The organism is Deltaproteobacteria bacterium, from assembly GCA_016218975.1.
Lineage (GTDB): Bacteria > Desulfobacterota > Deferrimicrobia > Deferrimicrobiales > Deferrimicrobiaceae > JAENIX01.
Window position 1 is genome coordinate 1 of sequence record JACRCO010000080.1, and the last position, 57,221, is coordinate 57,221.

Here is a 57,221-nt window from a genome sequence, read left to right on the forward strand (position 1 = left end):
CTTCGGGGGCTAAAACAATTTCATATCTCATTCTGGCCATAATATAGCCAGAATATGGCCAGATGTCAATTCCTTTTCAGCTTCGAGCGTGAACCTAACGAGGTTTAGACTGCCTATTTAAATCTATTGGAGACGGCGATGGGAGCCGGGATTGTTTGTTGAGTTGGGGTATTGATAAAGGGAATATTGTATTTTGGATCAATGAGATAGCGTGGGATGAGGGGAAGTGGAGTTGCGGTGAAAAGCGGCTTGGGAGCGTAGGAAAGGCGGAAGGGGAAAGGCGGCTTGAGATTATTCCATCCAGTCCGCCGGACTGCGGACGGCTTTTCCTCCCTTGTTCAGGACGTGGGTGTAGACCATCGTTGTGTTGACGTCCCGGTGACCGAGCAGTTCCTGGATTGTCCGGATATCGTACCCGTCCTCCAGGAGATGGGTAGCGAAAGAATGCCGGAAGGTATGACAAGAGACGTGCTTCTCTATCCCTGCCCGTTCGACCGCTTCCTTGACCGCGCGTTGAAGAACTGTTTCGTACAGATGGTGGCGGTATAGAAATCCCGTTTCGGGATCCTGGTATTGCCGCTGTGCGGGAAACACCCATTGCCACCCCCACTGACGGTTTGCGTCGGGATATTTCCTTGATAACGCTTCCGGCAGTTTAACGTAGCCTCCTCCACTTTTCAAATCTCGTTCATGCCTTAGTTTGACATCCTCAAGGTGGAGTTGCAGGCGCGTTTCCACGGCGGCAGGCAGAATCGTGACGCGATCACGGTTGCCCTTTCCCGCACGAATGGTGATCTGGCGGTAGCCGAAGTCGATGTCCTTCACGCGAAGTTGCAGGCATTCAAGGAGGCGAAGCCCCGCTCCATACATAAGCATTGCGGCTACCCACTTCGGCCCAACTAGGCGCGACAGGACCTTGCGGACTTCGTCGCGGCGCATGACCACCGGAAGGCGCTTCGGTTTTTTCGCGCGGGCCATCTCGTCGAGATATTCGAGCTTCTTTCCCAGGACGGGACCGTATAGAAAGAGAAGGGCGCTTAAAGCCTGATTCTGCGTTGCCGCCGCCACATCCTTACGCGTTGCCAGGTGCGACAGAAATTTTTCCACCTCTGATCCTCCCGCTTCCAGCGGGTCGACGAGGCAGTGATGTTTCATATATCGCGCGATCCAGCCGAGGTAGGCTTCCTCCGTCCTTCGGCTGTAATGGCGCCTCCGGATCTCGGCGCGAACCCGGTCGAGAAGCGGCGGGAGGCTGCTCGACAGATTATTCGCTGTCACGATTACGCGGGAATCGCCGTTCTTTTTGTCTGGCACGATTCGCATGCCCGGATTTTCCAGCAAATTCCGTTCCAAACCCAAGAAAAAAAACCGATAGACGAAATTAAATCGTTTGCCTCGGGAGGACGGACGGTCGCGAGCGGCTACGCGATCATTATCCCCCCAGGATCGACTCGTAACGTGCGCGGAGGATCTTTTTCGGCACGCCGCCTTCGACGATGTCCCAGGGGAAATACTCTATCGCACCTCTTTCACGATGGACGATATCATTCAGAGGAACGGCAAGGCGGTCAGGGGAAAGCTTGAGTCTTCCCTTTTTGGCGTGGCGAAGCGCCTGCTCCACCCGGCGGTCCGACAGCCCCAGGAAACCCTGGAGGATGGCCGACGATGGAGCCTCCGGCTCGATGCGCAGATTGGGAATCGACCGGATACCCGAAGCGATCTTCACCTTGCGTGATTTGAGTTCCCGCTCCGTTGTCATCGGCGCCCATTGAAGCGGCGTGAACGGCTTCGGCACAAAAGGAGAAAGCACCGCGCTGATGGTGCCCATTTTTCCCACTGCCTTGGATTCTTCAAGAGCCGCATTCCTGAATGCGCGAAGAAATTCGATGGTTCCGTATGTTTCTTCTTCCTCGCTTGCGCCGGGGACTCCAGACAGGAAATAGAGTTTGAAGGAGACGATCCCCGCCCGGATGAGAGTCCTTGCGGCGTCTATAAAAACGGCGTCCTTTACTCGCTTGCCGATCCGCGCGCGTAGCCGTTCGTCGCCGCACTCGGGAGCCAGCGCGACGGTGCGATGCCCGCTGGTTTTCAGGATCTCCGCGATTTCCTCGTCCACAAGGTCGGCGCGGATCGAAGCGGGAGACACCGCGCCGCCGCGGGCGAGTATATCATGTGAAAATTCCTTGAAGTGCCGCCAGTCGAGGACGGCCGCGCCTATCATCCCGATCCTGTTTCGATGGAGCCAAACCGCCTCAACGGCAGCCTGAATGAAGGGAAGGGGCATCTCGCGGAATTCGGGACAGGCGTGTGCAGCGGCGCAGAAGGAACACATCCTGGGGCAGCCGCGGGAGGTTTCCACAAGCGCCATTCTGCCCAGTTCTGCATCCTCGGAAAGAATAACGGGGACCGGCGGATACCCGGAGAGATCGATCTTCTCTCGGATGACCTTTTCGGGAAAACCGGGAATAGGTTTGAGGGAACGCAACCTGCCCGCAGCATACGCGTCTGCTTCTTTCCCGCCGAGCATCCGCAGCCTCGGATCCCCGGCGGAATCGTAGGACTTTTCGTATTCAGGAACATATCCTGCCGGGACAAATATTCCCGGAATTGCGGCAAGCTCTTTCAGATATGCCTTGTCGCCCGGGTGATGAGATCCTATGTCGAGGATAGCCTCCACCGCCCTTTCCCCGTCGCCGATCACAACGGCGTCGGCGAAGACTCCGGCGGGCTCCGGGTTGAGGGATGCGGCGAATCCACCGGCAAGTACAAGCGGTCGTGGATAGCCGCTGCCCTCGCGGTCTCTGCGGAAGGGGGCAATTCCTCCCGCGGCGAGGATTGCGGAAACGTTCGGCAGGTCGTTCTCGAAGGACAGGGAGAAGGCTACGATGTCGAACTCTTTCAGCGGTGCGCCGCTCTCCAGAGTGGAGAGGGGAAGCATACGCCGGGAGAGGATTTTCTCTTCAGCCGCGGAAGGCAGGAAGGCCCGCTCGCACAGGGCGTCGGGCCTTTCGTTGATGCGCGCGTGGATGGACAGGAAACCCAGGTTCGACATCCCCGCGGCGTACCGGTTCGGGAAGATAAGCGCGACGCTGAGCCGTCCGCCGTGCTCCTTCCGTTTCCCCCCCACCTCCCGGGAGAGGACGGCATCGTGGAGCTTGCGGATCTCCCAGGTCATGACATTCGTTGGGGGCGGCCCGGGCCGGTCCGCGGACAAACCGCCCGTCTGTCCTACTCTCCCCGGCGACGCAGGAACGTGGGAATCTCGAATTCGTCGAGGGCCTCCACCTCGCTCTCCTTGTCGATGACCGGAAGGTCCTCGAGCCGCTCCACCCGTTCCACCCTCTCCGGCGGCTTCTGCGGCGCGGCCCGCATGAAGGTCGGTTTTTCCAGGTCTTCCTTTCCCACGAGCTTGATCATCCGGCGCGGCCCCTTCCAGATGCTTTCCGCCACTCCCGGCTCGAACCCCGTGGCGATCACCGTCACCTTCAGTTCGTCCTCGATCGTCTCGTCGATGACGGTGCCGAAGATGATGTTCGCTTCCTCGTCGGCCTCCTGCTGGATGAGGCTTGCCGCCTCGTGAACCTCGCTCATCGAGAGGGACGGGCCCGCGGTGATGTTTATCAACACGCCCCGCGCCCCGCGGATGGAGACGTCTTCGAGAAGCGGGCTGGAGATCGCCTTCTCCGCCGCGGCGACCGCGCGGTTATGGCCGGACGCGCATCCCATGCCCATCAGCGCCACGCCCATCCCCGACATGATCGTCTTTACATCCGCGAAATCCAGGTTGATGTAGCCCGGCTTCGTCACCAGCTCGGAGATGCCGCGCACTGCGTGGAAGAGCACCTCGTCCACTCTGCGGAAGGCCTCCGTGAACCGCATGTCCTTACCTGCGATGAGGAGGAGCTTCTCGTTCGGAATGACGATGATCGTGTCGACGATCGACCGCAGGTCCTTTACGCCGATCTCCGCCTGGCGCCGCCGCGTGCTGCCCTCGAAGGCGAACGGACGCGTGACAACGCCGACAGTCAGCGCCCCGGCCTCCTTCGCAACCTCCGCCACGACGGGACCCGCGCCCGTGCCGGTGCCCCCGCCCAACCCCGCCGTGATGAACACCATATCGGCGCCGTTCAAGGATTCGCGCAGGAGGTCCCGGTCCTCGAGCGCCGCCTGCCGCCCGATCTCGGGATTGGCCCCCGCACCCCGTCCCTTGGTGAGCCGCGCTCCGAGCTGGATCTTCAGGGGGGCAAGGTTCCTCGAAAGGGCCTGGGCGTCCGTGTTGGCCGCGATGAACTCCACGCCGTTCAGGCCCTCTTCGATCATCGTGTTGATGGCGTTGCCGCCGCCGCCCCCCACGCCGAACACCTTTATTACGGCATGGACGCGGTTCTCCTCGATAAGCGTGAACATGAGCCCTTCCTCCTTATCGTTCGACTTAGATATGTTTCGTGAGGATGCGCTTCAGCCAATCCAGCCAGCCGCCGGCCCCCGGTTCCTCACCTTGAGCGGCGATCATGTCTGCCATATTCGCCCCGTAGAGCGCAAGCCCTACCGCCGTCGCGTATCCGGGGCTGCTGACGACTTCCACCAGCCCCCCGATTCCGATCGGCCCTCCCCGCCGCACCGGGAGCTGAAACACTCGCTCACCCAGCTCGACGAGCCCGTCCAGCAGGCAGCCTCCGCCCGTCAGCACGATGCCGGCCCCCAATGTCTCTTCGTATCCCGAGCGAAGTATTTCCTTCCTGAGGAGGGCGAATATCTCTTCCGCGCGCGGCTCGATGATCTCGCTTAAATACTGCCGGCGGATGGGCCGCGGTTGCCGCCCGCCAACACCGGGCAGTTCCACCAGTTCGTCCCGACGCACCTTCTGGATCATTGCGCTTCCGGATGCGATTTTTAAAGCCTCCGCGTCGGCCCACGGGATCTTTAGCCCGATCGCGACGTCCGAGGTAACGTTCGATCCCCCCAATGGAAGAACGAAGGTGTGGCGAAGCGCCTCCCCGTGGAAAATGGCCATCTCGACGGTTCCCGCACCGAAATCGAGGAGGACGACTCCGACTTCCCTCTCCTCGGGCGTCAGCACCGCGTTGGCTGAAACCAATGGCCCGAGCGCGATCTCGTCGACCGAAAGATCCGCTTTCTCCACACACTTGACCAGGTTTCGGGTGCTGGGAACGTCGTCGGTAACCACGTGAACGCGGGCGTCAAGGCGAATCCCTGCCACGCCTCGAGGGTCCTTTATCCCCCCGATGTCGTCCACGCTGAACTCCTGCGTCAGTACGTGCAGGATCTCCCGGTCGTTCGGAAGCTCCACCGCCTTGGCGAGTGCAAGAACCCGCGCCACGTCTTCCTCTGTCACCTCACGCTCGTTTCTCACGGAAATCGCGGCATGGCTGTTGAACGACTTGATCAGCGGACCGGAAACCCCCACAAAGGCGGATCCGATGGAAATGCCCGTCATCTTTTCCGCCTCGCCGACGCTATTACGGATCGAGCTGACCGTTGCGTCCACGTTGACCACCGCGCCCTTGCGCATCCCCTCCGTGGGGTTTTCGCCGGCGCCCAGGATCTCCAGGCCTTCCGGCCCCTTCTTCGCCACAACCGTGGCCACCTTGCTCGATCCGATGTCCAGTCCGACGATTACCGGTGTGGAGCCCGTATCCATTTATTCCCCCGGCCGCACGAAGATGCGGCCCGCTGTTTTCAGGTCGACGATACCGTTCGCCTGCCCGAGGTTGGCAAGTTTCGGCATCGCTTCCTCTATCCGCTGCATGGCCTCGCGGACTTCCATCGTTCCGATTTTCAGTTGCAGGCCGGAGTCCCTGGTCACGAGCGTGTATCCATCCTGGGCGTCGAAGTGGATCTCGGAGACATTCTGGCGAAGGGCGCCCGATTCGGTGGCGCGCAGCAACTCGAGCGTCCGCTTCAGGTTTCGTTGGGTGACCGCGTCGTTCGCCTTGAGATCGCCCTGCGAAAAACCGGTGAGGATGGGAAAGTTCTTCCGGTCGTAGGAGCTCAGCCGCTTGAAGATCTTCCCCTGCTCGTCGACGTAATAAAGCGCATCGAGGTTGATCATGGCGACGGGATGGCGCTCTTCGATTCGCACAACGAGCCGATCGGGAAAGGCCTTTCGCACCGCCACGCTTCGCACCCACGGATGTGTCTGCAGCCGCCGGCCAATGTCCTGTGAAGAGAGCGCCCAGATGTTCCCCTGAGGCACGCCCGAAAGCATCCCGGAGACCTCCTCACGCGTTACGTAGTCGCACCGGTTCAGGTCGATCTCTCGCACGGCGAACAGGCGGGAATGGCCCAGCCAGGAATAAACGGCCGCCCCTGCCGCGGTGACGAGGACCACGGCGAGGAGCGCCGCGGCGACGGGAAGCACCTGCCGGAATGTAAACCGGGTTTCCCGGGGATTCTTCTCCTTCCCCTTCTTTCTGGCGGCGTGTTTTTTTTTCCCACGCTTGCCGAGCGATTTCTTGTGATATGCCTTGTACTCGATCATCTACTTGGACAACCCCGCGTCGTCGAGGATTTCCAGCACGAGTTCGTCGAACGACAGCCCGTCGAACTTCGCAGCCTTCGGCAGCAGGCTCGTCTCCGTCATCCCCGGTATGGTGTTCGCCTCCAGGAAGAACAGGTTGTTCGCCGGGTCCACCCGGTAATCCAGGCGGGCCGCTCCCCGCAGCGTCAAGGCTGCCGCGGCTTTGCGGGTGTATTCCGCCGCCCGCGCGAGGATGTCGCGGTCCATGGGGACCGGGATCACGTAATCGGTTTGCCCAACGGTGTACTTCGACTTATAGTCGTAGAACCCTGATCCGGACTTCGGCACGATCTCTATCGCCGGGAGGACCTTCCCGTTCAGGATCCCCACCGTGATCTCCCTGCCGGGAATGTAGGCTTCGACCAGGATCCGGCTGTCGAATTTACGCGCATCGGCGATGGCCGGACCCCACTCCTCTTTCAGCCGGACAATGCTCACGCCGACCGTGGACCCCTCCCGATCGGGCTTGACGACAAAGGGGTATCCCATGCCCGGAGGCGGCGGCCCGTCCAGCATCTCCCCTTCGTAAACGACGTCTTGCGCGACGGGTACCCCTGCAGAGGCCGCCACGCGCTTGGCCAGGACCTTGCTCATCGAAAGTGCGGAGGCGAGCACTCCGGACCCCGTGTACGGAATCCCCGCAAGCTCGAACGCTCCCTGGATGCATCCGTCCTCGCCGAAGCGGCCGTGCAGGGCGATGAACGCCACATCCACGCCCGCGGTTCTGACCGCGGCGAGCCAATCTCCTCCGATGTCGATTTCCTTGACGGCGTACCCCTGCCTGCGGAGCGCCGAGGCCGCGGCCGCGCCCGTGCGGAGCGATACCTCCCGTTCGGAGGATTCCCCCCCAAGGAACACCCCTACCGTCCTTCCCTTGTACCGGCCTTTTTCAGGCATCGAAGACACCCCACAATTTGACTTCGAGCGCCAGCTCCACACCGGCCGTGGCCCGAACGGTCTGCCGGGCCCGATCGATGAGGCGCATGGCTTCCGCCGCGGAAGCCTGCCCCGCGTTGATCATGAAGTTGGCGTGTTTCTCCGAGAAGAGCGCGTCCCCTTCCCGCGCACCCTTCATGCCCGCCTGGTCCAGCAGCCGTGCGGCCTTCTCGCCTCCCCTTGGGTTGCGGAACGTGGAGCCGAAAGTCCGCGCCCCCCACGGCTGCGTGGCCCGGCGCTTTTCGTTGTAGATACGGATGCGATCGAACGACTCGTCCGAATTGCCGAAGGCCAGCCGGAAAGCTACACGGGATATGATTCCTCTCATGGGGAAATTCGCCTCGCGATAGCCGAAATGGATGTCGCGGGAGTCGAGCCGGACGAGCCTTCCATCCATGTCCACGATTTCCACCCATTCCGCCAGTTCGCCGATGGAGCGTCCGTACGCCCCCGCGTTCATCGATATTGCGCCGCCGACCGTTCCGGGTATCCCTGCCAGCTCCTCCGCTCCGGAGAGGCCCGAGAGCGCGCAGAGCACGGAGAAGCGAGGAAGCATCGTCCCGCCTTCTGCGACGACGGCCCCTCCGGGGGAGAAGATCATCTTCCCCATGTTTTTCTTCAGGCACATCACCGTCCCACGGATCCCACCGTCGTTTACCAGCAGGTTGCTCCCGGCGCCCAGGAATCGCACCTCACGTCCGTGCTGCCGCTCCGAGCGCAGGATTTCCTGGATCTCCTGGAGGGAGCGCGGGAAAACCATCCGCTCCGCGGCGCCGCCGATGCCCACAGTCGTGAAATCCCGAAGCTTCGCGCCGAAGACTTCCTCGATTCTTCCTCCCGCAGCCCGCATCCATCTCCCTTTCGCCCGGCCGTCAGCCGGAAAGGAGGCTCTCTCCCAGTTTCCAGACATCGCCCGCTCCCATTGTGAAAAAAATGTCCCCGGGGCAGAGCCTGGGGACTATCGTTCCCTGCGCCTCCACTGCCTTCCCTGCGTATACGGCCGCCTTGTGCCCGTGCTGCCCGATCGCCTCGCAGAGCCGCTCCCCCGTAGCGCCGGGGATCGGTTCCTCCCCCGCGGCATACACGTCGAAGACGAACAACAGGTCCGCGTTGTGGAACGCCGAGAGGAAATCGCGGAAAAGGCCGTGCGTCCGCGAAAAACGGTGTGGCTGGAACCCCACGACGATCCGGCGATCCGGCCACACTTCCCGCGCCGCGGCGAGCGTGGCGCGAATCTCCTCCGGGTGGTGGCCGTAGTCGTCGACGACCGTCACGCCGTTTTTCTCCCCCTTCACCTGGAACCGGCGCACGACGCCTCCGTATTCGGCAAGGCCGTCCCGGACCTTTTCGAAGGGGATCCCCAGCTCCATCGCGACCGCCAGTGCGGCCAGTGCGTTGCTCACGTTGTGCTTCCCGGGAGCCTTGAGCGCGACTTCTCCGAGCGGCTCCCCGCGGCGGAGAACCCTGAAACGGTTGTTCATCCCCTCGGGCACGACGCCGTCGGCCCGGTAATCCGCATGGGCGGAAAAGCCGTAAGTGACGGTAGTCTTTTCCACCGACGGGATCAGCTCCTGAACGTTCGGATGGTCTATGCACAACACCGCGAAGCCGTAAAAGGGGACCTTGTTGACGAAGTGGAGGAAGTTCTCCTTGATCTGCCCGATGCCCGTGTAAAAATCCAGGTGCTCGGGGTCGATGTTCGTCACCACGGCCACCGTAGGTGACAATTTGAGGAAGGAGCCGTCGCTTTCATCGGCCTCCGCGACGAGGAACTCGCCCTGCCCCAGCTTGGCGTTCGAGCCCAGGCTGTTCAGCTTGCCACCCACGACGGCGGTGGGATCCCATCCCGCGTGGGCAAGGACCGTCGCAACCATCGACGTGGTCGTCGTCTTGCCGTGCGTACCGGCGATCGCGATGCCGTACTTCATCCGCATCAGCTCGGAGAGCATCTCCGCGCGCGGAATGACGGGTATCTTCCTGCGATGCGCCTCCACGACCTCTGGGTTGTCCGGCTTGACGGCCGAGGAGTACACGACGACGTGCCCGTCCGACGGTACATTCCCGGCGGCGTGTCCGGTCCGTACCTCTGCGCCGAGCCTTTCCAGCCGCTCCGTAGTGTCGGAGCGACGAAGGTCCGAGCCGCTTACCCGGTAACCGAGATTCAGGAGGAGTTCCGCGATGCCGCTCATCCCGATGCCGCCGATACCGACGAAATGTATGTGCAGTCCCTTTCTATACACGGACGGCCTCTCCTTTTCCGATCCGCCGGAGCGCCGAGCGGACGATCCGCTCCGCCGCGTCGGGACGTGAAAACCCCGCGGCGGCGTCCCCCGCCGCGCCGCGGCTTTTGGGATCGAAGGCCCACGAAAGAAGGACGTCGAGGACCTTTTCCTCCGTGGCGTCGTCTTGCGCCATCCATACGCCGGCGCCGGTTGCGCAGAACTCCTCGGCATTCCGCTCCTGGTGCCGGTCGGCCGCGTGGGGGTACGGAATCAGGATGCAGGGCCGGCCGAAGAGGGCGGCCTCCGCGATGGAGAGAGCTCCCGCCCGCATTACGACCGCATGGCACAGGGCGAACACTTCCCCGATACGTTCGGTGAAGGAGAATGTCTCGACCTGAAGGCCCTCCTCGCGAACCGTCGCCGCCACCGCCTCGTGCTCCCCGGGGCCGGTCTGGAGCACGAATTTCACCGCGTGCCCTTCCCGCTTCACGCGACGGGCCATTTCCACCGCCAGCCTGCTGATCGCGCGGGCCCCTTGAGAGCCGCCCATGGCGAATACTATGAAAGCCTCCCCGGCGGCCGCCGGCGTCCCCGCCTGCCGCGCTGCGGCCACTTCCCGCCGTACTGGGTTCCCGGTGACCTCGGTCCTGCCTGCAGGAAAATATGGTGCTGCCCCTTCAAAACCGAGATACACGCGCCTCGCCATCTTTCCCAACATGCGGTTCGCCCTGCCCGGCACGGCGTTCTGCTCCTGGAGGAAAAGCGGGATGCGGGCAGCCGCCGCCGCGACGGCCACCGGCACGGAGGCGTAGCCGCCGACACCGAAGACCAGGTCCGGCCGCCGCCGCCCGAGGACTGAGAACGCAGCCGCGATCCCTTTCGCCATCCGCGCCATTCCAACCACCCCTCCCGCTCCCTTGCCCAACACCTGTCCCGCGGGGACGAAATCGATCTCGTAACCGCGTCCCGGAATGGCCCGCGCTTCGAGGCCGGACTCGGTCCCGACGAAGGAAACGGAACCGCCGGGGACCAGGTCGAGAAACGCTTCAGCCAGCGCTATCCCCGGAAAAACGTGTCCGCCGGTTCCCCCGCCCGCGATGGTCAGAGTCAGCGACAAACGTTTCCGCCCCTTTCATCGAGATGTTTATCAGCACGCCCACCGCCGCCATGTGGATTATGAGAGAGCTACCGCCGTAACTTATGAAAGGCAGCACCATCCCCTTGGGAGGCAGCATTTTCAACCCGACCATTATGTTCATCAGCGCCTGGATTCCGATAACCGACGCAATACCCATCGCAAGATACCTTCCGAACAGGTCACGCGCCCTTCGCGCTATCCGGAATCCGACGAACGCCATCGTCAGGAAACATGCCCCGACCGAGACGACCCCGGCAAAGCCCAGTTCCTCCCCGATGACGCAAAAGATGTAATCGGTGTGCAACTCCGGCAGGTAGTAAAGCTTCTGCCTGCCCGAGCCGAAACCCATGCCGAGAAAGCCGCCGTTGGAGAATGCGATCAGCGATTGAAGCACAGCGTATCCCGCCGTCTGCGCCTGGGAAACGGGATCGATGAAAGCCTTGAGCCTTGCCATGCGGTAAGGCTTCGCCGCGATCAGCAGGGCCGCGCCGGCCGCACACAGGCCCAAGGCCGCCGCCATGTACTTCCAGGGAAAACCCGCGACAAAAAGAAGCGCAAGGATCACAGTGCCGATGACCACCGCCATGCCGAAATCGGGCTGCTTCAGAATCACGGCAAGAAAGGCGAAAGTCACGGCCAGCGCCGGCATGGATACCTTCACCCAATCCTTGGGATTTTCCCCTTTACGGTCGACGCAGAATGCGGCAAATGCTATGAGGACGAACTTCGCAAGCTCCGAGGGCTGGAAAGTGAAGAAGCGTAGGTTGATCCAGCGGGCGGCCCCGTTCGCCTTGTGCCCGATCCCCGGGATGAAAACCATGATGAGAAGGAAAAATGCCGCCCCCAGGAAAATCCGGATGTGCCTGCGGTAATAGTCGTAGTCGATCCGGATCAGCAGGACCGCCAGCGACGCGCCCACTGCAAGGAAGAGGACCTGCCTCTTGAAAAAGTAGGCGGCGTCGTAGCCGAGCTTCGGGTTGGCGCCTGCGCTGACGGACGTGGCGCTGTAGACCATCACCATGCCCAGCAACGACAGGACCACGGTGCAGAAAAAGAGGACCAGGTTCTCGTGCCGCTTGCCGAAGTTCATGCCGGAAGCTCCCTGACCGCCTTTCGGAAAGCCTCGCCGCGCTCCTCGAAGTTCCTGAACTGGTCGAAACTCGAACATGCAGGTGAAAGGATCGCTACGTCCCCCGGCCGCGCCAGCGTATCAGCCAGACGGACCGCCTCGTCCAGTGATTCCACGCATGAAAGGGGCGCCGCGCCCCCGAGTTCCTTCGACATTCTTCCTCGCGCCTGCCCGAAAAGGACCGCCGCCCGCGCCTTCCGCCGCAGCGGCTCGCGCAGCGGGAGGAAATCGATCCCCTTGTCCTTTCCGCCCGCGATCAGCACCACGGGTTCCGAAAACCCCTCGAGGCATTTGAGCACGGCTCCGACGTTCGTCCCCTTGGAATCGTTGAACCAGGAGACGCCGCGCACCTGCCGGACGAACTCCACGCGGTGCGGCAGGCCCGGAAAAGACGCAAGGACTTCCCTGACGGCGTTCGGCGAAACACCCATGCGGCGCGCCGCCGCGATCGCCGCCATGGCGTTCTCCACGTTCTGCGCTCCGCGGATCTTGAGAAGCGCGCGGGGGTACCTTTCCTCCTTCCCGCCGCCGCGGTACACCATCTCGTCGCCTTCGAGGCACACGCCTTCGGACAGGCGCTTCGTCAGGGAGAAGGGAACCTTTTCCGCACGTATATTTGCAACACGCCGGGAAACTTCAGGATCGTCGGCGTTGAAGACAGCCGCATCCGAGGGGCCCTGGTTCCGGAAGACGGCCATCTTCACGTCCGCGTAGGCGTCGAAGTCCCGGTACCGGTCGCTGTGATCCTCGGTGAGGTTCAGCAGGACCGCGACCTTCGGCCGGAATGTGTCTATCGTCTCGAGCTGGAAGCTCGACGCCTCCACCACACCCCAGTCGTACGGCGCACCGGCCGCGGCGGAAAACGGCGTCCCCAGGTTCCCGCCGACGAACACGCCGGGAAACCCGCGCGACGCCATCTCCCCCACCAGCGTCGTCACGGTGGACTTTCCGTTTGTCCCGGTGACGGCCGTCACGCTCCCGCGGAAATACCTGTAAGCCAGCTCCAGCTCACCCCATACCGGCGCGTTTTTCCGGCGCAGCGATTCCCCGGGGAGCTTCTCCCGGGGAACGCCCGGAGAGAGCACCACGAGATCCGCCCGGGCCGCTTCCCCTTCGCCCATCCGCCCGCGATCGAAGGCGATGCTCGCGGGTATTACCGTTCCAAGCGACCTCTCCACGTCCGGCTTCGGACGTTCGTCCAGAAGCGTCACGACAGCTCCTTCCCGCAGCAGTAGAAAGGCGGCGGCCATCCCGGACGAACCGGCCCCGACAACGAAGACGTTCTTGCCCGCGAGAGTTTCCATCTCATCGGATCTTCAGCGTGCTGATAGCCAGCAGCGCAAGGATGATCGAAATTATCCAGAACCGCACGATGATCTTCGGCTCCGCCCAACCTTTCAGCTCGAAGTGATGATGGACGGGGGCCATTCGGAAGATCCGCTTCCGCGTGGTCTTGAAGAAGTACACCTGCAGGATCACCGATACGGCCTCCATGACGAAAACCCCGCCGACCAGCGCCAGCACGATCTCCTGTTTCACCATGACGGCCACCGCGCCCAGCGCAGCTCCCAGCGACAGGGAACCGGTGTCCCCCATGAACACCTGCGCCGGGTAAGTGTTGTACCAGAGGAATCCGATGCCGGCACCCGCCATCGCGCCGCAGAAGATCGTCAGTTCTCCCGCGCCCGGCACGTACTGTATCTGGAGGTAGTTGGCGATCTTTATGTGGCCCGCAAGATACGCGAAGAGCATGTAGGTCCCCGCGGAGATGATCGACGGCCCGATGGCGAGCCCGTCGAGGCCGTCCGTCAGGTTCACCGCGTTGGAAGCCCCCACGATCACGAAGATGACGAACGGAATGTATAAGTACCCGAGGCTCGGATTGAGCTTCTTGAAAAAAGGTATGCTCACCTTGTCCTGGAATCCGATGTCCAGGTAGATGAGCGATGCCGCGATCGCCGCAAGAAGAATCTGGCACAGGAACTTCGCACGGGGGGAAAGCCCCTTCGAATCCTTCTTGACGACTTTCCGGTAGTCGTCCACGAAACCGATCGTCCCGAATCCCACGGTCACGAATACGGCGATCCAGATGTAGGGGTTCCCGAGGTTCGCCCATAAAAGCGTCGGGATGACGGTGGCCAGCACGATGAGCAGACCGCCCATCGTAGGCGTCCCTTCCTTGGCGAGATGGCTCTCCGGACCGTCCCGCCGGATCGTCTGGCCGATCTGGTGGGACCCCAGTTCCCGTATCAGCCAGGGCCCGATCACGAAGCAGAGAAGAAGCGCCGTGATCGCCGCGTAGATCGTGCGGAAAGTGATGTAGCGGAAGACGTTGAAAAACGAATAATCCGCGTGAAGCGGAAAAAGCAGGTGGTACAGCATCGTTGTTTATGTCCATTCCCTTTCGATCTCGTTGGCGATCGTCTCTAGCCGCATCCCGCGCGACCCCTTGACCAGGACGACGTCCCCTTCCCGGATAGCTCCGAGGACCATGTCTTTCAATCGATCCCGGTCGCCGGTATGCGACACCTTCCCGGGATCCATCCCTCCCTCGACCGCCCCCCGCGCGATATGCGCCGCCGCTTCCCCGAACGTGAAAAGAAGGTCTACGGAAGAGGCCGAGGCGAGGTGTCCTATCCGGAAGTGGGATGCGGGCGAAGCCTCACCCAGCTCCAGCATATCTCCCAATACGGCCACGCAGCGGCGGTTTCCGTGAAGCAATCGCAGGCTCCGCAACGCCGCCTCCGTCGATGCAGGGTTGGCGTTGTACGTGTCGTCCAGCAGAAGGCCGCCGCCCCGCAGAGCGACCGAATGGAACCGTCCCCGCACGGGGGAGAAGGCGGAGAATCCGCCTGATAGTTCCTCGGGGCGCGCTCCGAGGACGTAGGCCGCCGCCGTTGCCGCAAGCGCGTTCATAAGGTGATGCTCCCCGGTCACCGGAAGCGCGGAGGTGAATTCCCCCGACGGGGTCCGAACGGCGATCCGCATTCCGCGGTCGTCCATGGAAATGATGCGGCCCGAGAACTCGTTGAGCGCCACGCCGAAATAGATCTTCCGGGCCTTGCAGCGGCCCGCTTCCCTGACGACCCGCAGATCGGTCGCGTTCACAACCGCGGTGCCGGTTTCGGCAAGGGCGCGGTAAAGGTCCCCCTTCTCGCGCGCAACGCCTTCGAGGGTCCCAAGCCCCTGCAGGTGCGCCGGGGCGATGTTCGTTATGACGCCTATGTCGGGTGCTGCGATCGCAGCGAGACGTGTGATCTCTCCGGGCTGGTTCGTTCCCATTTCCATCACGGCCGCGTCGTGCTTCTCGGACAGCTCGAGCAGCGCAAGCGGCATGCCGATCAGGTTGTTCCGATTCCCCGGGTTCCGCAGCACGTTTCTGCCCGGCGCGAGGAGTCCCGAGAGCATCTCTTTTGTCGAAGTCTTCCCCGAACTCCCGGTAATTCCCACGATGGGGATCCTGCGCAGCCGCCGGCGGTGCGCGTGGGCCAGGTCGCCCAGCGCTTCTACGGCGTTGCGGACGACGAAAACCGGTTTACCTGCGAGGATCTCCGCCGGAACCTTCGCGGCCCCTTCCTCCGACACTATGGCCGCCAGCGCTCCTTTTCCGAAGACCTCCCCGACGAAGGTCGCGCCGTCCACCCGTTCCCCATGCAGGGCGACGAAGAGGCCTCCCGGCGTGATCTCCCGGCTGTCGGCCGAAACCGCCCCTATAGGCGTGCGCGCAGGGAATGAACCGCCCGCCCGGAGAGGATGTACCGCCCCTACAACTTCTTCGAGCGTCATCCTACACGTCGGCGGAAAGCACTCCCCGGACGATTTCCCGGTCGTCGAACGGCAGGCTCCGGTCCCCGATGATCTGAACATTCTCATGTCCTTTCCCCGCGATCGCCACCGTGTCGCCCGGACGGGCAAGGGACAGCGCCCGCGCAATCGCCGCTTTTCTGTCTGAGATAACCATGAAATAGCCGTCTTTCCACGGCACATCACCCTCGGCTTCGAGGAACCCTTCCGACCGCAGCCCCGGCAGGATATCGAAGATAATGGAGGCCGGGTCCTCGTTGCGGGGATTGTCGGAAGTCACCACGACCACGTGCGAGCGGAGCGCCGTAATCCTCCCCATCTCCGGCCGTTTCCCCCGGTCCCGGTTCCCTCCGCAACCGAAGACAGTAATCAGCCTTCCTTCGCCGAGGCCCTCCAGCGTGGAGAGGACGCGGTCCAGCCCTTCCGGCGTGTGGGCATAGTCGACGAAAACATGCAGCCCACGCCGATTCGGGATCTCTTCCATTCTACCCGGAATGGATGAAAGGCCTTCCACCCCGGCACGAATCGCGTCATCGGGAATCCCCAGGATGCCGGCTGCGCAGACCGCCGCCATGACGTTGGACGCGTTGTATGCCCCCACCAGGCGGGTGCGGAGGTCCAGCGCCCCCCACGGCGTTAGAAGCGACATGCTCGTCCCCGTCCAATCGGTTTCCACTCGCGACGGCGACACCCGGCAATCCCGCCGGAAGCCGTAGGTGACGGCTTCGGGAAATTCCCGCGCGAGCCGTATCCCGTACGGATCGTCCATGTTGATGGCGATCCCGGGATGCTTTCCTCCTGCGGGGAGATACATACGGAAGAATTTCGCCTTGGCGTCGAAATAGTTCTCCATTGTGCCGTGATAGTCCAGGTGGTCGCGGGACAGGTTGGTGAAGACCCCCGTATCGAAACGCACGCCCGCGATCCTCCCCTGCGCGGCGCTGTGCGAAGACACTTCCATGACGGCGTGGGTGGCGCCGCGGGAGAGCGCTTCCGACATCACCTCCTGCAGTTCGTGGGGAAAGGGCGTCGTGAGCCCCGTCCGCAACGTCTCTCCCCCCACCCGGTAATTTATGGTGCCGATCACCGCCGGCGTGATTCCCGCCGCCGCGAAGATCGACTCGAGCAGGTAGGTGACCGTTGTCTTTCCGTTCGTCCCCGTCACGCCGATCACCTTCAGCTTCGCCGTCGGATCGCCATGGAAGCGCGCGGCGACCGCCGGAAGCGCCTCGGCGGTGGAGGGAACCCGGACGGCGGGGAGCGGGAGGGAGGGTATCTCCCGCTCCACCAGCGCCGCCGCCGCTCCCGCGCGCGCTGCCTGCGGCAGGAACTCGTGGCCGTCCGTCCGTTCTCCGGAAAGGGCGACGAACAGGTCGCCCTTCCGCACCTTCCGGGAATCGACGGCGATGCCGCCGATTTCGATGGAACCGTGCGGCGTCTCCATCGGCGCCGCGTTTGTGAGGATTTCCGACAGTTTCATCACTTTTTCTACTTCCCGCCGAACGCCACGTTGACTTCCGTCCCCGGTGCGAGAGTTTCCCCCGGCGCGGGGGTCTGCGCCCGCGCCACTCCTGTTCCAGACAGGTTCAGTTTGACGGAGTACCGTCCCATCACATCGACGACCCTGCCCATGCTCAAACCCCTCAGGTCCGGCATCACCATGGCGCTCCGGGCGGGCGCCGTGGATACCTTGACGATCGGGACCTTCCGGGCGGCCCTGTTTTCTCCGGCGGGAGCCGCATGCGCGATGGGCTCCGTCGGGGAAATTCCGAGGTAATAAGCGGTCTTCACCGCAATCTGGTTGAAGGCGGGCGCGGCCACCACTCCGCCGTATACCTGCCCTTTCGGTTCGTCGACCATGACGAGTATCATCAGCTCGGGATCCTGGAGCGGAAGGAAGCCGATGAACGAAGAGACCCTCTTGTTCGGGGAATATTTCCCCGTCCCCACCTCGACCTTCTGGGCGGTGCCCGTCTTGCCGCCTACGAGGAATCCCTTGATGCGGGCCTGCGTCCCTGTGCCGTCCTCCTGGACCACAAGCCCCATCATCTCGCGCATCGTCTGCGATGTGGCCGGGGAAAGGACTCGCCGGAGCTCCTTCGGCTCCCCGCGGTATACGATCTTGCCCTCGGGATCCCTGATCTCCCTCACGATATACGGCTTCATCACCTTCCCGCCGTTGACCACTGCGGAGAGCGCCGTGGCCATCTGGATCGGCGTGACGGAGATCCCCTGCCCGAAGGAAACAGTTGCACGCCGGATCCCCGTGAAGCTGTTCCGAGGTCCCATGATCCCGCTGATCTCTCCTATAAGCTCGATCCCGGTCTTCGTCCCGAACCCGAAGGAGCGGATCATGTCGTAGAAACGCTCCGAATCCATCCTTTCGGCGATCTTCGAGGCGCCTATGTTGCTCGAATACTTGAGCACGTCGGGGACGGTGAGCCATCCGTGCGGGTGCGCGTCGTGCAGGACGCGGCCTGCGTACCGGTATGAGCCGTTCTCGCAGAAGATCTTCTCCGAAGTCTTCACGGCCCCCAGTTCCAGTGCGGAGGCCATCGTGAACACCTTGAAGGTGGAGCCGGGCTCGTAGGCGTCGGTGAGTGCGTGATTCTTCCGCGCCTCCGGAATCGCCGTCGTCGGCGCGTTCGGGTTGTACGTGGGAAGGGTGGCCATCGCCAGGATCTCCCCCGTCTTCGGCCGCATCACCAGCGCGACGCCGCCCTTCGCGCTGTATTTCGCCACCGCCTCCTTCAACTCGCTTTCGGCGACGTGCTGCACGTTACGGTCGACGGTGAGCAACACCGAGCTTCCCTTCGAATTCACCTCGATCGGCGTCGACGACGAAACGAAAACCCGGCCGCGCGCGTCCCGCTCGCACAGGATATATCCGGGCTGCCCGCGCAGATCGTTGTCCAGGGAACGCTCGACCCCTTCGATCCCCACGCTGTCCAGGTTGGTGAATCCCAGCAGCGACGATGCAAGCTCACGGTTGGGGTAGAAGCGCTTCGGCTCCTCGACCAGCCCTATCCCGCCATCCGCCCACCCGTGCCCCTTCCCCTCCCCGAGCGCCACCCGGACTTCCCGCACGGCCTCCTCCGCCGCAGAGGAGGGCATCTGGCGCTTCATCCACAGGAAGCCTTTCTCTTTGGCGAACTGCTTGCGCAGCTCCGACGCAGGGCGGGAGAGGCGGCGGGCCAGAATCTCGGCCGCTGCGTCCGGGGATTTCAGCTTGGCCGGCTGGACGAAGATCGACTTCGTGGAGATGCTGACCGCCAGCTCGTTGCCGGTTCTGTCGAGGATCGCGCCGCGCTGCGGCATGAGGGTGATGGTGGCGGTTACCTGCCTGGCCGCCCTTTCCCGTATCTCGCGTATTCCAAGGACCTGGATGTGGAAAGCCCGGAGGACGACGAGCGCGAAGATTGCCGCCAGCCCGCCGATGATGATCCGGGCACGGGGGTTCATTTCACGCGGAGTATCCTCTCCGTCTTCGGAGCGACCATGCCAAGCTGGTTCTTCGCGATGGCCTCGATCCGCGCGGGGCTGCGGAGCATAAGTATCTCGGTCCTGAGAAGATCCCTTTCTTTCCTCAGGTTCCGCTGCTCTTCCAGTGAGGTGGAAACCGCGTAGCCCATCCGGTAGTACTTGCCGGAGATCCAGACATTGAAAAGCGCGACCGCGAGGAGTATGGCGAACAACGCCGCCAGCCGCCTGCGCCTCGGCATCGTCGGGAAGACGGGCGCCTCCTTGCGGATCTCGGTTATCATGCAAACGCCGTTTCCGACCATGATCCTCTGCATCGCTTCTCCTCCTGCTACCTGCGGCGGGCGGCGCGAAGCTTCGCGCTCCTGGCCCGAGGGTTAATCGCAATCTCCTCCGCACCCGGGACGACCGGTTTGCGGGTCAACACGGCAAGCACCGCTTCCTCCCCCGCCGACATCTCCCGGAAGGCCGTCTTCACCAGGCGGTCCTCCAGGGAGTGGAAACTGATCACCGCCGCCCTTCCGCCTTTCGCAAGCCGCCCGGCGAACCCGCCGAGGAAGGCCGAAAGGGACTCCAGCTCCCGGTTCACCGCGATCCGCAGCGCCTGAAAAGTGCGGGTGGCGGGGTGGATCTCCCTGGGCCACGCCTTCCGCGGGATCGCGCGCTTCACGAGCTCGGCCAGTTCCATGGTCCTCTCCAATGGGTCCCGCTCCCTGCGCTCGACGATCGCCCGGGCGATCCTCCTGGAAAACCTCTCCTCCCCGAACCGGTATATGATGTCAGCCAGCTCCTTTTCGTGGGTCCGCCTAAGGATCTCCCGCGCGTCGGGGCCGCCGGATTCCGGGTCCTTCCGCATGTCCAGCGGACCGTCATCCCGGAAGGAGAATCCGCGGGAAGGATCGTCGAGCTGGAGGGAGGAGATCCCGAGGTCCAGGAGCATCCCGTCGAATGGCCTCCCTTCCGCCGCCTCAGCGAGCCGGTCAAGATCTGAAAAATCCGATCTTATGAACCGCGCCTGCGGATATGCCCGGAGGCGCTCGGCGGCGACATCCAGCATCGCGGGGTCCATGTCGGCGCAGACGAGGATGCCGTCCGGTCCGATCCTGCGGGAGATCTCTTCCGCGTGTCCTCCCGCGCCCGTCGTCCCGTCCAGGAAAACCTCACCCGGTGCGGGTGAAAGCAGTCTCAACGTCTCTTGTAAAAGAACAGGGGTGTGTCCCGCGGGCAACTATCAGATCCTGAGCGTCTTGAGCTCCTGCTCGAGCTCGGGATCGTCCATGCCCTCCTTCTCGAACCGGCTGATCGTTTCCGTCCACCGCTCGCGCGACCAGATCTCGAACCGGTTGGGCATCCCGGTGATGACGATTTCCTTTTCGAGCCCTGCGTATGCGCGCAGCGACGGCGGGATAAGGATCCGCCCCTGCTTGTCGGGTACGACCTCGACGGCGCCGCCGATGAAAAAACGCAGGAATGTGTTCCGTTTCCGGTCGAGGCTGGACACGGTTGACAGAACCTCCTCGATCCGTGCCCAGTCGTCGACGGGGTAAACGTAGATGCATTTATCGTTATTTGTAATGACGAACGATTCCTGGCCGGAATTCTGGAGCTGTTCGCGGAAGGGGGCCGGTATGTTAACCCTGCCTTTCGGATCGATGGTATATTCAAACCTTCCGCGGAAGATCATATAGGGCTATCGACCCACCTTTCCCCACAATTACCCACTGGAGAACATTTTAATTCGTGGAGAAAATGTGTCAAGCAATTAATTGAAAAACGGCGGGAAAAGCGGGACTAAAAACCCGTTTTGCAGCTCAGGAAGGGCCGGAGAGCACCCATAGCCACAGAACTTGGCATCCTAACCACTAAACGTCCGCGAGAGGAGAAGGCGCCTTCGGGGGACATTCCTTGAGGTTGTCTTCCCTCGTTTCAGGAGTGTCCCCCGCGTGGCCCGTCCGTCTTCACCCGAGCTGCTTGAAGAAATCGTTACCCTTGTCGTCCACCAGGATGAAGGCGGGGAAGTCGACGACCTCTATCTTCCAGACGGCTTCCATGCCGAGCTCGGGGTATTCCAGGACCTCGACCTTTTTGATGTTCTCCTGCGCCAGCAGCGCTGCGGGGCCGCCGATGGAGCCCAGGTAGAAGCCTCCGTGCTTCTTGCAGGCGTCGGTGACCTGCTGGTTGCGGTTTCCCTTGGCGATCATGATGAGGGAGCCGCCGTGCGACTGGAACAGGTCCACATATGAATCCATGCGGCCCGCGGTGGTCGGCCCGAAGGAGCCGGACGGCAAGCCCTTGGGGGTTTTTGCGGGGCCTGCGTAGTAGATCGGGTGGTCCTTCAGGTACTGCGGCATCCCCTTCCCGCTGTCGAGCCGCTCCTTGATCTTCGCATGCGCGATGTCCCGTCCGACGACGATCGTGCCGCTGAGCGATAGCTGCGTGGTGACCGGGTATTTCGTAAGGTCGGCGAGGATCTCCTTCATCGGCCTGTTGAGGTCGATCTTCACCACGCCGTGCTCGTGCTTTCCGCGGTACTTGTCGGGGATGAACCGCCCGGGATTCTTCTCCATCTCCTCGAGCCAGATCCCGTCATTGTTGATCTTCGCCTTGATGTTCCTGTCGGCGGAGCAGGAGACGCCCATCGCGACCGGGCAGGAGGCGCCGTGGCGCGGCAGCCGGACCACGCGGACGTCGAGCGCGAAGTGCTTGCCGCCGAACTGCGCGCCGAGACCGCACTTGTACGCGGCTTCAAGAATCTTATTTTCCATTTCGATGTCGCGGAACGCCTGTCCGCCCTTGTTCCCGCTCGTGGGAAGGGCGTCAAGGTAACCGGTGGAGGCCAGCTTGACCGTTTTCAGGCACGCCTCCGCGGACGTTCCACCGACCACGAACGCAAGGTGGTACGGCGGGCAGGCGGCTGTGCCCAGGGACTTCATCTTCTCCACGAGGAACTTCTCGAGGCTTGCGGGATTGAGGAGTGCCTTGGTCTCCTGGTACAGATAATTCTTGTTTGCGGAGCCGCCGCCTTTGGCGACGAAGAGGAATTTGTACTCCACCCCGTCGGTCGCGTAGAGGTCGATCTGTGCGGGCAGGTTGCAGCCGGAATTCACTTCCTCGTACATCGTCAGGGGGACCGTCTGCGAGTAACGCAGGCTCTCCTCCGTGTAGGTCTTGAACACGCCCTTCGAAAGGAACTCCTCGTCCTTCACGCCGGTCCACACCCGCTGCCCCTTTTTGCCTACGATCGTGGCGGTGCCGGTGTCCTGGCAGAACGGGAGCACGAACTTTGCGGCAACCTCGGCGTTCCGCAGCAGCGCCACAGCTACGCCGCGGTCGTTGGGAGAGCTCTGCGGATCCGAGAGGATCGCCGCGACCTTCTCGAGATGCGCCGGGCGCAGGAGGAAGGAGACTTCCCGCATCGCCTGGTGGGCCACGAAGGCGAGCGCTTCCGGATCGACTTTCAGCACTTCGGCCCCGTCGAACTTCGATGTAGAGACGTAGTCCTTCGTCAGCAGCCGGTACTTCGTCTCATCCTTCCCGAGGGGAAAGGGGTCCTGGTACTGGAATTCTGCCATCGGTTTCGCTCCTTAAGTGTGTATTGGGAGACATGAACCGGGGATCTGTCCCCCGCCGGGATGCACTGCGGATCAGAAAAAAACTTCGAGGAGGCCGTAAGCCGGGTTCTGTGCCCCGCCCGGTTGCCCGGTCGGAGTGACGGCCATTTCTCTACGGCGCGCGTTGCCGCTTCGCCTTTAGCGACCTTGACCCGAGGGCCCCGGGCGGGCCGCCCTTCCCCCGCTTGACGAGCCGCGGAGTCGCCCTCCTATTCGGTCTTGCTCCGGGTGTGGTTTGCCGTGCCGCGACGGTTGCCCGGCGCGCGGTGAGCTCTTACCTCGCCGTTTCACCCTTACCCTCCGTAGCTTCGAGCGCATCCCGGATGGGATGCGAGAAGCGAAGGTGGGCGGTATGTTTTCTGTGGCACTGTCCTCGGGGTCGCCCCCACCGGGAATTACCCGGCACCCTGCCCTGCGGAGCCCGGACTTTCCTCCCGCCCTCCGAAGCGGCGGCGCAAGCCGCTGCGAAGGAGGGCCGGCGGCCGCCTGGCCTCCTCAAACGTGTTTGAAATGTTCGTCTATCGCCCGATTGGCGAGAAGATCCGCCTGCGCGTTCTCCTCGCGAACCACATGCAGTATACGCGCCTCCGGGAAGCGCCGCAACCGCCGGACCGCCTCCAGGAACAGGGGCTTCAGGTGCGGCGATTTGACCTTGTACTGCCCGTTCAGCTGCCTGACGAGAAGCTCCGAGTCCGACCGGACTGTGATGGACCGGGGAGAGAGCTTCTCCGCTTCCTCGAGGGCCAGCAATAGCGCCCGGTACTCGGCCACGTTGTTCGTCGTTTCCCCGATGTAGGCGAGAAACTCCGCGACCTTTCCCGTCCCGTCGGCCTCGATAACCGCCCCGATACCCGCGGGACCGGGGTTCCCGCGGCTGGCGCCGTCGGTCCGCAGCGTTAGCGCATGGCCTTTCACTGCGCGGAGGCCTCCTCGGCCGGCGGGGGCTCGTAGTAGAGGATCCGTTTGCAGTTCGGGCAGGCGTAGATCCGGTCGTCACGCTGAAGCAGGTTATAAAGCTGGGGGGAAATGTTCATGTGGCAGCCGGTGCACGACTGGTTCCTCGCCGCGACGATCGCGACGCCGTCGCGCCGGTCGAAGATCATCTCGAACCGACGCGCAAGCCCCGGCTCGAGACGTTTGGCCACCTCCGCCTTCTTTCCGTCCAGCGCGGCGATGTCCTTGTCGAAGCTCCCCATCCGCGCCTCGATGTCCACCATCCTCTCGCGGTACTTCCCCTCGACCTCGTCGACCTCCGCGTGGAACTCGGAGAGCCGCTTCTCCGTCTCCTCGTAGCGGGCAAGGATCTCCAGCAGCTCGTCCTCGCGCTGCGTGTTGGCGCGCTTGGTCTGCTCTATCTCCTTGAGCATCGCGTAATATTCCTTGTTCGTCTTGATCGACATCAGCTTCGCCTTCGCCCGCTCGACCTTGTCGCGCTCCTCCTCGATCTCCCGCTCCTTATCCCTCCGGTCCTTCTTCAGCTGTTCGAATTCCTGCTGGGCGGCCAGGAACTTCGCCTCCCTTTCCTCGAAAAGCGCCTTCAGGTCCGCCACCTCGAGCGGCACCTTGTGCTTGTCCGCCTGGAGCGCCCGCATCCGCCCCATGATTTCCTGCATGTCGATCAGGATCTTCACCTGTTCCATCAACGCAGCGTCCCTCCTTTGGCAGGCCCCGGACGGAACGTCCTTTGGGGCTCCTTTTCCATGAACACACGGACCTTCATCGCCTTGCCGAACCGTTCCGAGAGCACCCGGCGGAACTCCGGGAGTATCCACCGCTCCGCCGATCCGTGCCCGACGTCGGCGACGGCCATCGTCCCCGCGGCCGCCTCGAGCGCCTGGTGATATTTCACGTCTCCCGTCACGTAGAGGTCCGCGCCCGCATCCCGCGCGGCCTTCGCGAACTCCGCCCCGCTCCCCGCGACCACCGCGATCCGGCGCACCGTCTTCCTTCGCGGTCCGGACACCTTGATCCAGGAGGGCCGGATCCTGCGGAAGACCTCCGCCAGCACGGCTTCGAGAGGCGCGGAACCCCGCAGCTCCCCAACCGCGCCGATTCCTCCCCCGAGCGAACCTCCCGTAAGGGGATAAACGTCGATCGCCGGTTCCTCGTAGGGGTGCGCGCGCCTGACCGCTGCCAACGCCTGCGGCAGTTGGCTTCGCGCGACTACCGTTTCAAGGCGGATCTCCTCCGCCCTCTCCTCCTTGCCGGATTCACCGATAAAAGGGCTCGCAGCATTCGATGGGAGAAACGTCCCGACGCCGGAAACGCGGAAGGAGCAGCGTGAATATTCGCCGATCCTTCCCGCACCCGCTTCGGAGAAGGCCGTCATCACGGCGTCCGCGCGGTCGGGCGGCACGAAGACCGCCACCTTGCAGGCGTCCGACGGCTCGCCCGGTATAAGCGGCCGGATGCCGGCAAGTCCCAGCCTGCGGGCGACCGCCCAGGACACTCCGCGAGGCGCGACGTCGGCATTCGTATGCGCGGAGATCACGGCCGTTCCCATCCGCAGCAGGGAGTAGGCGGCGGAGGAATCCGCCTGGTCGGCGCGTACGGCTTTCAGGGGGGTGAAGACGACGGGATGGTGGGTCAGCAGAAGGTCCGGGCGCATCCTGCCGCACAGGGAAATCGCCGCCGGAGTGGCGTCGAGCGCCGCAAGGACGGTGCGGACGGGCGCTTGCGGGTCCCCGGCGAGAATCCCCACGTTGTCCCAGTCGGCGCGGTGGGCGAATGGATAATGGTCGTCGAGCGCGCTATAGACGTCCCTGACGGTAACGGCGCGGGGGCTCACCTGCCCCGCTCTCCCGCCGAAACGAAAAATGCACCGGGGCTCGGTGCATTTCGCGGAATCGTGCGTATAGATCCGATCACTTCCATCGGCATATCATGTTCTTGGTTGGTGGGCCCACCTGGCCTCGAACCAGGGACCGACCGGTTATGAGCCGGTGGCTCTGACCAACTGAGCTATGGGCCCCCGAAAATCCGCTTCCCAACCTCTCCTTTCCCTATCATTTACGCCCGAAAGCGCCGTTGTCAACCTACTCGAGGAACGTCCGCAGCCGCTTGCTGCGGCTGGGATGGCGAAGTTTCCGCAGCGCCTTCGCCTCGATCTGCCTGATCCGCTCCCGCGTCACCTCGAAGTCCTGCCCTACCTCCTCGAGCGTGTGGTCCGATTTTTCTCCGATGCCGAACCTCATCCGCAGGACCCGCTCCTCCCTCGGGGTGAGCGATCCCAGCACCTTGTTCACCTGCTCGGCCAGGTCGATGTTTATGACCGACTCCACCGGGGACGCCGTGTTCTTGTCCTCGATGAAATCTCCCAGGTGGCTGTCTTCCTCCTCGCCGATGGGCGTCTCGAGGGAGATCGGCTCCTTGGCGATCTTCAGTACCTTGCGCACCTTCTCAAGCGGTATGTCCATCCGCTCGGCGATCTCTTCCGGGGTCGGCTCGCGCCCCAGTTCCTGGACAAGATAGCGGGAGGTGCGGATCAGCTTGTTTATCGTCTCGATCATGTGCACCGGGATGCGGATCGTGCGGGCCTGGTCGGCGATAGCGCGAGTGATCGCCTGCCGTATCCACCACGTGGCATAAGTGGAGAACTTGTACCCCCGGCGGTACTCGAACTTGTCCACCGCCTTCATCAGGCCGATGTTCCCCTCCTGGATAAGGTCGAGGAACTGGAGTCCGCGGTTCGTATACTTCTTCGCGATGGAGACGACGAGCCTTAAATTCGCCTCTACGAGTTCCCGCTTCGCCTCGCGGACCTTCTGTTCCCCTTCCTCGATCGCCCGGAGGGTGTTTTTCAGTTCAGTGGCGCCAAGGCCCGCTTCGCGCTCCACCTTCCTGATCTGCGATCTCGCCTCGCGGATGACCCTGTCCATGTCGAGGAGCTTCTCCTTGCCGACGTGGAGCTTCATCGCGGCCTGCGCGATCTTCGCCTTCTTCCCGCGGATCTTCGATAGGTACTGGAGCAGCTCCCTCTCGCCCATGCGGGTCTTAGCGCAGCACGCCTTTATCCTGCCTTCCGCATCCTCGATGGCGTCAGCGAAGCCCCGGATCTTGCCGCTGATCGTCTCGATCTGGCGCTCCTTGAGATGGATCTCCTGGATGAGGTCCGCCACGCGGACGCCCAGCTCGGATTCCCGCTTTTTAAGGGCCTTCCGCTCCTTCTCGGGGATCTTCTTTTTCTTCAGGCGCTCGCCGCATTCCCGCACCGCCTGCCGGGTCTTTCGGATCCGCGTGATGATGTTCAGGACCTTTTCCCGGGCCGCCTGCTCTTCCTCCTCGGTGGAGTCCTCGTCAAGGTCCTTGATCACGTCCTGGATCTGGAGCTCGCCGGTCTTCAGCTTGGCCCCGATGTCGGACAGCTCGTCGAGCGCTATGCGGCAGTTCTTGACGGCGGTGACGATGTCCCGCTCCCCGTCCTCTATCCGCTTCGCCAGGCTGACCTCTCCCTCCCGGTTCAACAGCGGGATCGAGCCCATCTCCTTGAGGTAGAGGCGCACGGGGTCGTTCCCCTTGATCCCGCCTGCGTAGTCGATTTCTTCCTCTTCCTCGACCGCTGCTTCCCCCTCCACCGCCGTTTCTTCCTCCTCTGCGGCTTCTTCCTCGCCGATCAGGAGTTCCCTGCCGGCGACCGGGACCTTCTGGAAGGCGTCGACTACCTCGATCGCGTTCTCCCCGAAGATCTCCATCACGTCGTCGATCTGGTCCCCCGTCAGGATGTCCGGGGGAAGGACGCTGTTCAGCTCGTCGTAGGTGACGAACCCCTGGGCGCGCCCCTTCTCGACCAGACCGTCGATGCCGTCCAGATGTTTCCTCCTGGCCATTCCGCTTCTCCTCACGCTCGCGTTCTTCGTTCCCGCTCCAGCCGTTCCTTCTCGAGCTTGGCGGCCTTCTGCGCCGTGAACATTTCCTGGGCCAGCGACCGGTCGCCTGCGCCGGCCGCCTTCTTGCTGGCCTCTCCGAGACGGGCGATCTCCCGCTCCAGCCGCCGGATTTTCATGCCCAGCACCAGGTCCGGATAAATCCGCCCCGGGTCGCCCGCCGCCGTTTCCGCCCTCAGGATTTCCTCGGAAAGCGTTTTCCGGGCCTCCTCGGAGATTTCGTCGTCGAGCACGTCTTCAAGGACCGCCCCCGCTCCCTCTCCGGCGCGCCGGGCGAAGCGCTCTATCACCTCCCGGACCTCGCCGCTTTCGACGAACTCCGTCACTCCGTCCCGGGCCATAACGCCGAGGAGCGACGGGGCCTTCGAAAGCAGGCACAGCAGCATCCGTTCCTCGGGCCTGCTTCCGGTCGACCTGCCGGGGATGCCGGGGGATGCGGCGGCGTCCGGAGCCCCCTTCCTCCGGAACTGCTCCAGCACGGTCTCCTCGGGGAGGCCGGCCGACTTCGCCACCCGCTGTACATATAGCCGCTGCTCGGCGGGCTCGGTGACCCAGGGGAGGTACTTCCCCATGAGGCGCAGATACGAAAGCTTCCCGGCGATCTGGGAAAGATCGAATTTCCGGGCAGCCGCCCGCTCGATGTATTCCATAAGGGGCATCGCACGGGCTATACGGTCCGAAAGTTCCCCCGAACCCGATTCCTTCGCCCAGTCGTCCGGATCCATACCCTTCGGCGGGAACAGGACCATCGGGCTCGCACCGGCCGCGTACAATGGTCCTCCCGCCCTCACTGCGGAGCGTTTTCCGGCCACGTCCCCGTCATAAAATAGGATGACGGTATCCGATAGCCGCTTCAGCGTCCGTGCATGGGACTCGGTGAGCGACGTCCCGCATGTAGCCACTACGTTCCTTATTCCCTTCTGCCAGAGGCCGATCAGGTCCATGTAACCCTCGACCACCAGCACCTTCTTTTCGTTCCTTATGGCGGGCAGCGCCTGGAAGAGACCGTAAAGAAGCGAACTCTTCCGATAAAGATCCGAATCCGGCGAATTCAGGTATTTCGGCTGCGCGTCGTCGAGCGCCCTGGCCCCGAACCCGCATACGCGCCCCCGCGCATCCGAGACGGGGAATATCAGGCGTCCCCGGAACCGTTCCCTGTACCCTCCGCCCTCCTGCGGGAAGAGCAGCCCGGCCTGCGCTGCCTTGGCGGGATCGATCCCTTCCCGCGCCAGGACGGCAAGAATCTCCTTACCCTGGCCCCCGTACCCCAGGAAAAATTCCTGCGCCGCTTCCGGCGCGACCCCCCGGCGAACGAGAAACTCTCTCGCGGCCTTCCCCGAAGGGGAAGTACGGAGGAGTTCGCGATAAGTATCGGACGCCAGGCGGAGTATCCCGTAGAGATCCTCTCCCGGCTTGCGGGGAACGGCCCCCTTCTCGTATTGGATGGGGACACCGTACCTCTCGCCAAGGTCTTCGACTGCCTCCCCGAAGGAAAGGTTGCGCACTTTCATCAGGAAGTGGAAGACCGACCCTCCTTCCCCGCAACCGAAGCACTTGAACGCCTGCCGCGACGGGTTGACGAAGAACGAAGGCGTCTTCTCTCTATGGAACGGGCACAGCCCCCTGTAGCTTGCTCCCGAGCGCGAAAGGGGAACGGTTTCGGACACCACCGCCACGATGTCCGCTTTTTCCCTTATTTCGCGGATTGTGCTTTCGGAGATGCGGCCTCCCACGTTACCGCGGCCCCAAACGAAAAATGCCCCGGGCGGTATTGCCGCCAGGGACAGCCTCCCTTATTTGCAACCGGCTCAGCCTGCCAGCAGGCGGCGGACGATTTCGTTTACCGCCTTGCCGTCGGCGCGGCCCGCCACTTTCGGCATCAGCTCTTTCATGACGCGGCCCATGTCAGACGGGGCCTTGGCGCCTGCGGCCGCGATCGCCTCGCGCACCAAGGCTTCGATCTCCGCTTCGGAAAGCCCCTTCGGGAGATACGCCTCGAGCACGGCGATCTCGCCCTGCTCCTTCTCCGCGAGATCGGACCGGTTCCCTTTCATGAACAGTTCGATCGATTCCCTGCGCCGCTTGACCATCGACGCCAGGGCCTTAAGTATCGTGTCGTCGGGAAGTTCCCCGCGCGCCTCGATCTCCTTGTTCTTGATCTCGGCCAGCGCCATACGCAAAGTAGAAAGGGCCAAGGAATTCCTCTCCTTGGCCGCTTTCTGCATGTCTTTATGCAACGTATCTTTCAGTCCCATCCGTCACCGGCTCATCTTCTTCATTTTCTTCAGCGCGCGCTTCCTTGCCGCCAATGCCTTCTTCTTCCGCTTGACGCTGGGTTTTTCGTAATGCTCCCGCTTGCGGATCTCCGACAGGATCCCGGCTTTCTCGCATTGTTTCTTGAACCGTTTCAGTACGCTTTCGAAGGGCTCCTCTTCCTTTACGCGGACGCCCGGCATAGAGTGATCACCCCTTCCCTTGCCAGCGAAATGCCGAAAATTTCAATATTATAAACCCATTTTCCCTGAAGTCAAGGAATGGATTCACCTGATTTTTCGAAGCCATGCGGGTTAAAGGTAACGGCAGAGATAGCTTACGTAGCCTTCCGCCTTGACCTCGAAGGTCACCCCGGCAGGCACATCGAACGCTTCACCGGCGCCCGCCGAAAGCCATGATTTCCCCGGGACCAGGTACCAGAGCACGCCCGAGACCACCTTCATCCGTTCCTGCCTGGAGGTGCCGAACGCGTATTCCCCGGGCTCTATCACGCCGACGGTCGCGTCGCCCTCCGCGTCCGCGAATCCAAGGCTTTGTACCTTGTCCTCGAAATACCGGTTATGTTTCATCCGTTCGGCTTGCCTCCGTTTCCCGGCGGGATCAACCCATCTTGTGGTTCAACGGCTTGCCTCCGAGCAGGTGGAGGTGCAGGTGGGGAACCACCTGTCCGCCGTCCTCCCCGTTGTTTATGACGACCCTGTATCCCGACTCCGCGATTCCCTTCTCGTTGGCGATCTTCGCCGAAAGCCGGAGCATTTTACCGAGAACCCCCACGTCGTTCTTCCCCACGTCGTTCAGGTTGACCATGTGCTCCTTGGGAATGATCAGCACGTGAACCGGCGCGGCAGGCTGGATGTCCGGGACGGCGATCAGATCGTGGTCCTCGAATATCGGCTGGGAAGGAACCTCCTTCCGCACGATCCTGCAAAAGATGCAATCGTCGGCCATCGTCATCCCCCTTGGCGCCGCCAGGCGCTTCGATAAAAACATGTGCGCTCTCCCGTATGGCATGCGGGCCCCTCCTGCCGCACGCGGTATAGGAGCGTATCCACATCGCAATCGTACCGCACTTCCTCCACGTTCTGGAAGTGTCCGGATGTCTCTCCCTTGATCCAGAGGGAGCTGCGCGACCGGCTCCAATATGTGGCGTGCCCCGTCGCAAATGTGTTCCTGATGGCGTCGTCGTTCGCCCAGGCGACCATTAGAACCACGCCGTCGGAAACCTCCTGCGTCACCACGGGCACAAGCCCCCGCCCGTCGAACTTGATCATGGCGATCAATTCGTCCGCCGTCATTTCCCTCCTCCCGCCGCCGGCCGCGGCGCCGAGCCACCTGCATCATGCGCCGGCGAGAAGATCGTCCCCCGGGCGCTTGCCCGCACAGGCACCCCGCGTTGCCTCAGGTATTCCTTCGCCTCGCCCACCGTGAATTCCGCGTAATGGAAGATGGACGCCGCCAGCACGGCATCCGCGCACCCCGCCGTCAACCCTTCCGCCAGGTGTTCCAGGTTTCCGACTCCCCCGGAGGCGATCACGGGAATCCCGACGCGGTCCGAGACGGCACGCGTAAGCGGAATGTCGTAGCCGTCCCGTGTTCCGTCCCGGTCCATGCTGGTCAGCAGGATTTCCCCCGATCCCAGCTCTTCCATGCGGGCCGCCCAATCGATCGCGTCGATCCCCGTTGGACGTCGCCCCCCGTGCGTGTAAACCTCCCATGCGCCGGGCCGTCCCGGGATCGCCCGCGCGTCGATCGCGACCACGGTGCACTGGCTGCCGAACCTCTCGGCCGCGCGCCTCACGAAGTCGGGATCCGCGACCGCCGCGGTATTGATCGATACCTTGTCGGCGCCCGCGGACAGAAGGTTCCGTATGTCTTCGATCGTGCGCACCCCGCCGCCTACCGTCAGCGGCATGAATACCTGCTCCGCAGTCCGGCGCACGACGTCGATGATGATGTCCCGGCGCTCGTGGGAAGCGGTTATGTCCAGGAAAACGAGCTCGTCGGCCTCTTCCTCGTCGTACCTGCGGGCGACTTCCACGGGGTCGCCCGCGTCGCGCAGGTTCACGAAATTCACCCCCTTGACGACACGGCCGTCCTTGACGTCGAGGCAGGGTATGATCCGCTTGGCGAGCATCTCCGCTATCCTTTACCTGCGTTCGAGCCGCAGCGCGTCCTTCAGCAAGATCGACCCGTCATATAGCGCCCTCCCGATAATCGCGCCGCAGACCCCTTCGCCCTCCATCGCCGCAAGCGCCTCCACGTCCGCCAGCGTGGTGACGCCGCCGGAGGCGATCACCGGGGTGGCGATCCCTTTCGCGAAGGCGCCGATGCTCGGGAAATTGGGGCCGGACATCATGCCGTCGCGTGAGATGTCGGTGTAGATGAAGCAGGATACCCCGCCTCCCTCCAACTGCCGGGCTAGGTCCGCCGCGTCCACTCCCGTCACCTCGACCCATCCCCGTATCGCCGCTTTCCCGTCCCGTGCGTCGATCGACGCCGCCGTCTTCCCCGGATATGCCTTTGTGATTCGCAGGACCTCTTCGGGGTTGCGGACTGCCGAGGTTCCAAGGATGATTCGCGCCACTCCGGCGGCGAAGTACCGGGAGGCGATGTGGAAATTCCTCACCCCCCCGCCCACCTGCACCGGGACCTCCACGGCGGCGCAGATTCGCCGGATGATGTCGAAGTTGACCGGCTTCCCCGTGAACGCCCCGTCGAGGTCCACGACGTGGAGACGGGGCGCGCCGGCCGCGGCAAACCGTTTCGCCACATCCAGCGGAGAGTCCGCGAATACCGTGGATTCCTCCGCGCGCCCCTGGCGCAGCCGGACCGCCTTGCCTCCCTGGATATCGATGGCCGGAATCACTTCGAAGGGCATGGGTCCTCCTTACGCGGCTTCACGGCAAAGCCGGCCGAAGTTGGAGAGGAGAGCGAGCCCGGCCACCTGGCTTTTCTCCGGATGGAACTGGACCGCGAGCAGGTTCCCCTTCCCCACGCCGGATGCGAACTCGACTCCGTAGGATGTCCTGCATGCGACGATGGCGGCATCGTCCGGCATAACGTAGTAGGAGTGTACGAAGTAGAAGTACGACCCCGAAGGGATGCCGCGGAGCATCGGGTGATCCCCCGAAAACTCCACGCGGTTCCATCCCATGTGCGGAACCTTCAAGGCCGCCCCTCCGGCGCCCGCAGGCCTTGCGGGAAATCGAACCACTTGACCGGGGAAGAAACCGATCCCTTCGTGCCTCCCGAACTCCTCGCTTTCGGAAAAGAGGAGTTGCTGCCCCAGGCAGATCCCGAGGAAGGGCCTGCCGTCCGCGAGCGCGTCGGAAAGGAAGGGAAGCAGCCCCTGCCTCGACAAGTTATCCATGCAGTCGCGGAAGGCGCCCACTCCGGGCAGGACGACGCCACGGCAACGGGAAAGTTCCCTTGCATCGCCGCTTACGAGCGTAGGGAACCCGAGCGACTCCAGCGCCTTGCTGACGCTGCGAAGGTTTCCCATCCCGTAATCGACGACGCCGATGGACCCCGTCCCGCTCATCCGAGAACGCCCTTGGTGGAAGGGACCCCCTTAACCCGCGGATCGATACGCACGGCGTCCGCCATCGCGCGCGCCAGCGCCTTGAAAACGGCCTCGATCGTGTGGTGGGCGTTGCTCCCGTAGGGGACGTTCACGTGTATGCAGGTTCCCGAGGACTGGGAAAAGGCGCGCAGGAACTCTTCCACCAGCTCCACGTCGAAAGATCCGACCTTGTCGCTCTTCAACGGGCAGTGGAACACCAGGTGCGGGCGCGCGGAGACGTCGACGCTTACATCGGCAAGCGACTCGATCATGGGGACGCTCGCGAATGCGTAACGTGCGATGCCCGTCATGTTCCCCAGGCTTTTTCGGAATGCCTCCCCGAGGCAGATGCCGACATCCTCCACCAGGTGGTGGAAATCGACCTCGGTGTCCCCCTTGGCGCTCACATCGAGATCGAAGAAGCCGTGGCGGGAAAAGAGAGCAAGCATGTGGTCCAGGAAGGCCACGGTCGTGGATATCTTCGATGCGCCCTCCCCTTCGAGCCTGAGGGACAGGGCGATGTCGGTTTCCTTCGTCCGGCGGGAAATCGTCGCTTCCCTGGGCATCCGCGTCACGCCTCCTTGTCGATCCGTTCCCGGACGGCCTGCGCGTGGGCAGCGAGGCCCTCCTTCCCGGCGAGTCGCGCGACATGCGGCGCATCGGCCGTAAGGGCGCGAATTTGATATGATACCACATTCATCCGCTTGAGGAAGTTACCCACTCCGAGGGGGGAGGAAAAGGCCGCCGCCCCGCCGGTCGGAAGCGTGTGGTTGATTCCTGCCACGTAATCACCCACCGCAACGGGGGAATAGGGACCGAGGAACGCGGTGCCCGCGTTTCGCACACCTTCGAGCGCGCTCCACGGGTTTTCCACCATAATGCTCAAATGTTCGGGCGCGATGGCGTTGATCGTCTCGATCCCTTCCTTCAATCCGCGGACGAGAAAGCCCCTGGCGCGCGAAAGGGAAGCATCGAGGATTTTCCTCCGCGGAAGCCGCCCGGCCTGCCGGAGGATTTCCGCCTCCACCTTCCGCGAAAGGGCGGCGGAATCGGTCACCAGCGCGACGAAGGCGTCCTCGTCGTGCTCCGCCTGCGAAAGGAGGTCCGCGGCGACGTACGACGGTTTGGCTGAGCCGTCCGCCAGCACGGCAAGCTCGCTCGGCCCCGCCAGCATGTCGATGCCGACGATGCCGTACACCTGGCGCTTCGCTTCGGTCACGTAGGCGTTTCCCGGACCCGCGACGACATCCACTTTCGGAACCGATTCCGTGCCGTATGCAAGCGCCGCGATCGCCTGTGCGCCGCCGAGGCGGTAGACGGCAGATACTCCCGCTATGCGCGCGGCGGCGAGGACGACGTCGGGGATTTTTCCGCCCGGCGCGGGGCATGCGACGATCACCTGGCGTACTCCCGCGACGCGCGCAGGGATGGAATTCATAAGAAGCGTCGACGGGTAGGCCGCCTTGCCGCCGGGGACATATACACCTGCGCGGGAGACCGGGATCACCCGCTGTCCCAGGATCGCCCCGGGGATCTCGGCCGTGTAGCCCGACTGCGCCTGGTGGGCATGGAACGCCTCGATGCGCCCTGCCGCGAAGGAAAGGGATTCCTTGAGGGCCTTCGGCGTCCGCCTCCATGCGGCATCGATCTCTTTGGCGGACACGGCGAACCCTTTTTTGCGCGGGTCGAACCCGTCGAATCGAAGGGTGTACTCCGCGAGCGCCGCGTCGCCCTCCTTATGTACCCGCGAGATCATCTCCGCCACCGCCGCGGACACCTTGGCCGAATCCACGGCGCCCCGGTTGCGGGTGTCCTCAAGGCTTTTGCGGAATGCGGCCGTTCCGGATTTCACCCAGTGCACGTGTTTCCTCCCAGCCCACTTTTTTCACCAGGGTTCGTCGCGAGGCGGTGGAGACGGGTAAGGCTACAAGGCGTCGCGACCGAGGGCCCCGCAGACGTAGTTTACACTACGTCGAGGAGCCCGACCGAGCGCAACGCAGTAGACATGGCCGCTCCCGCCATCCATGGCTCCCGCGGCACTTGTCCATCCATGGACGTCGCCTGTATCCGCCGCAGCAGCAGAAGCCTGGTGAAAAATGTGGGCTACTCCTTCACCCGGGCGATCCGGGCGCCGAGTGAGGAAAGCTTGTCCTCAAGCGCTTCGTACCCTCGGTCGAGGTGGTAAATGCGCAGCACTTCCGTCGTCCCCTTCGCCGCCAGCCCCGCCAGCACAAGCGAGGCGGAGGCGCGCAGGTCGGTCGCCATCAGCGGTGCGCCGGAAAGCTCGGGCACTCCCTTGACGGCCGCGGTGTTGCCGGAAACGTCGATCTTCGCTCCCATCCGGCGCAATTCGGCCACGTGCATGAACCGGTTCTCGAAGATCGTTTCGCGCACTATGCTGAACCCGTCGCCGAGGCACAGGTACGCCATGAACTGCGCCTGCACGTCGGTGGGGAACCCGGGATAGGGGGAGGTCTCTATGTTGATAGACCGGATCGGCCTTTCCCTGCGGACCCGGACGGATCCGGGGGAAACGGAGATCTCCGCTCCGCTCTCCTGCAGCTTCGTGAGGACAGCGTCCAGGAGGGAAGCGTCTGCTCCTGCGACCGTAACGTCCCCTCCGGTGATCGCGCCTGCCAGCAGCAGCGTCGAGGCCTCGATCCGGTCGGCGACAACCTCGTGCCGGATGCCTCGCAGCGACGCCACCCCCCGCACCGCGATCTCGTCCGTCCCCTCTCCTTCGATGTCCGCGCCCATCGCCCGCAAGGCCTTCGCAAGGTCGCAGACTTCCGGCTCCCGGGCGGCGTTTTTCAGCAGGGTCGTCCCCTTCGCCAGCGTGGCCGCCATCATGAGGTTCTCGGTGCCGGTGACGGTCTTCATGTCGAAATAAACGGTCGCGCCTTTCAGCTTCGCCGCGTCCACCTCGACGTAGCCTTCCGCGAGCGTCGTACGGGCGCCGAGCAGCTCCAGCCCTTTCAGGTGCTGGTCGATGGGACGCGCGCCGATCGCGCAGCCGCCGGGAAGGGAAATCCGGGCCATGCCGTGACGCGCCGCCAGAGGGCCGAGGACGAGCACCGAGGCGCGCATGGTCTTGACGAGATCGTAAGGGGCCTCGGCCTTCTCGACATTTCGCGGGTCGATCCGCACCGTCTCACGGCCGTCCGCTCCCGCGTCGATCCTCTCCACCGCGGCTCCCATGTGGCCGAGGACCTTGCCGAGGGTCGCGATGTCCCGCAGGCGCGGCGCGCCGACGATCTCCATGGGGCCGTCCGCGAGCAGCGAAGCTGCCATGAGGGGGAGGACCGCGTTCTTCGAGCCGGAGACGTTTACCGTCCCCGACAGCCTGTTTCCTCCCTGGATTACGAAGATGTCCATTTCGCGTATGCCTTTCAGCCCGCTTTTTCCCAGCGTGCGATACGCTCCCGGCCCGCGAGGTCCCGGTACACGTCCACGAATCGCATGCCGCGGGAAGGAAGCCGCCGGACGGCTTCCCCCTGCGACTCGCCGATCTCGCACCAGAGCTCGCCGCCGGGGGCGAGCATTTCACTTGCGCCGGCCGCGAGACGACGCAGCATGTCCAGCCCGTCGGCCCCCGCCAGGAGCGCCGCGGGAGGCTCGAAGCCCCGCACTTCCGCGGGCAGGGAATCCCACTCTCCTTCGGGAATGTACGGCGGGTTGGAGACCACTACATCAAATCGGTTTCCACATTTCAAGGCGGAATATGCGTCCGCGCGCAGTATACGGACGCGGCGCGAGACCCCGTGCCGCACGGCGTTATCCCGCGCCGCGCGAAGCGCTCCCGCGGATATGTCCACCGCCACCACCCTTGCCGCGGGAAGCTCCGCGGCGAGCGTGACCGCGATCGCTCCGCTGCCGGTCCCGACGTCGAGGCAAAGCGCGCCGTCGCGTCCCCTCCCCCGAAGGGAATCGACGACACGCTCGACCAAGCCTTCCGTCTCGGGTCTCGGGATCAGCGTGTCGCGGGTCAGGCGGAATTCCCTGCCATAAAACTCCCACGCTCCCAGGATGTACTGGATCGGCTCCCCCGCGGCGCGGCGAGCGATCCACGCCCGCAGCGCGCCCGCAAGGTCTCCCGCTTCCCGGCCCCCTTCCGCGAAAAGCCGCGACCGCGGCACGCCGGCCATCGCCGAAACGAGGATCTCCGCCTCCGCGCGGCGGTCGATCCCCGCCGCCGCAAGTTCCCTCCGGCACAGGTCGAGCAATGCGGACAGTTTCACGTTTCAACCGCAATCCGCGCCGGGGAAAGAACAGGTGGACCTGCGCCGGGTCGAATCAACTGCCCGACAGGCCGACGAAACCGACCTTGTTCCGTCCCGCCGCCTTGGAATTGTACAGCGCCTTGTCGGCGGCATCGATGATAATCGCCGTGTCATTGATCCCGGATTCAGGGGTGCAGGTCGTCACACCCAGGCTGACGGTTGCCCTGAGGGCCGATCCATCCCACGGCACCTCCAGTTTCTCGATGGCGATTCTCAGCCTCTCGGCAAGAACCAGGGCGCCCCTCATGTCGGTCTCGGGCAGGATGACCGCGAACTCTTCGCCGCCGTAACGGGCCACCATGTCGGTATCCCTCGTCATCCGGTTGGCCAACGACGCAATCTCCCTGATGACCGCATCCCCCGCGGAATGGCCGAACGTGTCGTTGACCTTCTTGAAATGGTCTATGTCGAACATGATGAACGAGAACTGGCGTTTGTACCGGTTGGACCGATCGAGCTCCAGCTCCATCAATTCCTGGAAATACCTCCGGTTGTAAAGGTTCGTAAGGCCGTCCCGGAACGCCATCTCCCTCAGCTTGTCGTTTGCGTCCTTCAGCTCGTTCGCCAGCTTCTCGGCCGTTTCCTTCGCCTGCTTCAATTCCACGACAAGCTGTTCGTAGGAAAGGTTCATCCTGCTGAGCTCTTCGTTCGCCTCCTGCATGATCTGCGAAAAAGGCTTCATCTCTCCGGGGTCGATTTCGAAGGACGACAGGATCTCTATGGTCCCTTCGGCGGCCGAGTCCACGAGCGCATCGACCTCGTCGCTGGACTTCCCGTACTTCCTGCCGAGGATTTCCCTTATGGACCGGAGCTTTTCTGTGCTTTTCGAGCCGTGGTAGACCGACGACACCCAGTCGGAAAGAAGAAGTATGTCCGCCTGTACGCTGAAATCTTCGGGGGCCGCTCCGTCGAAATGGTGATACCGGATCGGCATGTAGATGTTTTCGGAAAGACCCCACTCCTTCAACGCTTCCGAGCCGAGTTCCTGGTGGTCGAAACCGAAGATCTCCTTCTCGACGATCTCGATGGGCCTTCCGCTCGATTTCTTTTCGTCGAGGACCCTCAGGTACTCGTTGCTCCTGCCGAAATACATTATGACGATGCCGATGTCCTGGAGGAGGGCGGTGACGAACGTTTCGTCCGTTTTCCGGTTGATAAGGGACGCGATGAGGTCGGCGCCCACCGCCGCCGTTATCGACCTCTTCCAGAAGAAATCGAAATCGAAGCTTCCCTCTTCGTGGCCCTTCATCTTTCCCGTGATGACGAAGGAAAGGGCGGTGTTTTTCAGGGTCTCTATGCCTACGATCTGGAGCGCCTTGTCGATGCTGTCGACCTTGTACGGCAGGGCATAGAACGACGAGTTGGCGATTTTCAGGACGCGGGCGGACAGCGCCGGGTCGGCCTCGATGATGCCGGATAGCTCGCGGAACGAGCCCTCTTCCTTCTTGACGGCATCCAGTATCCTTACGGCGATCGCCGGAGGAGAAAAGAGCTTTACGTTTTCCTTGATGAGGTTTTCGATGGAAACCATGGCACCCGACGACGGTTCGGTCGTCCCCCCGGGAATCGTTTCAGGCCGTGTTATGAATCTCCGTTATCGCATCCCCTTCATCGGATATACGTTTCACCGGTCATCCCGCGCTCTTGAGGGCTTCGACCTGGGCGTTGCCGACCAGCGCGTCGATGAACGGGTCGAATCCCCCGTCCAGCACCTGCGCGAGCTGGTGGACCGTCAGGCCGATGCGGTGGTCGGTCACGCGGTTCTGCGGGAAGTTGTAGGTGCGGATCCGCTCGCTGCGGTCCCCCGTCCCCACCTGGGAGCGGCGCAGGTCGGCGCGCCCGGCGCGCTGCTTCTCCATTTCGAGATCGTAGAGCCGCGACCGGAGGATCTTGAGCGCTTTCGATTTGTTCTTGAGCTGCGATTTCTCGTCCTGGCACTGGACCACCAGCCCCGTCGGGACGTGTGTGATGCGCACCGCCGAATCGGTCGTGTTTACGCTCTGCCCGCCCGGGCCCGAGGAGCGGAACACGTCGATCCGCAAGTCTTCCTGGTTGACCTGCACATCCACCTCTTCGGCCTCCGGCATCACGGCGACGGTGACCGTGGAGGTGTGGATCCGCCCGCCCGACTCGGTGGCCGGAACCCGCTGCACGCGGTGTACGCCGCTCTCGAATTTGAGGCGGCTGTAGGCTCCCTTCCCCTCGATCATGGCGATCACTTCCTTCGTGCCGCCGAGCCCCGTCTCGCTGTGCGACATGGGCTCGACCTTCCACCCTTTCAGCGCGGCGTACATCGAGTAGGCGCGGAACAGCTCCGTGGCGAAGAGCGCCGCTTCTTCTCCTCCCGCGCCGGCCCGGATCTCTATCAGGATGTTCTTTTCGTCGTTGGGGTCCTTGGGGAGGAGCAGGATGCGGATTTCGGCCGCCAGCGTTTCCTGCTCCTGCATGAGCTTGGCGACCTCGTCGCGGGCCATCGCCCGCATATCCGGGTCGTTCTCCGTCTCCATGAGCTGCCGGTTCTCTTCCAGCTCCTGCCCGATCTTCCGATACCGCGCGTATGCCTCTGCGAGCGGCCGCAGCTCCGCGAGTTCCCGTCCTATCTTCTGCCTCTCCCGCTGATTTCCCACGACAGCCGGGTCCGTCAGGAGCCGTTCCAGCTCGGGGACCCGTCCGCAGACGGTTTCCAGCTTATTCCACAAGGCCCGCCTCCCTTCCCCCGCCGGGAACGACGCGCCGGAAGGAAGCGATCGCCACCTCGATCTGGGAGAGGTCCGGCTCGCGGGTGGTCAGCCGCTGAAGGAGAAGGCCGGGGGCGATGATCGCGCGGAAAAACGGGGACTCGGCCTTTCGGGCGGTGAGCCGGAGCGCTTCGTAGGAAATCCCGGCTATCGCGGGCAGCAGGACAAGGCGCATTCCCGCCTTGACCGCCAGGGAGCTTTCATGAGGGATCATGGAGAAGACCACGATGCTGACCGCCATCACGAAGAGAAGGAAGCTCGTTCCGCAGCGCGGGTGCAGGTTGCAATACGGCGCGACCGCCTCCGGGGACAGGACTGCCTTTCCCTCATAGGCGTTGACCACCTTGTGCTCCGCGCCATGATACTGGAATATGCGCCGTATGTCCTTCATCGTCGATATCGCCAGGATGTAGCCGACGAACGCCAGCAGGCGCAGGACCCCGTCGACCAGGTTGAACGCCACGCGCCCGGAGAGAGCGGGCACAAGCGCCGCGAGCCCACGGGTCGCCAGCAGCGGAAGCCAGAAAAAGAGGGTGATCCCCAAAAGCAGCGCCAATGCGAGCGCGCCGGCCATGGCGAGCGTGTTACCGTCTTTCTTCCCGGCTGCTTCGGTTACCGCTTCCGATTTCATTATCGCATCCGCTTCCGGTTTCTCCTCCGCGGGCGGAAGACCTTTTCCCTTCCGATCGGCCTCTTCCGCGTCCTCGATCGCCTCGTCCGCCGAGTATTGCAGGGCCCGGTAGCCGATGACGAGCATCGCAGCCATCGTCACGATGCCGCGCAGAAGCGGCATCTTCGACATGGCTAACCGCGCGGGACTGACGGTGATCGGGAAATCCTTCACGCGGATCTCCCCGCTGGCCTTCCGCACCGCGACGGAGAACCGCTCCGGCCCTTTCATCATCACGCCCTCGATGACCGCCTGGCCTCCCAACACCAATTCTCCGGGTTCCATATGGATCATCGGGATGCAGCCTTCAAAGCCGCGATCTCGCCACGGACACCCGACGGATCGCCGCACGTCATCTTCCCCTCCGGGCAGCGCCCTCGCACGCACCCCGGCCCCGACGATTCGAAGAGCAGAGGCGCCCTTTCGCACGCGATCGCAAGCATCCGCCTTGCCATCTCCCGGATCTCCCACTGCGCGCGCCGGCAGAGGCGCAGCGCGAAGAAATGGTGCAGCTCCCTGGCGTTCATCGTGATCAGGATCTTCGTCTCCGTGGCGTTGGGAAGCACGAACCGCGCGTCCTCGGCGGGCACGCCGGCCTTGACCAGCTCCTCGTAAAGCGCCGCACTCCCTTTCATGTGCTTCTCGAATTTCCCATGCAACGGCGCCGATGCGACGGTCTCCGGCGTCACGTAGCCGAAGCGCGCCGAGACGTACCGCTGGCTCTGCTGGGAATAGGAGGCTATACGGTGGCGCACCAGTTGATGGGAGGTCGCGCGGGAAATCCCCTCTACTCCGTAGGTGAACACCACGTGCTCAAGGACGGAGGCGTGCCCCATGGAAAGCACGCGGCGGACGAGCTTTCGAACGTCCTTCCGGGAGACGTCTTCCTGGAGATCCGCAAGCGTCGCCGGGGAATAGCACAGCCGCGCCGCGAGAGCCACCAGCCGTTCGGGCTCGGGAGTGCACTGCAGCAGGATGACGTTCACGTGTGGGAGACCGCGGGCCCCTTGAACGGTCCTACTTCTTCTTGTCGTACTTCTTGTGGAACTTCTCGATGCGTCCGGCGGTATCGATGAGCTTCTGCTTTCCCGTAAAGAACGGGTGGCAGTTGGAGCAGATGGCCACCTTGATTTCCTCCATGTTCGACATCGTTTCGAAGGCGTTCCCGCAGGCGCACTTGACCGTAGACGTCACGTATTTCGGATGGATTTTCTCCTTCATCCCGTTCTTTCTCCTCTCACCGGATCATGAATTCATCGAATCGAAGAATTCCTTGTTCGTCTTCGTCTTGGAAATCTTGTCCAGCAGGAACTCCATGCTCTCCGCCGGCGACAGCGGTGAGAGGAACTTCCGCAGGATCCACACCCGCTGGAGGATCGCCTTCTCGAGCAGCAGTTCCTCCTTCCGGGTGCCGGACTTGTTGATGTCTATCGCCGGGAAGATCCGCTTCTCGGAGATCTTCCGGTCGAGGACGAGCTCCATGTTGCCGGTTCCCTTGAACTCCTCGAAGATCACCTCGTCCATCCGGCTGCCGGTCTCGATGAGCGCCGTCGCGATGATGGTGAGAGATCCGCCTTCCTCGATGTTCCGCGCGGCCCCGAAGAACCGCTTCGGCTTCTGCAGGGCGTTCGCGTCGACGCCGCCGGATAGCACCTTGCCGGACGGCGGGACGACGGCGTTGTAGGCGCGCGCCAGCCGGGTGATGCTGTCGAGCAGGATCACTACGTCCTTCTTGTGCTCGACCAGGCGCTTGGCCTTCTCCAGCACCATCTCCGCCACCTGCACGTGCCGCTGCGCGGGCTCGTCGAAGGTGGAGGAGATGACCTCCCCCTTCACGCTGCGCTGCATGTCGGTGACCTCCTCGGGCCGCTCGTCGATGAGGAGGACGATGAGCACGACCTCGGGGTGGTTCTTCGCAAGCGCGTTGGCGATGTTCTGAAGGATGATAGTTTTTCCCGCCCGGGGGGGCGACGTGATGAGTGCCCGCTGCCCCTTGCCGATCGGATCGATCAGGTCGATGATCCGGGTGGCGTAGTTGTCGTGGGCATACTCCATCGTGAATTTTTCCTGCGGGTAGAGAGGGGTCAGGTTGTCGAAGAGGATCTTGTCCTTGCTGGTTTCGGGGTCCTCGGTGTTTATCTTCTCCACCTTGAGGAGAGCGAAGTACCGCTCCTCTCCCTTGGGTGCCCGGATCTGCCCGCTGATGGTGTCCCCGGTGCGAAGCCCGAACCGGCGGATCTGCGAGGGAGAGACGTAGATGTCGTCGGGACCGGGAAGGTAGTTCGAATCGGGGGACCTTAAGAAACCGTAGCCGTCGGGGAGCACTTCCAGCGTGCCCTCGCCTGAGACGATGACCTCCTGGTCGGTCTGCGCCTGGAGTATGGCGAAGATCAGCTCCTGTTTCTTGAGCCCCGCCGCTCCGTCGACGTTGAGGTTCTTCGCGATCTCGGTCAATTCGCCGATCCGCATTCCTTTCAATTCTTTCAGGTTCATGCACGTTCTCCCGGATAATTGGGTGTTCATCGAAGATATGCCCTACCACAGACGATTATCGGTTTGAAAAGCTCCGGCAGGTACTCTCGCTGCAGGTACGATTCATTTTCCGCCCGCGGGTTTCACCGTGTCAAGGGAAATAAGGAGGGCGAATGCGCTATTCCTTGTATACGGACACGGCGTTCCCGCCCTTTCGCATCGATTCGTGGACCATCGATTCCACGTGTGGAATCAGCACGCGCTCCGTGTCGCCGTCCTTGGGGTACGCCGCGATCCCGATCGCAAGCTTAAGGAAGATGTCGCCTTTCCCCACGGGGGAGGAGTTCATCCCCTCGACGATCTTAGCGGCCGTCTTCTGCGCGTCGGCCTTGGTCATCCCCGGCATCACGACGTAGATGTTCCCTCCCGAACGGGAAACGTAGTCCACGTCGCGCAGGGAGGCCCGGATCCTCGCCGCCGCTTCGGCCAGCGCATTGTCTGCGGTAACGTGGCCGTAAACCTCGTTCATCTCCCTCAAATTGCGGACCTTGAGGAACATCAGGCCCGTCGAATGGCCGAACTTTTTCCCACGGGTCATTTCCCGGTGGAGCACCTCGTGGAAATACTTGAAGGTGAACAGGCCGGTCACCATGTCCACGTCGGGAACCCGGGAGACCTTGCCCCGCAGGTTCCGCAGGGCAAGAAACAGGGTTGACAGCCGCGCGTAGGCAAGGAAGTCATGCCTGATGTCCTGCGTCAGCAGGTCGGGGTGCATGGAATCGGCGATGAAAACTCCCAGCGTTTCCCCCTGGAGGCGGCACGGCACGGCGTACAGCACCTTGTATTCGTGCTCGAGGCGGAAGCCGGGGTCCTTCACCCGCCCGTCGCTCCCGGATACCTCCACTTCCCCTTTGAGCGCCGCTGCGATGAGCGGATGGTCCTTCCGCGCGTACATCTCCTTGATGAAATGCCCCGAGAGGCCACGCTGGCCGAAGACCGATATCCCTTTGCCCTCCGGCTCCAGCGCGATGATCGTGGCGGAGAGAAGAGGATAGCTCTCCATGAGGAGGTTCATCAGGTGGTTGGCCTGCTCCTCCTCCGAATATTTCTTTTCCTGGCGCGCGAGTATCTCGTTCTCGATACGCAGGCGGGTCTCGGAAGCGCTCATATGATGTCCTGTCCCGGTATGGATTGGATGCGTTCGGCGAAATCCCATTTATAGATAAAACTAAGCTGCCTGCCGGTCAAGGACTTTTCTCTCCGGAAGGAATGGAAGCGGGGGGAGCAGATCGTGCAGGGACCGGCCGTTTCGACGTTTTCAGGCGGAATGCCGGCCGCAAGGAGCGCATCCGCCGCAAGGAGTTGAAGGTCCGCGCGCCACTTCCCAGGAGTCCTTCCCTTATTGAGGCGCAACCCGCCGCCGGGGCATTCCCGCAACGGACCCGCCGCATCCTCCCCGACCTCGTAGCAGCACGATTTGGCCGACGGCCCCGCCGCAGCCACGAGCCCCGCGACCGCGCCCGGCCCGAACCCGGCGGCGATGCGTCGCACCGTTTCCCCGATCACGCCGGCCGCCATGCCCCGCCATCCCGCATGGATCGCAGCGCAGACCGGCAGGGTCCGGTGAGCGAGGAGGACCGGAACGCAGTCGGCTGTCCGCACGCCGACGCCGGTCCCCTGTGCCGCCGTCCAGAGGGCGTCGCCTTCGCGCCAGCGGCGCCCGGGAACGTCCGCGTCCGTCTCCGCCATCTCCAACACGGTCGCGGAATGCACCTGCCTCAGCGTCCCCACGCGGGAGGGGGGCACGGAGAACGCCTGCCGCAACTGGTCGTGCAACTTCCTCCCGTGCACCGGATCGATCCCCGGAAACGCGTGATAAACGCCCCGGACCGTCCTCAGCAGCGGCGACTGAACGAAGAAAGGAATCATCGGCGCCTCCCCCCGCTCACGATGGCAGGACGGAAGGCGCGTAAGCCGAAGGGGTCCCCCTCGCGGGAGCCGCAGGCGACACCGTCTGTAGTGGAACCCACCCAACAAGGGATGCGAAGCTTGGCATACATAGCAGCATGGCCGACCACTGGGAGATACCCGATGGGCACGTAAAACGAATGGGCAGGGGAAGCCAAGGCGACGCGCGACGGGGGAGCCCCGGAGGCGCAGCGCCTTCCGTCCGGTCTAAACGCAATAGGGGGGATCATTCGTTCGCCTCGAGGACGGCGGCGCGGAACGCGGCGAACTCCGGCGGATCCGGGACGGTGAACTCCATCCGTTCCCCGGTGACGGGATGTACGAATCCCAGGTGGAACGCGTGGAGGAAGAACCGGTCGAGCGTCACGGTCGGCGCGGACCGCCCTTTCGAGAGAGCGACCTTCCGGCCGCCCCCGTAGACTTCGTCGCCCACGATCGGGCACGAGAGGTGGGCGCAGTGGACGCGCACCTGGTGGGTGCGGCCCGTCGCAAGCCGGAACTCCACGAGGGAGAAGGACCCGAACGACTCGACGACGCGGTAACGGGTTACCGCCTGCCTGCCTCCTTCGGGGAGGACCGCCATCTTCTTTCTGTGCGCCGGATGGCGTCCGATCCGGGTCTCCACCTTCCCCTCCGGCCGCTTCGGCCTGCCGCGGACGATTCCGTGGTACCTCCGGTCCACCTCCCTGTGAGTTGAAAATTGCGCCGAGAGCCTGGCGTGGGCTTCGTCGGTCTTGGCAGCTACGAGAATCCCGGAGGTGTCCCGGTCGAGTCGATGGACGATACCCGGACGCGCGACCCCGCCGATCCCCGAAAGGCGCCCGGTACAGGCCAGAAGCGCGTTCACCAGCGTCCCGCCTGCATGTCCCGGCGCCGGATGCACCACCATTCCCGAGGGTTTTTCCACGACGATCAGGTGGTCGTCCTGGAAAAGGATCCGCAAGGGGAGATCTTCCGGGGCGAGATCGGCGGGGCGCGGAGGCGGCACGTCCACGGTCACTTCTTCGTTCCCTTTGAGTCTGAACGATGCGCGCGCGGGGGCGCTTCCGACAAGGACGTGCCCTTCCACGATCAACTGCTGTATGCGGGAGCGGGAAAGGTCCGGCAGGGCCTCCGCGAGGAAACGGTCCAGCCGCTCCCCCGCCTTGTCGGGCGGGACGGCGATGCGACGGCCTGCCGTCAATGCGCAGTCGCCGCCGGAAGCAGGATCCGCACGCCTACCAGGCCCTGGAGGGAAAGCGGCCCATGGGCTTGACGAGGACATCGATCAGCGCCTCGTTGAAATAGTTGGCGCTGCGCGCGATCTCCGGATCGATCCGGTTGTTGTAATAGGTCCTTCCTTCTTCGATCTCGTCCCGCAACAGGTCGAACAGGGTGTCCTTCGCGATCCCCTCTTCCACCTTCTTAGCGTTGTAGAGCGCGATGTCGGAGACCACCGCCCGCGCGATGCGCCGGGCCACTTCAGGATCCCTGACGACTCCCATCGGCTACCTCCCCGGGACCGTACGGCCCCGTCCGATCCTGCATTGCTCAACGCACCCGGAACGCGACGTACATCCGGGATCCTTCCCGCAAAAGCAGGACGGACGCCATGTTTCCCCGCGGAACGCCCGCCAGCGCCTTCCTGTAGGCGTCCGGGGTCAACAGGGGGTCACGGTTGATCCGCATGAGGATGTCGCCCTCGCGGATTCCTCCCTGCCACGCCGCCCCCGACGGATCCACGAAGTCGACCTCCACCCCTCCCTCGATACCGAGCTCCCGTAGCGCCCTGGAGGGAACTTTCTCCACGGCGAGTCCCCACGCGTCCACCGGCGCTTTCCGGGGACCGCGCCTGGCCTCCATCCCATCCATCTCGACCACGCCAAGCTCGACGCGGGCGCGCTTTCCTCCCCTCAGGATTTCCATCGCGACGGAGCTTCCCGGAACGGCGGAGGCGACCTGTTTCTGGAACTCCTTCACGCCGGCGACGGGCTTCCCTCCAAAGGAGGTGATTATGTCGCCTCCCCTAAGCCCTCCCTTTTCGGCGGGACTCCGGGGGACGACCCGGTTGACGAGAATCCCCTTTTCCCCCTTGGCCCCGAACGACTCGGCCAGTTCCGGGGTCAGCGCCTGGATACCGATACCCAGCCACCCGCGGCGCACGGCTCCGTTCCGCGCCAGTTCCTGCTCCACCGCCATGACGGTATGGATGGGGATGGCGAATCCGATCCCCTGCCCGGCGCTCACCATGGCGGTGTTGATCCCGACCACCTCCCCGCGAGTGTTGAGAAGGGGTCCTCCGGAGTTGCCGGGGTTGATCGATGCATCCGTCTGGATGAAATCGTCGGTCGGCTCCACTCCGAGATCGGTTCTCCCCGTGGCGCTGATCACACCCACGGTGACGGTGCTCTCCAGGCCGAAGGGGTTGCCCACGGCAATGGCCCATTCTCCCACTTTCAGCCTTGTGGAATCGCCCAGCGCCGCGACGGGAAGCTTGCCCGACGGCTGGATCCGCAGGAGCGCGACATCCGTGCGGACGTCGGCGCCCACGACCTTGGCGGGGTATTCGGTCCTGTTCCACAACCGGACGATGATCTCGTCGGCATCGCGGATGACGTGTTCGTTGGTCACGATCAAACCGTCCTCCGCGACGATCACTCCCGAGCCGAGGGAATTTTCAGCACCTCCCCCGTTTTCCTCCATCCCGCCGGTGAGCGGATCCTGCATCCTCTGGCGGTCCGCCCGGGGGCCGATCATCTTCGCGCGCGGAAATGCCATTACCGTACGAATGTTTACGACGGACGGAACCGCCCGCTCGACAGCCTTTACGAACTCCTGCTGCGATGCGGGGCCTCCCGTTGCACCGGGGGAGGTACCGCCTCCACGCGAGCACCCGCCGATGAAAAAGGCCACGCATAACAGTATGAGGAGACAAGATCGTTTCTTCGTCATGCCGTCCCGCCCGCAGCCTTGGGATTCTGCTCTCTCTTGCCGAATCCCCTCTTCGCCGGAATTTTCGCCCCCCGCGCGTACTCGACATCCCTTTTGATCTGCCTGACCAGCTCTTCCACGCTCTTGAATTTCTTTTCGTCCCGTATCCGGTCCCGGAAATGGATGGCGATTTCCTCTCCGTAAAGGTCTTCGTCGAAATCGAACAGGTGGACCTCCACGCCCAGCGAATTCTCCCCGAAAGTCGGGTTGAACCCCACGTTCGCGACCGCCCGGCGGCGGACACCGCGGACTTCCGCGTCCACGACGTACACGCCGGGAAGCGGGATCAGGTCCTGGCGGAACTGGATGTTGGCGGTCGGGAATCCCAGTTTCCTGCCGCGTCCCGCTCCCGCGATCACGGGTCCGGAAATCCTGTAGGGGCGGCGCAGCAACTCTTCAGCTTCCCTCACCCTCCCGGCGAGCAGGAGATCCCGTATCCGCGTGGAGCTGACGATCAGTCCTCCCCTGACCAGCGGAGACACTACTTCGACGTCGAAGCCCAGTTCCCGCCCGATCAGGCCGAGCGATACCGGCGTTCCCGTTCGGTTTCTCCCGAAGGTGAAATCGTAGCCGACGGTCACATGGCGCGCACAAAGCCGGCGCGCAAGGATCTCGCGGGCGAATTCCTCCGGCCACATGCGTCCCACTTCCCCCGTGAAAGTTTCCACGACGAGCGCGTCCATGCCGAACGAGGCGATCAGCCCGGACTTTTCCTCAAGGGAGGTGATCTCGTAGAAGCGGGCATTCGGCGCGAAGAACCGCACGGGGTGGGGCGAAAACGTCACCGCCACGGATTGCAATTCCAGCGCTGCGGCCCGCGCGACAGTCCGCCGGAGCAGTTCCTGGTGCCCAAGGTGGACGCCGTCGAAATTTCCTATGGTCACGGCGGTCCCCCCGGCGGGCGAAAAAGCGGAGGAGCCGTTCACAACGATCATCCTGATGTCTCCTTTACCGGTGACACAGCACGCTCCCTTCCTTCGGTAAAAGTTATGATACTATAACCGGATTCCGGCGTTTGCGGAACGCTGCGCAAAATGAAAATCGTGCATAAATATATCCTGGCCGAGTCCCTCGGCCCGTTCCTTATCGGCCTGTTCACGTTCTCCCTCATCCTCCTTTTGCATCGGTTTTCGCGGCTCGCCGACCTGGTGATCGCCAAGAGCGTCCCCTTTCCCCTCGTCGGAAGGCTGCTCCTCTCCCTGTTTCCCATGTTCCTCGAAATCGTGCTCCCTGCCGCCCTGCTCCTCGCCATCCTGCTTGCCCTGGGAAGGCTCGGGGCCGATTCCGAAACGACCGCGTTCGGGACCGCCGGCATCGGGATCCGCGGGATGCTGCTTCCGGTGCTGTTCCTCAGCGTCGCAACGTTCGCGGCCTCCCTTTTCATCGGCTGGAACGGCATCGCCTGGGGAACGCGGCAAATGCAGGAAATCCTGGTGAGGATCGTTTCCACGAAAGCCGGGGCGGGTGCGGTGGAGCACATTTTCCAGGAGGTCGCGCCCGACGTCCTCCTTTTCCCGGACCGGGTTTCCGCGGACGGGACGAAGATGAACGGCGTCCTGCTTTCCCAGCGGATAGCGGGGAAGGATCCCCTTCTGGTCTTCGCGAAGGAAGGGGAATTCCTTCCGGAAAACGGGACAAGCCCGCCGGGTCTATTCCTTTCGGAAGGCACGATACACCACGAGGACGCTTCATCCGGCGCGTACCGGATAGCCGCATTCAGGCGGATGGACTTCCGCCTCCCCGGCGGGGTGGCCGGCGCCGCGGACACCGGGGATCCGAGGAGGATGACCCTGCCCGAGCTCTCAAGGGCAAGCGCGGCGCTCGGGAACACGGGTAGAGGCCCATCCTACCGGTACCATTTTCACCGGCGTCTTGCGCTGGCCGCTTCCTGCCTCGCTTTCGGACTTTTCGCACTGCCGCTCGGGCTTTCCCAGCGGGCGCGGGGGAAATCCCCCGCTTTCGCGGTCACGATCGCATTGATCCTTTTCTTCTATTTCTTCCTGGCGATCGGCGGTGCGCTGGAATCCAGGGCACCGGCCGCGATGATCCTGCTCCTGTGGACGCCGAATGCGCTGGTCCTGGGAGCCGCCTTCTGGATCTTCCGGCGGTCGGACCGGCGCGTCGTCTCGCTCCCCTCGATCTTCCGGGCGGGACGGGGATGACATGACCATCATCTCGCGATATATCTTCCGGGAATTCATGAGGATGACGGCGGTCTGCATTATCGGGTTCCTGGCGCTGTTCATCGCGATCGACTTCGTCGAGGCCGCCAACGAGCTTCTCAAGCACCAGGCCACGACTGCGGAGATCTTCCGCTATTACCTCTACCGCATTCCGCAAACCTTCTTCATGATCTCCCCGGTCGCCGTTCTCGTGGGCGTCCTTATCACCGTATCCTTGAGGGCGCGGGCCAACGAGTTCACCGCCATGTTCTCCGTAGGGGTCAGCCCGCTGCGCGCTTTCGCCCCCCTTGCGATAGGGTGCGCACTCGTTTCGGCGCTTTCTCTTGGGACATCGGAAATCCTGATGCCGCATGCCAACCGGAAGGCACGGGAGATCGCACGGCTGCGGATCCGCCCCGGCAAGGTGGCCGCGCAGTTTTCGATGAACCGCTACTGGATCCGCGGAGAGAATGCATTCCTTTCGGCGCAGGTGATCGACTCGGCTAACCGCGCTCTTAACGGGTTCCAGTACATCGAGATCGACCGGGACTTCCGCCCGGTCCGGCGGATCGACGCGGAGGAGGCGGTCATCCTCCCCGGCGGAGCGTGGAGACTCCGGGAAGGCAGGGAGCGCGGTTTCGATGCGGACCTGAAACCCGTGCCGTTCCGCGAAAAGGAATTCGCGTTTCCGGAGACGATCCAGGGATTCCTGGACGGGGAGACCGCACCCGGCGAGATGACTTACAAGCAACTGTCGGGTTATGTCCGGGAATCGAAGGCCAGGGGATACGAGATAAAGCGCTACGAGGTCGACCTGCATGCGAAGCTTGCGTACCCGCTGCTGAACGTCATCGTCGGTCTCCTCGCGATTCCCGTCGCCCTGCGAGCGCCGCGGGCCGGAGGGGCGTGGAGGAGCATCGGGGCGGGTCTGCTTATCGGATTTTTCTGCTGGATGGCGCTTTCGGCTTCGCTGTCCCTGGGGCGGAAAGGGCTCATGCCCCCTATGGCCGCGGCCTGGCTACCGGACCTGCTCTTCGCATCGGCCGGACTGCTTCTCTTCCGGCGCAAACCTTCCTGAACACGACAATCCTGTCGCGGACAAAAATATACCGGGAGAGCGGACGAGGGCTGTGAGGCCCCCGTTCTTTTCAAGGAGGGGATTTCCTTATATCTCCCGGCATCGTATTAGATGCCCGCGGAGTGAAGAACGGACCACGGAAAATCCACTCCATTTACGAAGGATTCCTGACAGATACATGCAATGATGTTCGTACGCAGCACCTTCCTGATGCGGCGTGCGATCCGCCGAGACGGGGTGCCCCTCACCCGGATTTGCGCGCCCGGATGTTGCTTTACGCCGTAGGGGGTCCACCTCGCAGAGCCGCAGGCGACACCGACCGCCTGGGGACCCGGCCATTTTGTGCGCTTAGGTCCCATGGGAACGTAGGACCCCTGTCAACGCAATTTTTCGCTACGTTCCCATCTCCCAGGAGGCGAGGTAGTGCTTTTGCTCCGGGGTGAGCCGGTCGATCCGCACTCCGGTGGCTGCGAGCTTCAGCCGGGCGATTTCCCGGTCGATCGCCTCGGGCACTATGTGGACTTTCTTTTCCAGCGTCTTCCCGTGCCGCGCGAGGTATTCCGCAGACAGCGCCTGGTTGGCGAAGCTCATGTCCATTACGTTCGAAGGGTGCCCTTCGGCGGCGGCCAAATTGATGAGCCGCCCCTCGGCCAGGACGTGAATAGCCCGCCCGTCGCGAAGGAGGTACTCCTCGACGAACGGCCGCACGGTGCGCACCGACCTTGCGATCTTCGCCAGGGCGGGAATGTCTATTTCGACATTGAAGTGCCCCGAGTTGCAGACTATCGCGCCGTCCTTCATCTTCTCGAAGTGCTCGCGGCGGATGACGTTCAGGTTCCCGGTAAGCGTGCAGAAGATGTCGCCTTCCTTCGCCGCCGCGGCCATGGAGACCACTTCGAACCCGTCCATCAGCGCCTCGAGCGCCGGCAGCGGGTCGATCTCCGTCACGAGGACGCGTGCTCCCATTCCCTTGGCGCGCATCGCGAGGCCGCGGCCGCACCAGCCGTAGCCCGCCACGACGAAGCACGACCCGGCGATCAGCCGGTTCGTCGCCCGCAGGATGCCGTCGAGCGTGGACTGCCCCGTTCCGTACCGGTTGTCGAAGAAATGCTTCGTGCGCGCTTCGTTAACGGCTATGATCGGGTAGCGCAGGACCCCTTTCTCTCCCATGGCCGTAAGCCTGATGACGCCGGTGGTCGTCTCCTCGGTGCCGCCGATCATCCCTTCGAGATATTCCTTCTTCTTCGTGTGGACCACGGATACGAGGTCGGCGCCGTCGTCCATCGTCATGTGAGGGCCGATGGCGAGGGCTTTAAGTATGTGGGAGTAATACGTTGTCCGATTCTCTCCCTTGATTGAGAACGCCGAAACGCCGTCGTGCCGCACAAGCGACGCTGCGACGTCGTCCTGGGTCGAAAGCGGGTTGGAAGCGCACAGGGACACCTTCGCGCCCCCCGCGGAAAGCACCTGCACAAGGGCCGCCGTTTCTGTGGTCACGTGCAGGCATGCCGCGATGCGCAGGCCCTTGAGCGGCTTCTCCTTCGCGAACCGCGCTCCGATGTGGCGCAGGACCGGCATGTCCTTTTTCGCCCATTCGATGCGGTTCCGCCCGGCTTCCGCAAGCCGGAGGTCCTTCACGTCGTATCCGTTTACGCGGCTCATCGCGCCCGTCTCCTTTGTCCCTGGTGTGCTTCCTATCGTGCGTTCTTCCGGAGCGCGCTCACCCTGTCGGTCTTTTCCCATGTGAATTCAGGGAGCTCCCGCCCGAAGTGGCCGAGCGCCGCGGTCTTCCGATAAATAGGCCGAAGCAGATTCAAGGCCTTCCCGATCATGGCGGGCCGCAGGTCGAAGGTCTCCCTGATGGCTTTCGATATCCTCTCTTCCGGGATCCGGGCGGTGCCGAAGGTTTCCACCATCACCGACACCGGCTCCGCCACTCCGATCGCGTAGGCGAGCTCCACCTCGCACTTCTTCGCGAGGCCCGCCGCGACGACGTTCTTCGCCACGTACCGCGCCATGTACGCCGCGCTGCGGTCCACCTTGGACGGGTCTTTCCCCGAGAAGGCCCCTCCGCCGTGGCGGCTGTACCCGCCGTAGGTGTCGACGATTATCTTGCGCCCCGTAAGCCCCGTGTCGCCGTGAGGGCCGCCCACGACGAACCGGCCGGTGGGATTTATGTAGAACTTCGCCTTCTTCGACAGCAATTCCTTCGGGACCGACTTCCGGATAACCTCGTCGACGATCCCTTCCGTGAGCGTCTTGCGGCTTACGTCCTCGGCATGCTGCGCCGAGCAGACCACCGCGGTCACCTCCCGCGGAACCCCGTCCACGTAGCGCACGGTCACCTGGCTCTTGCCGTCCGGCCGCAGCCACCGCAGGACCTTCTTCTCCCTCGCCTCGGTGAGCCGGGCGCAGACCGCGTGCGCGAACGAGATGGGCATCGGCATCAGCACCTTCGTCTCGTCGCACGCGAACCCGAACATCATTCCCTGGTCGCCGGCCCCCTGCTTCTCGCTGGCACCGCGGTCGACGCCGCGGGCGATGTCGACCGACTGCCGGTCGATCGCGGTTACGACGGCGCAATTGTGCGCGTCGAACCCCTTGGCATCCCCCGTGTATCCGATATCCGTGACCGTGCTCCGCACGATCCCCGGAATGTCCAGCAGCGCCTTCGTCGTTATTTCGCCTGCCACGATGACCAGCCCGGTGGTGACCATCGTCTCGCAGGCGACCCGCCCCCGCGGATCCTGCCGGATGATCTCGTCCAGGACCGCATCGGAAATCTGGTCCGCAACCTTGTCGGGGTGTCCCCCGGTCACCGACTCCGAAGTGAAAAAGAACTCCTCCATCTGATACCGCTCCTGTCGGGAAATATTCTTAAACCTGCGAATTATACGTTAAAACCTCTCTTCAGGGAAGATGTCTTCGAGCTTCTTGCGCAGGATCTTTCCGATCTCGACGGCGGTGCCGTGCTGCAGCAGCCCCCCCACGAACTCCTTGGCTTCGTAGGCTACCGATTTGCGCAGGATCCGCTTCACAAGGGGGATGGCCATGGCGTTCATGCTGAGCTCGTCCAGCCCAAGCCCCAGCAGGACGTAGCTGTACAGCGGCTCCCCCGCCATCTCGCCGCACATTGATACGGGGATCCTGGCGTCGTGCCCTCCGTCGACGATCCGCCGGATCAACCGCAGTACCGCCGGGTGGAGGGGCTCGTAAAGGTAGGAGACGTGCTCGTTCACCCGGTCGATGGCGAGGGCGTACTGGATAAGGTCGTTGGTCCCGATGCTGAAGAATTCGACCTCGCGCGCGAGCAGGTCCGCGATCATCGCGGCGGATGGGATCTCCACCATGATGCCGACGGCCATCTCCTTGTCGAAGGAGATCTTCTTCTTCCTTAGCTCCGATTTCGCCTCCTCGACCACCGCCTTCGCCGCGCGCAGCTCCCCCAGCCCCGAGATCATGGGGAACATCAGCTTTACCTTTCCGTAGGACGACGCTCGAAGGATGGCGCGCACCTGCTGCTTGAATATTTCCTTCTCCCGGAGGCAGAACCGGATCGCGCGAAGGCCCATCGCCGGATTCATCTCGTCGGCAAGCTCTACCTGCGAGGCGAACTTGTCTCCTCCCAGGTCGAGAGTCCGGATGGTGACCGGGTGCCTGGGGAATTTCTCCGCGACCCGCCGGTACGTGTGGAAGTGCTCCTCCTCGGAGGGGATGTCCTTCCGGTTAAGGAACAGGAACTCCGTCCGGTAGAGCCCGATCCCCTCCGCGCCGCTCCGCAGCGCGGAGTCCGCCTCCTCCGGGAACTCGATGTTCGCGTGGAGCCGCAGCGTCTTGCCGTCCCGCGTGACGGTCGGCAGCCGGGCGAACCGCGCCAGCTCACGGACACGCAGCAGGTACGCTTTCCTTTTCTCCTGGTATTCCCGTACCGTTTCCGGCGTCGCCCGGAGGATGACGGTCCCCTCTTCCCCGTCGAGGATGACATCCTCGGGCTCGATGTACTCCTCGGTGATCTTCTCCAATCCCACGACGGCGGGAATTCCCAGCGTGCGCGCGGTTATCGCGGTGTGCGACGTCCTGCTCCCGACGTCGGTGGCGAATCCCAGGACCGGGCTCCGCAGGATCTGCGCCGTGTCCGCGGGGGAAAGGTCGTGGGCGATCACGATCATGGGCTCGCGGATCGAAGATATGGAGTCGACGGGCCGCCCTGCCAGGTTCTCCAGGACCCGGTGGCCGATCTGGCGCAGGTCGTGTCCCCGCTCGCGGAGGTACTGGTCCTCTATTCGATGGAAGGTCTCGAGGAGGTTCTGCAGGATCTTGTTGAACGCCCAGTCGGCCTTGTACTGGTTCTCGCGGATGAGGCGCAGGGTCTGGTCGACGAGCATCGAGTCTTCGAGGAGCGCCAGGTGGACGGAGAGGATCTGGTAATGCTCGGAGGAGTGGTCCTTCACCCCCTCGCGGATGCCATGGATCTGCTCCTTCGACCTTGCCACCGCCTTCAGGAATGCGGCCGCCTCGTCTTCGACCTTCTCCCGGGGGACCGCCGACTGGACGGATGAGGGAAGCGCGCGGCTCAGGAAATATCCTTTCCCGATGGCGACACCGCCGGAGGCCGGGATGCCGCGCAGGACCTTCATTTTCGGGCGTCCGCCGTCCGTCAAGGCGCGCTACTCCTCTCCGAATTTCCGGGCTATCAGCTCGCCGATCGCGACCACCGCCTCTTCCGCATCCGGACCTTCCGCGCATATCACTACGCGGGAGTCCCGGGGCGCCGCCAGCATGAGCACTCCCATGATGCTCTTGGCGTTCACGTCCACGCCGTTCTTCCGGATGCGTATCTCCGAGGCGAACCGGTTCGCGAGATGGACGAGCTGCGCCGCCGCCCGGGCGTGCAGACCCAGCCGGTTCGTTATCTCGAATTCCCGCTCGACCTGCGGGGACGTGTTTTCCATTGGTTTCCCTTTTCTCCCTTGGCTTCCTCAGTACCAGAGAAGCAGCGCCCCGATCATCAGCAGGAACAGGAGGATTTCCGACGGTGAAACCGCTTTCCGGAACAGCACCGTCATAAGGTGCACCGTCAGCGCCGCGACGATGAGAAACGCGGGCGCCGTCCCGTTTCCGAACATGAAGGCGGACTTGCTGGCGGCAGCTCCCGCGTACGCCCCCCCGAGGATAGCCGCCGCGATCTTGCGGTCCGCGGTCTTCCCGGCGAACCCGGCTCCTTTCAGGAACTGGACCGCTTCCCCGGAATTCCCGGCCATGAACCCTTTCCACCTGATGGACAGGTGCGACAGGTTATACAA

The 57,221-nt window shown here is 63.3% G+C and carries 55 protein-coding genes, 1 tRNA gene and 1 other RNA gene (1 of these 57 running past the window's edge); 2 read left to right on the forward strand and 55 right to left on the reverse strand.

Annotated elements, in window-relative coordinates:
* Positions 1–291: 291 nt before the first annotated feature.
* The 50 genes from HY896_11685 to HY896_11930 all read right to left on the reverse strand — a co-directional run bounded on the left by HY896_11685 (position 292) and on the right by HY896_11930 (position 49,613).
* Complete coding sequence (locus tag HY896_11685; GenBank protein ID MBI5577009.1) at positions 292–1,323, reverse strand: integron integrase; 1,032 nt, start codon at positions 1,321–1,323, stop codon at positions 292–294.
* A gap of 109 nt (positions 1,324–1,432) precedes the next feature.
* Entirely contained in the window at positions 1,433–3,175 is a 1,743-nt protein-coding gene (locus HY896_11690) for a radical SAM protein (GenBank protein MBI5577010.1), read from the reverse strand.
* A 53-nt stretch (positions 3,176–3,228) separates the two neighbouring features.
* The gene (ftsZ, locus tag HY896_11695; GenBank protein ID MBI5577011.1) at positions 3,229–4,407 is read right to left on the reverse strand and encodes a cell division protein FtsZ; all 1,179 of its coding nucleotides are present in this window, start codon (positions 4,405–4,407) and stop codon (positions 3,229–3,231) included.
* Between the two features lie 25 nt (positions 4,408–4,432).
* Entirely contained in the window at positions 4,433–5,662 is a 1,230-nt protein-coding gene (gene ftsA / locus HY896_11700; GenBank protein ID MBI5577012.1) for a cell division protein FtsA, read from the reverse strand.
* Entirely contained in the window at positions 5,663–6,502 is an 840-nt protein-coding gene (locus HY896_11705) for an FtsQ-type POTRA domain-containing protein (GenBank protein MBI5577013.1), read from the reverse strand.
* Positions 6,503–7,438: a D-alanine--D-alanine ligase gene (locus tag HY896_11710; GenBank protein MBI5577014.1), complete on the reverse strand. Its 936-nt coding sequence runs from the start codon at positions 7,436–7,438 to the stop codon at positions 6,503–6,505.
* Entirely contained in the window at positions 7,431–8,327 is an 897-nt protein-coding gene (gene murB, locus HY896_11715) for a UDP-N-acetylmuramate dehydrogenase (GenBank protein MBI5577015.1), read from the reverse strand. The genes HY896_11710 and murB overlap by 8 nt, the downstream gene beginning before the upstream one ends.
* Before the next feature lie 22 nt (positions 8,328–8,349).
* Positions 8,350–9,666, reverse strand: a complete 1,317-nt coding sequence (locus HY896_11720; GenBank protein MBI5577016.1) for a UDP-N-acetylmuramate--L-alanine ligase — start codon at positions 9,664–9,666, stop codon at positions 8,350–8,352.
* A 43-nt stretch (positions 9,667–9,709) separates the two neighbouring features.
* A complete protein-coding gene (gene murG, locus HY896_11725) occupies positions 9,710–10,816 on the reverse strand; it encodes an undecaprenyldiphospho-muramoylpentapeptide beta-N-acetylglucosaminyltransferase (protein ID MBI5577017.1) in 1,107 nt (368 codons plus the stop codon).
* A complete protein-coding gene (ftsW, locus tag HY896_11730; protein MBI5577018.1) occupies positions 10,746–11,927 on the reverse strand; it encodes a putative lipid II flippase FtsW in 1,182 nt (393 codons plus the stop codon). Before ftsW ends, murG begins: the two co-directional genes overlap by 71 nt.
* On the reverse strand, positions 11,924–13,270 hold the full coding sequence (gene murD / locus HY896_11735) for a UDP-N-acetylmuramoyl-L-alanine--D-glutamate ligase (GenBank protein MBI5577019.1): 1,347 nt from the start codon (positions 13,268–13,270) through the stop codon (positions 11,924–11,926). Before murD ends, ftsW begins: the two co-directional genes overlap by 4 nt.
* Position 13,271: 1 nt before the next feature.
* Positions 13,272–14,348, reverse strand: a complete 1,077-nt coding sequence (locus HY896_11740) for a phospho-N-acetylmuramoyl-pentapeptide-transferase (GenBank protein ID MBI5577020.1) — start codon at positions 14,346–14,348, stop codon at positions 13,272–13,274.
* A gap of 6 nt (positions 14,349–14,354) precedes the next feature.
* Positions 14,355–15,752: a UDP-N-acetylmuramoyl-tripeptide--D-alanyl-D-alanine ligase gene (gene murF / locus HY896_11745; GenBank protein ID MBI5577021.1), complete on the reverse strand. Its 1,398-nt coding sequence runs from the start codon at positions 15,750–15,752 to the stop codon at positions 14,355–14,357.
* Position 15,753: 1 nt separating this feature from the next.
* On the reverse strand, positions 15,754–17,253 hold the full coding sequence (locus tag HY896_11750; protein ID MBI5577022.1) for a UDP-N-acetylmuramoyl-L-alanyl-D-glutamate--2,6-diaminopimelate ligase: 1,500 nt from the start codon (positions 17,251–17,253) through the stop codon (positions 15,754–15,756).
* 5 nt (positions 17,254–17,258) lie between these two features.
* Positions 17,259–19,232 (reverse strand): penicillin-binding protein, encoded by a 1,974-nt coding sequence (locus HY896_11755; GenBank protein ID MBI5577023.1) that lies wholly within the window; start codon positions 19,230–19,232, stop codon positions 17,259–17,261.
* Positions 19,229–19,567, reverse strand: a complete 339-nt coding sequence (locus tag HY896_11760) for a cell division protein FtsL (protein MBI5577024.1) — start codon at positions 19,565–19,567, stop codon at positions 19,229–19,231. The genes HY896_11755 and HY896_11760 overlap by 4 nt, the downstream gene beginning before the upstream one ends.
* Before the next feature lie 14 nt (positions 19,568–19,581).
* The gene (gene rsmH, locus HY896_11765) at positions 19,582–20,478 is read right to left on the reverse strand and encodes a 16S rRNA (cytosine(1402)-N(4))-methyltransferase RsmH (protein MBI5577025.1); all 897 of its coding nucleotides are present in this window, start codon (positions 20,476–20,478) and stop codon (positions 19,582–19,584) included.
* Positions 20,479–20,481: 3 nt separating this feature from the next.
* A complete protein-coding gene (mraZ, locus tag HY896_11770; GenBank protein ID MBI5577026.1) occupies positions 20,482–20,934 on the reverse strand; it encodes a division/cell wall cluster transcriptional repressor MraZ in 453 nt (150 codons plus the stop codon).
* A 274-nt stretch (positions 20,935–21,208) separates the two neighbouring features.
* Positions 21,209–22,822: a fumarate hydratase gene (locus HY896_11775; GenBank protein MBI5577027.1), complete on the reverse strand. Its 1,614-nt coding sequence runs from the start codon at positions 22,820–22,822 to the stop codon at positions 21,209–21,211.
* Between the two features lie 82 nt (positions 22,823–22,904).
* An RNA gene (gene rnpB, locus HY896_11780) (RNase P RNA component class A) lies at positions 22,905–23,359 on the reverse strand.
* Complete coding sequence (locus tag HY896_11785; protein ID MBI5577028.1) at positions 23,357–23,776, reverse strand: ribonuclease HI family protein; 420 nt, start codon at positions 23,774–23,776, stop codon at positions 23,357–23,359. Before HY896_11785 ends, rnpB begins: the two co-directional genes overlap by 3 nt.
* Entirely contained in the window at positions 23,773–24,501 is a 729-nt protein-coding gene (locus tag HY896_11790) for a hypothetical protein (protein ID MBI5577029.1), read from the reverse strand. The genes HY896_11785 and HY896_11790 overlap by 4 nt, the downstream gene beginning before the upstream one ends.
* Positions 24,501–25,649 carry a Nif3-like dinuclear metal center hexameric protein gene (locus tag HY896_11795; GenBank protein ID MBI5577030.1) on the reverse strand — a complete coding sequence of 383 codons (1,149 nt, stop codon included), beginning with the start codon at positions 25,647–25,649 and terminating at the stop codon, positions 24,501–24,503. The genes HY896_11790 and HY896_11795 overlap by 1 nt, the downstream gene beginning before the upstream one ends.
* A 106-nt stretch (positions 25,650–25,755) precedes the next feature.
* Positions 25,756–25,832, reverse strand: a tRNA-Ile gene (locus tag HY896_11800).
* Positions 25,833–25,896: 64 nt separating this feature from the next.
* Positions 25,897–27,687: an RNA polymerase sigma factor RpoD gene (gene rpoD / locus HY896_11805; protein ID MBI5577031.1), complete on the reverse strand. Its 1,791-nt coding sequence runs from the start codon at positions 27,685–27,687 to the stop codon at positions 25,897–25,899.
* 11 nt (positions 27,688–27,698) lie between these two features.
* The gene (locus HY896_11810) at positions 27,699–29,477 is read right to left on the reverse strand and encodes a DNA primase (protein MBI5577032.1); all 1,779 of its coding nucleotides are present in this window, start codon (positions 29,475–29,477) and stop codon (positions 27,699–27,701) included.
* 75 nt (positions 29,478–29,552) lie between these two features.
* Positions 29,553–29,999, reverse strand: coding sequence for a GatB/YqeY domain-containing protein (locus HY896_11815; GenBank protein MBI5577033.1), 447 nt, complete (start codon positions 29,997–29,999; stop codon positions 29,553–29,555).
* Between the two features lie 3 nt (positions 30,000–30,002).
* Positions 30,003–30,200 carry a 30S ribosomal protein S21 gene (locus HY896_11820; GenBank protein MBI5577034.1) on the reverse strand — a complete coding sequence of 66 codons (198 nt, stop codon included), beginning with the start codon at positions 30,198–30,200 and terminating at the stop codon, positions 30,003–30,005.
* Between the two features lie 111 nt (positions 30,201–30,311).
* Positions 30,312–30,587, reverse strand: a complete 276-nt coding sequence (locus HY896_11825) for a pyrimidine/purine nucleoside phosphorylase (GenBank protein ID MBI5577035.1) — start codon at positions 30,585–30,587, stop codon at positions 30,312–30,314.
* Between the two features lie 31 nt (positions 30,588–30,618).
* Positions 30,619–30,966: a histidine triad nucleotide-binding protein gene (locus tag HY896_11830; protein ID MBI5577036.1), complete on the reverse strand. Its 348-nt coding sequence runs from the start codon at positions 30,964–30,966 to the stop codon at positions 30,619–30,621.
* A gap of 2 nt (positions 30,967–30,968) precedes the next feature.
* A complete protein-coding gene (gene hisI, locus HY896_11835; protein ID MBI5577037.1) occupies positions 30,969–31,313 on the reverse strand; it encodes a phosphoribosyl-AMP cyclohydrolase in 345 nt (114 codons plus the stop codon).
* Positions 31,310–32,152 (reverse strand): imidazole glycerol phosphate synthase subunit HisF, encoded by an 843-nt coding sequence (gene hisF, locus HY896_11840; protein ID MBI5577038.1) that lies wholly within the window; start codon positions 32,150–32,152, stop codon positions 31,310–31,312. Before hisF ends, hisI begins: the two co-directional genes overlap by 4 nt.
* Before the next feature lie 12 nt (positions 32,153–32,164).
* Positions 32,165–32,896, reverse strand: coding sequence for a 1-(5-phosphoribosyl)-5-[(5-phosphoribosylamino)methylideneamino]imidazole-4-carboxamide isomerase (gene hisA, locus HY896_11845; GenBank protein ID MBI5577039.1), 732 nt, complete (start codon positions 32,894–32,896; stop codon positions 32,165–32,167).
* A gap of 9 nt (positions 32,897–32,905) precedes the next feature.
* Positions 32,906–33,559 carry an imidazole glycerol phosphate synthase subunit HisH gene (hisH, locus tag HY896_11850; GenBank protein MBI5577040.1) on the reverse strand — a complete coding sequence of 218 codons (654 nt, stop codon included), beginning with the start codon at positions 33,557–33,559 and terminating at the stop codon, positions 32,906–32,908.
* Positions 33,556–34,146: an imidazoleglycerol-phosphate dehydratase HisB gene (gene hisB, locus HY896_11855; GenBank protein MBI5577041.1), complete on the reverse strand. Its 591-nt coding sequence runs from the start codon at positions 34,144–34,146 to the stop codon at positions 33,556–33,558. Before hisB ends, hisH begins: the two co-directional genes overlap by 4 nt.
* Positions 34,147–34,151: 5 nt before the next feature.
* A complete protein-coding gene (hisD, locus tag HY896_11860; GenBank protein ID MBI5577042.1) occupies positions 34,152–35,336 on the reverse strand; it encodes a histidinol dehydrogenase in 1,185 nt (394 codons plus the stop codon).
* Between the two features lie 347 nt (positions 35,337–35,683).
* Positions 35,684–36,955 (reverse strand): UDP-N-acetylglucosamine 1-carboxyvinyltransferase, encoded by a 1,272-nt coding sequence (murA, locus tag HY896_11865; GenBank protein MBI5577043.1) that lies wholly within the window; start codon positions 36,953–36,955, stop codon positions 35,684–35,686.
* 14 nt (positions 36,956–36,969) lie between these two features.
* Positions 36,970–37,818, reverse strand: coding sequence for a peptide chain release factor N(5)-glutamine methyltransferase (prmC, locus tag HY896_11870; GenBank protein ID MBI5577044.1), 849 nt, complete (start codon positions 37,816–37,818; stop codon positions 36,970–36,972).
* A 55-nt stretch (positions 37,819–37,873) separates the two neighbouring features.
* Positions 37,874–39,391 (reverse strand): diguanylate cyclase, encoded by a 1,518-nt coding sequence (locus tag HY896_11875; GenBank protein ID MBI5577045.1) that lies wholly within the window; start codon positions 39,389–39,391, stop codon positions 37,874–37,876.
* 100 nt (positions 39,392–39,491) lie between these two features.
* On the reverse strand, positions 39,492–40,559 hold the full coding sequence (gene prfA, locus HY896_11880) for a peptide chain release factor 1 (GenBank protein MBI5577046.1): 1,068 nt from the start codon (positions 40,557–40,559) through the stop codon (positions 39,492–39,494).
* Complete coding sequence (locus HY896_11885) at positions 40,549–41,553, reverse strand: DUF1385 domain-containing protein (GenBank protein MBI5577047.1); 1,005 nt, start codon at positions 41,551–41,553, stop codon at positions 40,549–40,551. The genes prfA and HY896_11885 overlap by 11 nt, the downstream gene beginning before the upstream one ends.
* A 5-nt stretch (positions 41,554–41,558) precedes the next feature.
* Positions 41,559–42,254, reverse strand: coding sequence for an FAD-dependent thymidylate synthase (locus HY896_11890; protein MBI5577048.1), 696 nt, complete (start codon positions 42,252–42,254; stop codon positions 41,559–41,561).
* Positions 42,255–42,285: 31 nt separating this feature from the next.
* Entirely contained in the window at positions 42,286–42,489 is a 204-nt protein-coding gene (gene rpmE, locus HY896_11895; GenBank protein ID MBI5577049.1) for a 50S ribosomal protein L31, read from the reverse strand.
* Between the two features lie 24 nt (positions 42,490–42,513).
* Entirely contained in the window at positions 42,514–43,761 is a 1,248-nt protein-coding gene (gene rho, locus HY896_11900) for a transcription termination factor Rho (GenBank protein MBI5577050.1), read from the reverse strand.
* A 157-nt stretch (positions 43,762–43,918) separates the two neighbouring features.
* On the reverse strand, positions 43,919–44,908 hold the full coding sequence (locus HY896_11905; protein MBI5577051.1) for a diguanylate cyclase: 990 nt from the start codon (positions 44,906–44,908) through the stop codon (positions 43,919–43,921).
* Positions 44,905–45,669 carry a polyphenol oxidase family protein gene (locus HY896_11910; protein ID MBI5577052.1) on the reverse strand — a complete coding sequence of 255 codons (765 nt, stop codon included), beginning with the start codon at positions 45,667–45,669 and terminating at the stop codon, positions 44,905–44,907. The genes HY896_11905 and HY896_11910 overlap by 4 nt, the downstream gene beginning before the upstream one ends.
* A gap of 265 nt (positions 45,670–45,934) precedes the next feature.
* Positions 45,935–46,972, reverse strand: a complete 1,038-nt coding sequence (locus HY896_11915; GenBank protein MBI5577053.1) for an RluA family pseudouridine synthase — start codon at positions 46,970–46,972, stop codon at positions 45,935–45,937.
* Entirely contained in the window at positions 46,926–47,192 is a 267-nt protein-coding gene (locus HY896_11920; protein MBI5577054.1) for a hypothetical protein, read from the reverse strand. The genes HY896_11915 and HY896_11920 overlap by 47 nt, the downstream gene beginning before the upstream one ends.
* Positions 47,193–47,238: 46 nt before the next feature.
* Positions 47,239–48,639 (reverse strand): Do family serine endopeptidase, encoded by a 1,401-nt coding sequence (locus HY896_11925; GenBank protein MBI5577055.1) that lies wholly within the window; start codon positions 48,637–48,639, stop codon positions 47,239–47,241.
* Positions 48,636–49,613, reverse strand: coding sequence for a bifunctional riboflavin kinase/FAD synthetase (locus tag HY896_11930; GenBank protein MBI5577056.1), 978 nt, complete (start codon positions 49,611–49,613; stop codon positions 48,636–48,638). Before HY896_11930 ends, HY896_11925 begins: the two co-directional genes overlap by 4 nt.
* A 99-nt stretch (positions 49,614–49,712) precedes the next feature.
* Between HY896_11930 and HY896_11935 the strand changes: the two genes are divergently transcribed.
* Positions 49,713–50,840: an LptF/LptG family permease gene (locus HY896_11935; GenBank protein ID MBI5577057.1), complete on the forward strand. Its 1,128-nt coding sequence runs from the start codon at positions 49,713–49,715 to the stop codon at positions 50,838–50,840.
* 1 nt (position 50,841) lies between these two features.
* On the forward strand, positions 50,842–51,918 hold the full coding sequence (gene lptG / locus HY896_11940) for an LPS export ABC transporter permease LptG (protein MBI5577058.1): 1,077 nt from the start codon (positions 50,842–50,844) through the stop codon (positions 51,916–51,918).
* 393 nt (positions 51,919–52,311) lie between these two features.
* On the opposite strand, the gene HY896_11945 is transcribed toward lptG, so the two are convergent.
* The 5 genes in view from HY896_11945 to HY896_11965 are tightly spaced (at most 48 nt apart) and all read right to left on the reverse strand, a layout consistent with a single transcriptional unit that may run on beyond the window.
* A complete protein-coding gene (locus HY896_11945) occupies positions 52,312–53,580 on the reverse strand; it encodes an adenosylhomocysteinase (GenBank protein ID MBI5577059.1) in 1,269 nt (422 codons plus the stop codon).
* A 32-nt stretch (positions 53,581–53,612) separates the two neighbouring features.
* Positions 53,613–54,767 carry a methionine adenosyltransferase gene (locus tag HY896_11950; GenBank protein MBI5577060.1) on the reverse strand — a complete coding sequence of 385 codons (1,155 nt, stop codon included), beginning with the start codon at positions 54,765–54,767 and terminating at the stop codon, positions 53,613–53,615.
* Between the two features lie 48 nt (positions 54,768–54,815).
* On the reverse strand, positions 54,816–56,579 hold the full coding sequence (gene ptsP / locus HY896_11955) for a phosphoenolpyruvate--protein phosphotransferase (GenBank protein ID MBI5577061.1): 1,764 nt from the start codon (positions 56,577–56,579) through the stop codon (positions 54,816–54,818).
* 6 nt (positions 56,580–56,585) lie between these two features.
* Positions 56,586–56,870 (reverse strand): HPr family phosphocarrier protein, encoded by a 285-nt coding sequence (locus tag HY896_11960; protein MBI5577062.1) that lies wholly within the window; start codon positions 56,868–56,870, stop codon positions 56,586–56,588.
* A gap of 27 nt (positions 56,871–56,897) precedes the next feature.
* A protein-coding gene (locus tag HY896_11965; GenBank protein MBI5577063.1) for a PTS system mannose/fructose/sorbose family transporter subunit IID crosses the window boundary here: on the reverse strand, positions 56,898–57,221 show its 3' portion. The gene runs 402 nt beyond the window's last position; 324 of the gene's 726 nt are visible here — the last part of the coding sequence; its start codon lies off the right edge, out of view — the gene reads right to left on this strand; it ends in the stop codon at positions 56,898–56,900.

Coding starts and splice junctions, on each gene's coding strand:
- HY896_11685 (MBI5577009.1), bottom strand. CDS start 1,323: ATGCGAATCGTGCCAGACAAAAAGAACGGCGATTCCCGCGTAATCGTG.
- HY896_11690 (MBI5577010.1), bottom strand. CDS start 3,175: ATGACCTGGGAGATCCGCAAGCTCCACGATGCCGTCCTCTCCCGGGAG.
- ftsZ (MBI5577011.1), bottom strand. CDS start 4,407: ATGTTCACGCTTATCGAGGAGAACCGCGTCCATGCCGTAATAAAGGTG.
- ftsA (MBI5577012.1), bottom strand. CDS start 5,662: ATGGATACGGGCTCCACACCGGTAATCGTCGGACTGGACATCGGATCG.
- HY896_11705 (MBI5577013.1), bottom strand. CDS start 6,502: ATGATCGAGTACAAGGCATATCACAAGAAATCGCTCGGCAAGCGTGGG.
- HY896_11710 (MBI5577014.1), bottom strand. CDS start 7,438: ATGCCTGAAAAAGGCCGGTACAAGGGAAGGACGGTAGGGGTGTTCCTT.
- murB (MBI5577015.1), bottom strand. CDS start 8,327: ATGCGGGCTGCGGGAGGAAGAATCGAGGAAGTCTTCGGCGCGAAGCTT.
- HY896_11720 (MBI5577016.1), bottom strand. CDS start 9,666: ATGAGCGGCATCGCGGAACTCCTCCTGAATCTCGGTTACCGGGTAAGC.
- ftsW (MBI5577018.1), bottom strand. CDS start 11,927: ATGAACTTCGGCAAGCGGCACGAGAACCTGGTCCTCTTTTTCTGCACC.
- murD (MBI5577019.1), bottom strand. CDS start 13,270: ATGGAAACTCTCGCGGGCAAGAACGTCTTCGTTGTCGGGGCCGGTTCG.
- HY896_11740 (MBI5577020.1), bottom strand. CDS start 14,348: ATGCTGTACCACCTGCTTTTTCCGCTTCACGCGGATTATTCGTTTTTC.
- murF (MBI5577021.1), bottom strand. CDS start 15,752: ATGACGCTCGAAGAAGTTGTAGGGGCGGTACATCCTCTCCGGGCGGGC.
- HY896_11755 (MBI5577023.1), bottom strand. CDS start 19,232: ATGAACCCCCGTGCCCGGATCATCATCGGCGGGCTGGCGGCAATCTTC.
- HY896_11760 (MBI5577024.1), bottom strand. CDS start 19,567: ATGCAGAGGATCATGGTCGGAAACGGCGTTTGCATGATAACCGAGATC.
- mraZ (MBI5577026.1), bottom strand. CDS start 20,934: ATGATCTTCCGCGGAAGGTTTGAATATACCATCGATCCGAAAGGCAGG.
- HY896_11775 (MBI5577027.1), bottom strand. CDS start 22,822: ATGGCAGAATTCCAGTACCAGGACCCCTTTCCCCTCGGGAAGGATGAG.
- HY896_11790 (MBI5577029.1), bottom strand. CDS start 24,501: ATGGAACAGGTGAAGATCCTGATCGACATGCAGGAAATCATGGGGCGG.
- rpoD (MBI5577031.1), bottom strand. CDS start 27,687: ATGGCCAGGAGGAAACATCTGGACGGCATCGACGGTCTGGTCGAGAAG.
- HY896_11815 (MBI5577033.1), bottom strand. CDS start 29,999: ATGGGACTGAAAGATACGTTGCATAAAGACATGCAGAAAGCGGCCAAG.
- HY896_11820 (MBI5577034.1), bottom strand. CDS start 30,200: ATGCCGGGCGTCCGCGTAAAGGAAGAGGAGCCCTTCGAAAGCGTACTG.
- HY896_11825 (MBI5577035.1), bottom strand. CDS start 30,587: ATGAAACATAACCGGTATTTCGAGGACAAGGTACAAAGCCTTGGATTC.
- HY896_11830 (MBI5577036.1), bottom strand. CDS start 30,966: ATGGCCGACGATTGCATCTTTTGCAGGATCGTGCGGAAGGAGGTTCCT.
- hisI (MBI5577037.1), bottom strand. CDS start 31,313: ATGACGGCGGACGAATTGATCGCCATGATCAAGTTCGACGGGCGGGGG.
- hisF (MBI5577038.1), bottom strand. CDS start 32,152: ATGCTCGCCAAGCGGATCATACCCTGCCTCGACGTCAAGGACGGCCGT.
- hisA (MBI5577039.1), bottom strand. CDS start 32,896: ATGCCCTTCGAAGTGATTCCGGCCATCGATATCCAGGGAGGCAAGGCG.
- hisH (MBI5577040.1), bottom strand. CDS start 33,559: ATGAGCGGGACGGGGTCCATCGGCGTCGTCGATTACGGGATGGGAAAC.
- hisB (MBI5577041.1), bottom strand. CDS start 34,146: ATGCCCAGGGAAGCGACGATTTCCCGCCGGACGAAGGAAACCGACATC.
- hisD (MBI5577042.1), bottom strand. CDS start 35,336: ATGATCTCGCGGGTACATAAGGAGGGCGACGCGGCGCTCGCGGAGTAC.
- murA (MBI5577043.1), bottom strand. CDS start 36,955: ATGGACATCTTCGTAATCCAGGGAGGAAACAGGCTGTCGGGGACGGTA.
- HY896_11875 (MBI5577045.1), bottom strand. CDS start 39,391: ATGGTTTCCATCGAAAACCTCATCAAGGAAAACGTAAAGCTCTTTTCT.
- HY896_11885 (MBI5577047.1), bottom strand. CDS start 41,553: ATGGAACCCGGAGAATTGGTGTTGGGAGGCCAGGCGGTCATCGAGGGC.
- rpmE (MBI5577049.1), bottom strand. CDS start 42,489: ATGAAGGAGAAAATCCATCCGAAATACGTGACGTCTACGGTCAAGTGC.
- rho (MBI5577050.1), bottom strand. CDS start 43,761: ATGAACCTGAAAGAATTGAAAGGAATGCGGATCGGCGAATTGACCGAG.
- HY896_11905 (MBI5577051.1), bottom strand. CDS start 44,908: ATGAGCGCTTCCGAGACCCGCCTGCGTATCGAGAACGAGATACTCGCG.
- HY896_11910 (MBI5577052.1), bottom strand. CDS start 45,669: ATGATTCCTTTCTTCGTTCAGTCGCCGCTGCTGAGGACGGTCCGGGGC.
- HY896_11915 (MBI5577053.1), bottom strand. CDS start 46,972: ATGTCCTCGTCAAGCCCATGGGCCGCTTTCCCTCCAGGGCCTGGTAGG.
- HY896_11920 (MBI5577054.1), bottom strand. CDS start 47,192: ATGGGAGTCGTCAGGGATCCTGAAGTGGCCCGGCGCATCGCGCGGGCG.
- HY896_11925 (MBI5577055.1), bottom strand. CDS start 48,639: ATGACGAAGAAACGATCTTGTCTCCTCATACTGTTATGCGTGGCCTTT.
- HY896_11930 (MBI5577056.1), bottom strand. CDS start 49,613: ATGATCGTTGTGAACGGCTCCTCCGCTTTTTCGCCCGCCGGGGGGACC.
- HY896_11935 (MBI5577057.1), top strand. CDS start 49,713: ATGAAAATCGTGCATAAATATATCCTGGCCGAGTCCCTCGGCCCGTTC.
- lptG (MBI5577058.1), top strand. CDS start 50,842: ATGACCATCATCTCGCGATATATCTTCCGGGAATTCATGAGGATGACG.
- HY896_11945 (MBI5577059.1), bottom strand. CDS start 53,580: ATGAGCCGCGTAAACGGATACGACGTGAAGGACCTCCGGCTTGCGGAA.
- HY896_11950 (MBI5577060.1), bottom strand. CDS start 54,767: ATGGAGGAGTTCTTTTTCACTTCGGAGTCGGTGACCGGGGGACACCCC.
- HY896_11960 (MBI5577062.1), bottom strand. CDS start 56,870: ATGGAAAACACGTCCCCGCAGGTCGAGCGGGAATTCGAGATAACGAAC.